At 72.5% G+C, this 57,671-nt stretch carries 51 protein-coding genes and 2 tRNA genes (2 of these 53 cut by a window edge); 33 read left to right on the forward strand and 20 right to left on the reverse strand.

Going from position 1 to position 57,671, the window contains the following annotated elements:
• Positions 1–876 carry the 3' portion of a branched-chain amino acid aminotransferase gene (locus M1R94_RS05745; protein ID WP_249380933.1) on the forward strand. The gene continues 252 nt to the left of window position 1, outside the view, so only the last 876 of its 1,128 coding nucleotides appear in the window; its start codon lies off the left edge, out of view; the stop codon is at positions 874–876.
• A gap of 338 nt (positions 877–1,214) precedes the next feature.
• A complete protein-coding gene (gene cimA / locus M1R94_RS05750; RefSeq protein ID WP_308199878.1) occupies positions 1,215–2,816 on the forward strand; it encodes a citramalate synthase in 1,602 nt (533 codons plus the stop codon).
• 60 nt (positions 2,817–2,876) lie between these two features.
• Here the strand turns inward: cimA and M1R94_RS05755 are convergent, their stop codons facing one another.
• Complete coding sequence (locus M1R94_RS05755) at positions 2,877–3,920, reverse strand: glutathione S-transferase family protein (RefSeq protein ID WP_249380717.1); 1,044 nt, start codon at positions 3,918–3,920, stop codon at positions 2,877–2,879.
• A gap of 107 nt (positions 3,921–4,027) precedes the next feature.
• Here M1R94_RS05755 and M1R94_RS05760 point away from each other — a divergent pair, with 107 nt between their 5' ends.
• A complete protein-coding gene (locus M1R94_RS05760) occupies positions 4,028–5,077 on the forward strand; it encodes a lipoate--protein ligase family protein (protein WP_249380718.1) in 1,050 nt (349 codons plus the stop codon).
• A gap of 39 nt (positions 5,078–5,116) precedes the next feature.
• Here the strand turns inward: M1R94_RS05760 and M1R94_RS05765 are convergent, their stop codons facing one another.
• A complete protein-coding gene (locus tag M1R94_RS05765) occupies positions 5,117–5,827 on the reverse strand; it encodes a YggS family pyridoxal phosphate-dependent enzyme (RefSeq protein WP_249380719.1) in 711 nt (236 codons plus the stop codon).
• A 108-nt stretch (positions 5,828–5,935) separates the two neighbouring features.
• On the opposite strand from M1R94_RS05765, the gene M1R94_RS05770 reads away from it, so the two are divergent.
• Positions 5,936–6,334 (forward strand): YccF domain-containing protein, encoded by a 399-nt coding sequence (locus tag M1R94_RS05770; RefSeq protein ID WP_249380720.1) that lies wholly within the window; start codon positions 5,936–5,938, stop codon positions 6,332–6,334.
• A gap of 8 nt (positions 6,335–6,342) precedes the next feature.
• Here the strand turns inward: M1R94_RS05770 and ybaK are convergent, their stop codons facing one another.
• Both ybaK and M1R94_RS05780 read right to left on the reverse strand, forming a co-directional pair.
• Entirely contained in the window at positions 6,343–6,840 is a 498-nt protein-coding gene (gene ybaK, locus M1R94_RS05775; protein ID WP_249380721.1) for a Cys-tRNA(Pro) deacylase, read from the reverse strand.
• A 32-nt stretch (positions 6,841–6,872) separates the two neighbouring features.
• A complete protein-coding gene (locus M1R94_RS05780; protein WP_249380722.1) occupies positions 6,873–9,488 on the reverse strand; it encodes a DEAD/DEAH box helicase in 2,616 nt (871 codons plus the stop codon).
• A gap of 111 nt (positions 9,489–9,599) precedes the next feature.
• Between M1R94_RS05780 and M1R94_RS05785 the strand changes: the two genes are divergently transcribed.
• On the forward strand, positions 9,600–12,161 hold the full coding sequence (locus tag M1R94_RS05785) for a bifunctional diguanylate cyclase/phosphodiesterase (RefSeq protein ID WP_249380723.1): 2,562 nt from the start codon (positions 9,600–9,602) through the stop codon (positions 12,159–12,161).
• Between the two features lie 28 nt (positions 12,162–12,189).
• Here the strand turns inward: M1R94_RS05785 and M1R94_RS05790 are convergent, their stop codons facing one another.
• Both M1R94_RS05790 and M1R94_RS05795 read right to left on the reverse strand, forming a co-directional pair.
• Complete coding sequence (locus M1R94_RS05790) at positions 12,190–13,218, reverse strand: S66 family peptidase (RefSeq protein WP_249380724.1); 1,029 nt, start codon at positions 13,216–13,218, stop codon at positions 12,190–12,192.
• A 43-nt stretch (positions 13,219–13,261) separates the two neighbouring features.
• Positions 13,262–14,155 carry a 3-methyladenine DNA glycosylase gene (locus M1R94_RS05795; RefSeq protein WP_374109432.1) on the reverse strand — a complete coding sequence of 298 codons (894 nt, stop codon included), beginning with the start codon at positions 14,153–14,155 and terminating at the stop codon, positions 13,262–13,264.
• Positions 14,156–14,189: 34 nt separating this feature from the next.
• On the opposite strand from M1R94_RS05795, the gene M1R94_RS05800 reads away from it, so the two are divergent.
• The 3 genes from M1R94_RS05800 to M1R94_RS05810 are packed head-to-tail and all read left to right on the forward strand — an operon-like array spanning position 14,190 to position 16,284.
• Positions 14,190–14,876, forward strand: a complete 687-nt coding sequence (locus tag M1R94_RS05800) for a pyridoxine/pyridoxamine 5'-phosphate oxidase (RefSeq protein ID WP_249380725.1) — start codon at positions 14,190–14,192, stop codon at positions 14,874–14,876.
• A gap of 29 nt (positions 14,877–14,905) precedes the next feature.
• The gene (rnhA, locus tag M1R94_RS05805; RefSeq protein ID WP_465245961.1) at positions 14,906–15,418 is read left to right on the forward strand and encodes a ribonuclease HI; all 513 of its coding nucleotides are present in this window, start codon (positions 14,906–14,908) and stop codon (positions 15,416–15,418) included.
• A 53-nt stretch (positions 15,419–15,471) separates the two neighbouring features.
• On the forward strand, positions 15,472–16,284 hold the full coding sequence (locus M1R94_RS05810; protein ID WP_249380726.1) for a methyltransferase domain-containing protein: 813 nt from the start codon (positions 15,472–15,474) through the stop codon (positions 16,282–16,284).
• Positions 16,285–16,326: 42 nt separating this feature from the next.
• Here M1R94_RS05810 and M1R94_RS05815 read toward each other — a convergent pair whose 3' ends face one another.
• Both M1R94_RS05815 and M1R94_RS05820 read right to left on the reverse strand, forming a co-directional pair.
• Entirely contained in the window at positions 16,327–17,376 is a 1,050-nt protein-coding gene (locus M1R94_RS05815) for a heparan-alpha-glucosaminide N-acetyltransferase domain-containing protein (protein WP_249380727.1), read from the reverse strand.
• Positions 17,377–17,409: 33 nt separating this feature from the next.
• Positions 17,410–18,756 carry a putative bifunctional diguanylate cyclase/phosphodiesterase gene (locus tag M1R94_RS05820; RefSeq protein WP_249380728.1) on the reverse strand — a complete coding sequence of 449 codons (1,347 nt, stop codon included), beginning with the start codon at positions 18,754–18,756 and terminating at the stop codon, positions 17,410–17,412.
• Positions 18,757–18,882: 126 nt separating this feature from the next.
• Here M1R94_RS05820 and M1R94_RS05825 point away from each other — a divergent pair, with 126 nt between their 5' ends.
• From M1R94_RS05825 to M1R94_RS05835, 3 genes are read left to right on the forward strand one after another with little or no spacing between them, the layout of a single operon-like run.
• Complete coding sequence (locus M1R94_RS05825) at positions 18,883–19,665, forward strand: fumarylacetoacetate hydrolase family protein (protein WP_249380729.1); 783 nt, start codon at positions 18,883–18,885, stop codon at positions 19,663–19,665.
• Positions 19,666–19,717: 52 nt separating this feature from the next.
• Positions 19,718–21,247 (forward strand): glutamate--tRNA ligase, encoded by a 1,530-nt coding sequence (gltX, locus tag M1R94_RS05830; protein ID WP_249380730.1) that lies wholly within the window; start codon positions 19,718–19,720, stop codon positions 21,245–21,247.
• A 38-nt stretch (positions 21,248–21,285) separates the two neighbouring features.
• On the forward strand, positions 21,286–22,029 hold the full coding sequence (locus M1R94_RS05835; RefSeq protein WP_249380731.1) for an HAD family hydrolase: 744 nt from the start codon (positions 21,286–21,288) through the stop codon (positions 22,027–22,029).
• Here M1R94_RS05835 and M1R94_RS05840 read toward each other — a convergent pair.
• Entirely contained in the window at positions 22,011–23,864 is a 1,854-nt protein-coding gene (locus tag M1R94_RS05840; RefSeq protein ID WP_465245962.1) for a gamma-glutamyltransferase family protein, read from the reverse strand. The two genes, M1R94_RS05835 and M1R94_RS05840, sit on opposite strands and share 19 nt — an antisense overlap.
• Before the next feature lie 160 nt (positions 23,865–24,024).
• Here M1R94_RS05840 and M1R94_RS05845 point away from each other — a divergent pair.
• Positions 24,025–24,096 (forward strand) — tRNA-Gln (locus M1R94_RS05845).
• Between the two features lie 106 nt (positions 24,097–24,202).
• Positions 24,203–24,275 (forward strand) — tRNA-Glu (locus M1R94_RS05850).
• Positions 24,276–24,366: 91 nt separating this feature from the next.
• On the opposite strand, the gene M1R94_RS05855 is transcribed toward M1R94_RS05850, so the two are convergent.
• Complete coding sequence (locus tag M1R94_RS05855; RefSeq protein WP_249380732.1) at positions 24,367–25,086, reverse strand: IclR family transcriptional regulator; 720 nt, start codon at positions 25,084–25,086, stop codon at positions 24,367–24,369.
• A gap of 94 nt (positions 25,087–25,180) precedes the next feature.
• Here M1R94_RS05855 and leuC point away from each other — a divergent pair, with 94 nt between their 5' ends.
• Positions 25,181–26,635: a 3-isopropylmalate dehydratase large subunit gene (leuC, locus tag M1R94_RS05860; protein WP_249380733.1), complete on the forward strand. Its 1,455-nt coding sequence runs from the start codon at positions 25,181–25,183 to the stop codon at positions 26,633–26,635.
• 68 nt (positions 26,636–26,703) lie between these two features.
• A complete protein-coding gene (gene leuD, locus M1R94_RS05865; protein WP_249380734.1) occupies positions 26,704–27,378 on the forward strand; it encodes a 3-isopropylmalate dehydratase small subunit in 675 nt (224 codons plus the stop codon).
• A 17-nt stretch (positions 27,379–27,395) separates the two neighbouring features.
• On the opposite strand, the gene M1R94_RS05870 is transcribed toward leuD, so the two are convergent.
• Entirely contained in the window at positions 27,396–28,238 is an 843-nt protein-coding gene (locus tag M1R94_RS05870; protein WP_249380735.1) for an LLM class flavin-dependent oxidoreductase, read from the reverse strand.
• Between the two features lie 148 nt (positions 28,239–28,386).
• Here M1R94_RS05870 and murA point away from each other — a divergent pair, with 148 nt between their 5' ends.
• The 3 genes from murA to M1R94_RS05885 are packed head-to-tail and all read left to right on the forward strand — an operon-like array spanning position 28,387 to position 31,499.
• On the forward strand, positions 28,387–29,703 hold the full coding sequence (gene murA / locus M1R94_RS05875) for a UDP-N-acetylglucosamine 1-carboxyvinyltransferase (RefSeq protein WP_249380736.1): 1,317 nt from the start codon (positions 28,387–28,389) through the stop codon (positions 29,701–29,703).
• 36 nt (positions 29,704–29,739) lie between these two features.
• Complete coding sequence (locus tag M1R94_RS05880) at positions 29,740–30,489, forward strand: lysophospholipid acyltransferase family protein (protein WP_249380737.1); 750 nt, start codon at positions 29,740–29,742, stop codon at positions 30,487–30,489.
• Positions 30,486–31,499, forward strand: coding sequence for an NAD(P)H-dependent glycerol-3-phosphate dehydrogenase (locus tag M1R94_RS05885; RefSeq protein WP_249380738.1), 1,014 nt, complete (start codon positions 30,486–30,488; stop codon positions 31,497–31,499). Before M1R94_RS05880 ends, M1R94_RS05885 begins: the two co-directional genes overlap by 4 nt.
• Before the next feature lie 25 nt (positions 31,500–31,524).
• Here the strand turns inward: M1R94_RS05885 and M1R94_RS05890 are convergent, their stop codons facing one another.
• A complete protein-coding gene (locus tag M1R94_RS05890) occupies positions 31,525–32,730 on the reverse strand; it encodes a trans-sulfuration enzyme family protein (protein ID WP_249380739.1) in 1,206 nt (401 codons plus the stop codon).
• A 62-nt stretch (positions 32,731–32,792) separates the two neighbouring features.
• Here M1R94_RS05890 and M1R94_RS05895 point away from each other — a divergent pair, with 62 nt between their 5' ends.
• Entirely contained in the window at positions 32,793–33,959 is a 1,167-nt protein-coding gene (locus M1R94_RS05895; RefSeq protein WP_249380740.1) for a D-alanine--D-alanine ligase family protein, read from the forward strand.
• A gap of 9 nt (positions 33,960–33,968) precedes the next feature.
• Here M1R94_RS05895 and M1R94_RS05900 read toward each other — a convergent pair whose 3' ends face one another.
• Entirely contained in the window at positions 33,969–34,463 is a 495-nt protein-coding gene (locus M1R94_RS05900) for a DUF3515 domain-containing protein (protein WP_249380741.1), read from the reverse strand.
• A gap of 39 nt (positions 34,464–34,502) precedes the next feature.
• Here M1R94_RS05900 and M1R94_RS05905 point away from each other — a divergent pair, with 39 nt between their 5' ends.
• The gene (locus tag M1R94_RS05905; protein WP_249380742.1) at positions 34,503–35,543 is read left to right on the forward strand and encodes a thiamine-phosphate kinase; all 1,041 of its coding nucleotides are present in this window, start codon (positions 34,503–34,505) and stop codon (positions 35,541–35,543) included.
• A gap of 60 nt (positions 35,544–35,603) precedes the next feature.
• On the opposite strand, the gene M1R94_RS05910 is transcribed toward M1R94_RS05905, so the two are convergent.
• Together M1R94_RS05910 and rpmB are read right to left on the reverse strand one after the other, a co-directional pair.
• The gene (locus tag M1R94_RS05910) at positions 35,604–36,125 is read right to left on the reverse strand and encodes a GNAT family N-acetyltransferase (RefSeq protein WP_249380743.1); all 522 of its coding nucleotides are present in this window, start codon (positions 36,123–36,125) and stop codon (positions 35,604–35,606) included.
• A 122-nt stretch (positions 36,126–36,247) separates the two neighbouring features.
• The gene (gene rpmB / locus M1R94_RS05915) at positions 36,248–36,439 is read right to left on the reverse strand and encodes a 50S ribosomal protein L28 (protein ID WP_249380744.1); all 192 of its coding nucleotides are present in this window, start codon (positions 36,437–36,439) and stop codon (positions 36,248–36,250) included.
• 232 nt (positions 36,440–36,671) lie between these two features.
• On the opposite strand from rpmB, the gene M1R94_RS05920 reads away from it, so the two are divergent.
• The 10 genes from M1R94_RS05920 to M1R94_RS05965 all read left to right on the forward strand — a co-directional run bounded on the left by M1R94_RS05920 (position 36,672) and on the right by M1R94_RS05965 (position 45,602).
• Positions 36,672–38,402, forward strand: a complete 1,731-nt coding sequence (locus tag M1R94_RS05920; RefSeq protein ID WP_249380745.1) for a DAK2 domain-containing protein — start codon at positions 36,672–36,674, stop codon at positions 38,400–38,402.
• A complete protein-coding gene (locus tag M1R94_RS05925) occupies positions 38,399–40,645 on the forward strand; it encodes an ATP-dependent DNA helicase RecG (RefSeq protein WP_249380746.1) in 2,247 nt (748 codons plus the stop codon). Before M1R94_RS05920 ends, M1R94_RS05925 begins: the two co-directional genes overlap by 4 nt.
• Before the next feature lie 28 nt (positions 40,646–40,673).
• Positions 40,674–41,276 (forward strand): 16S rRNA (guanine(966)-N(2))-methyltransferase RsmD, encoded by a 603-nt coding sequence (rsmD, locus tag M1R94_RS05930; RefSeq protein ID WP_249380747.1) that lies wholly within the window; start codon positions 40,674–40,676, stop codon positions 41,274–41,276.
• The gene (gene coaD, locus M1R94_RS05935; RefSeq protein WP_249380748.1) at positions 41,273–41,752 is read left to right on the forward strand and encodes a pantetheine-phosphate adenylyltransferase; all 480 of its coding nucleotides are present in this window, start codon (positions 41,273–41,275) and stop codon (positions 41,750–41,752) included. Before rsmD ends, coaD begins: the two co-directional genes overlap by 4 nt.
• A gap of 52 nt (positions 41,753–41,804) precedes the next feature.
• Positions 41,805–42,305, forward strand: a complete 501-nt coding sequence (locus M1R94_RS05940) for an ATP synthase subunit B family protein (RefSeq protein ID WP_249380749.1) — start codon at positions 41,805–41,807, stop codon at positions 42,303–42,305.
• A 105-nt stretch (positions 42,306–42,410) separates the two neighbouring features.
• Positions 42,411–42,995 carry a YceD family protein gene (locus M1R94_RS05945; protein ID WP_249380750.1) on the forward strand — a complete coding sequence of 195 codons (585 nt, stop codon included), beginning with the start codon at positions 42,411–42,413 and terminating at the stop codon, positions 42,993–42,995.
• A gap of 2 nt (positions 42,996–42,997) precedes the next feature.
• The gene (gene rpmF, locus M1R94_RS05950) at positions 42,998–43,192 is read left to right on the forward strand and encodes a 50S ribosomal protein L32 (protein ID WP_249380751.1); all 195 of its coding nucleotides are present in this window, start codon (positions 42,998–43,000) and stop codon (positions 43,190–43,192) included.
• An 18-nt stretch (positions 43,193–43,210) separates the two neighbouring features.
• Positions 43,211–43,945, forward strand: coding sequence for a ribonuclease III (gene rnc, locus M1R94_RS05955; RefSeq protein WP_249380752.1), 735 nt, complete (start codon positions 43,211–43,213; stop codon positions 43,943–43,945).
• Positions 43,938–44,912, forward strand: coding sequence for a bifunctional DNA-formamidopyrimidine glycosylase/DNA-(apurinic or apyrimidinic site) lyase (gene mutM / locus M1R94_RS05960; protein WP_249380753.1), 975 nt, complete (start codon positions 43,938–43,940; stop codon positions 44,910–44,912). The genes rnc and mutM overlap by 8 nt, the downstream gene beginning before the upstream one ends.
• A gap of 63 nt (positions 44,913–44,975) precedes the next feature.
• A complete protein-coding gene (locus M1R94_RS05965) occupies positions 44,976–45,602 on the forward strand; it encodes a response regulator (protein WP_249380938.1) in 627 nt (208 codons plus the stop codon).
• 47 nt (positions 45,603–45,649) lie between these two features.
• On the opposite strand, the gene M1R94_RS05970 is transcribed toward M1R94_RS05965, so the two are convergent.
• Genes M1R94_RS05970 through M1R94_RS05990 form a run of 5 tightly spaced genes read right to left on the reverse strand, consistent with a single transcriptional unit; the run spans position 45,650 to position 53,355 of the window.
• Complete coding sequence (locus M1R94_RS05970) at positions 45,650–47,350, reverse strand: GAF domain-containing sensor histidine kinase (protein WP_249380754.1); 1,701 nt, start codon at positions 47,348–47,350, stop codon at positions 45,650–45,652.
• A complete protein-coding gene (gene cydC, locus M1R94_RS05975; protein WP_249380755.1) occupies positions 47,350–49,113 on the reverse strand; it encodes a thiol reductant ABC exporter subunit CydC in 1,764 nt (587 codons plus the stop codon). The genes M1R94_RS05970 and cydC overlap by 1 nt, the downstream gene beginning before the upstream one ends.
• The gene (gene cydD / locus M1R94_RS05980; protein ID WP_249380756.1) at positions 49,110–50,828 is read right to left on the reverse strand and encodes a thiol reductant ABC exporter subunit CydD; all 1,719 of its coding nucleotides are present in this window, start codon (positions 50,826–50,828) and stop codon (positions 49,110–49,112) included. The genes cydC and cydD overlap by 4 nt, the downstream gene beginning before the upstream one ends.
• Entirely contained in the window at positions 50,825–51,844 is a 1,020-nt protein-coding gene (gene cydB / locus M1R94_RS05985; RefSeq protein WP_249380757.1) for a cytochrome d ubiquinol oxidase subunit II, read from the reverse strand. The genes cydD and cydB overlap by 4 nt, the downstream gene beginning before the upstream one ends.
• Positions 51,845–51,855: 11 nt before the next feature.
• Positions 51,856–53,355, reverse strand: coding sequence for a cytochrome ubiquinol oxidase subunit I (locus M1R94_RS05990; RefSeq protein ID WP_249380758.1), 1,500 nt, complete (start codon positions 53,353–53,355; stop codon positions 51,856–51,858).
• 406 nt (positions 53,356–53,761) lie between these two features.
• On the opposite strand from M1R94_RS05990, the gene M1R94_RS05995 reads away from it, so the two are divergent.
• The 3 genes from M1R94_RS05995 to rpmA all read left to right on the forward strand — a co-directional run.
• Positions 53,762–56,986 (forward strand): Rne/Rng family ribonuclease, encoded by a 3,225-nt coding sequence (locus M1R94_RS05995; protein WP_249380759.1) that lies wholly within the window; start codon positions 53,762–53,764, stop codon positions 56,984–56,986.
• A 168-nt stretch (positions 56,987–57,154) separates the two neighbouring features.
• Positions 57,155–57,463, forward strand: coding sequence for a 50S ribosomal protein L21 (rplU, locus tag M1R94_RS06000; RefSeq protein WP_249380939.1), 309 nt, complete (start codon positions 57,155–57,157; stop codon positions 57,461–57,463).
• Between the two features lie 69 nt (positions 57,464–57,532).
• A protein-coding gene (rpmA, locus tag M1R94_RS06005) for a 50S ribosomal protein L27 (protein ID WP_249380760.1) crosses the window boundary here: on the forward strand, positions 57,533–57,671 show its 5' portion. The gene runs 119 nt beyond the window's last position; 139 of the gene's 258 nt are visible here — the first part of the coding sequence; its start codon is at positions 57,533–57,535; the stop codon falls past the right edge of the window.

Consider the following 57,671-nt stretch of genomic DNA (forward strand, 5'->3'; position numbering starts at 1 on the left):
CAGGAGATCTTCGAGGGTCTCAAGGCCTACCGGCACGCAGACGGCTCGGTGTGGACCTTCCGTCCCGAGGCCAACGCCGCACGGTTCGCCCGCTCGGCCCACCGTCTCGCCCTGCCCCAGCTGTCCGCGGAGGACTTCCTGGGCTCGATCGAGGCGCTCGTGCGCGTGGACGCGGCCTGGGTGCCGTCGGGGGAGGAGACCAGCCTCTACCTGCGTCCGTTCATGTACGCCTCGGAGGACTTCTTGGGTGTGCGGGCGACGCAGCAGGCCGAGTACCTGGTCATCGCCTCGCCGGTCGGCCCGTACTTCGCCGGTGGGGTCAAGCCCGTGTCGATCTGGGTCGCCCAGGACTACCACCGGTCGGGGGCCGGGGGGACGGGGGCTGCCAAGTGCGGCGGCAACTACGCCGCGAGCCTCCTCCCGCAGCAGGAGGCGCAGTCCAAGGGGTGCGACCAGGTGTGCTTCCTCGACGCGTCGACCAACTCGCTGCTCGAGGAGCTCGGCGGGATGAATGTGTTCATCGTCGGTGCGGACGGCAGCGTCGCGACACCCGAGCTCTCGGGCACCATCCTCGAGGGTGTGACGAGGTCCTCGATCCTGCGGCTGCTCGCCGACTCGGGCCACGACGTCCAGGAGCGGCCGATCGCCCTGGCCGAGCTCCGCGCGGGGTTGGCCGACGGGTCGGTGACCGAGGTCTTCGCGTGCGGCACCGCTGCGGTGATCACGCCGATCGGGAGGCTCGCGGGCGCCGACTTCGACCTCGCCGTGGCCGACGGTGCTGCGGGCCGGGTCACGACGGGTCTGCGCGAGGCGCTCACCGACATCCAGTACGGCCGGGCGGCAGACCCCCACGGGTGGATGCACCGTCTGCTCTGAGGTCAGGCGGTCCCGCCCTCGACCGTCCGACGGCCGCCCTGAGACGGAGGTTCTCAGGAGTCGGACGGTGTGGCATGATGCCCACGTGACCCAGATCACCCTCATTATCGAGTAGCGCGTTCGGCACACACCCGCCGAACGCGCAGACCTCCCGTATCCCGGGGGGTCTTTTTGTTGGTCCGGGCACCACCCCCGCCTGACCGGCACGTCGTCCGCACCACCCGGCACCACCCCCGCCGGGCGCCCCTGACGGAGCGCGGGCGACGAGGAATGATGGAACGGCAGGACCAGCACTCCGCCACCGGACCCCCGGTGGTGGCTCGACGAGATGAGCTCCCGTGGACCCCACGACCTTCGACGTGTACGACACGACGCTGCGCGACGGTGCGCAGCAGGAGGGGATGAACCTGTCGGTCTCCGACAAGCTCGCCATCGCGCCCCTGCTCGACGAGCTGGGGGTCGGCTACATCGAGGGCGGGTGGCCCGGGGCGATCCCCAAGGACACCGAGTTCTTCGCCCGCGCGGCCAAGGAGCTCGACCTGCACCACGCGGTGCTCGCCGCCTTCGGGGCGACCCGCAAGGCCGGGACCCGCGCCTGGGAGGACGCCCAGGTGCGTGCGCTGCTCGACTCCGAGGCACCGGTGGTCACTCTCGTCGCCAAGAGCGACCTGCGGCACGTCGAGCGGGCGCTGCGGACCACGGGCGAGGAGAACCTCGCGATGATCACCGACTCGGTGGCCTTCCTGGTCGGCGAGGGGCGCCGGGTGGTCGTGGACGCCGAGCACTTCTTCGACGGCTACCGCTTCGACCCCGCCTACGCGCTGCGTGCGGCCGTGGCGGCCTTCGCGGCCGGTGCCGAGGTGGTCACGCTGTGCGACACGAACGGCGGCATGCTGCCGGGCTGGGTCGCTCAGATCGTCTCCGACGTGCGCGCCGAGGTCGACGGACGCCTGGGCATCCATGCGCACAACGACTCGGGGTGCGCGGTGGCCAACACGTTGGCCGCCGTCGACGCCGGTGCGGTGCACGTCCAGGGCACCGTCAACGGCTACGGCGAGCGCACCGGCAACGCCGACCTGCTCGCCGTGGTGGCGAACCTCGAGCTCAAGGACGGGCGCACCCTGCTCGCGGGTGACGGGCTGCGCGAGCTCACCAGGATCGCCCACGCCATCAGCGAGATCACGAACATCGCGCCGTTCGCCCGGCAGCCGTACGTGGGCGCGAGCGCCTTCGCCCACAAGGCCGGGCTGCACGCGAGCGCGATCAAGGTCGACCCGGACCTCTACCAGCACATCGACCCGACGCTGATCGGCAACGACATGCGCATGCTCGTCTCGGACATGGCAGGTCGGGCCTCGATCGAGCTCAAGGGGCGTGAGCTCGGCTTCGACCTGGCCGGGCAGGGCGAGCTGCTCTCCCGGGTGACTCAGCGGGTCAAGGACGCCGAGGCCCAGGGGTACACCTACGACGCTGCGGACGCCTCGTTCGAGCTGCTGCTGCGTGAGGAGCTGGCGGGGGAGCGGACCAGCTTCTTCGACACCGAGAGCTGGCGGGTGATCGTCGACACCGTCCCGGGCAACCCGGCCGAGGCAATCGCCGAGGCGACGGTCAAGATGGTCGTGGGTGGCTCGCGGGTCATCGCGACCGGGGAGGGCAACGGACCGGTCAACGCCCTGGACCACGCGCTGCGGCTCGCCCTGGTCCCGACCTATCCCGAGGTCGAGCGTTTCGAGCTGATCGACTTCAAGGTGCGCATCCTGGACACCATGCACGGGACCGACGCGGTGACCCGGGTGCTGGTCGAGACGATGGACACCGGCGCCGACACCACCTGGAGCACGGTCGGGGTCGGCCCCAACGTCATCGAGGCCTCGTGGGAGGCGATCGTGGACTCGATCGTCTACGGGCTCGTCCACGCGGGGGTCGAGAAGCGGGGCTGAGCGGCCGGGCGCGGCCACGCGTCGGGCCTGGCCCGACCGCCCCGCGGCAGCGGCCCGGGTTCAGCGCAACGGGGTGTGCGCGGGGTCGACCCGCTCGCCCTCGCGGACCGGGCCGGGCGCCGTCCCGTCGCCGAAGGGTCGCCCGCCGAGCTGCTCGCGACCGTGCTCCGTCATCCACCCCGACAGGTCGGGGCCGGCCGGGACGATCCCGGTGGGGTTGATGTCGCTGTGCACCACGTAGTAGTGCTGCTTGATCTGCTCGAAGTCGATCGTGTCTCCGAACCCGGGGGTCTGGAACAGGTCCCGGGCGTATCCCCACAGGGCCGGCATCTGGGTCAGGGTGCTCCGGTTGCACTTGAAGTGCCCGTGGTAGACGGCGTCGAAGCGCACCAGCGTGGTGAACAGGCGGACGTCGGCCTCGGTGATGCTGTCCCCGACGAGGTAGCGGCGGGTGGTCAGGCGCTCCTCGAGCCAGTCCAGCCCGGCCCAGAGGCGCTCGTGGGCCCGGTCGTAGGCCCCTTGCGACCCGGCGAACCCGCACCGGTAGACGCCGTTGTTGACCTCGGTGAAGACCCGCTCGGCGACCTCGTCGATCTCGGTGCGCAGGTGCTCGGGGTAGAGGTCGGGTGCGCCGTCGCGGTGGTGCTCGCGCCACTGCGTCGACAGGTCCAGGGTGATCTGCGCGAAGTCGTTGGTGACCACCGCCCCGGTCGGCACGTCCACGATCGCGGGTACCGTGATGCCGCGCGGGTAGTCGGGGTCCCGCCGCAGGTAGGCCTCCTGGAGGCGTTCGATGCCCAGCACCGGGTCGCGTCCCTCGGGGTCCAGGTCGAAGGTCCACGACCGTGCGTCGTGGGTGGGACCGGGCAGCCCGACCGACAAGGCGTCCTCGAGGCCCAGCAGGCGACGCACGATCAGCGTGCGGTTCGCCCACGGGCACGCCCGGGCCGCCACCAGGCGGTACCGACCGGCCTCGACGGCGAAGCCGTCCTGGCCGTCGGCGGTGATGCGCGTGGTGATGTAGCGGGAGTCCCGGGTGAACTCCTTGCCCTTGGTCGTGTAGCGACCGCCCTCGGTGTGCTCGGGGTGCTCGTCCTGGGTCATCGGGGCCTCTCTGGTGGTGGAATCTTCAACCAGCCTACGGCGCCGGGGGGTGCGACGCCATCTCAGGCACGTGATCGCCGCACGCCGGCCGGACGTAGGGTGGCCGGATGCGCGGTGAGTACAAGGTGCCCGGTGGCAAGCTCGTGGCGGTCGAGATCGAGGCCGCCCAGGACAGGTTGACGAGGGTCGCGGTGAGCGGGGACTTCTTCCTCGAGCCCGACGACGCCCTCGAGAGCATCGACGGTGCGCTGCTCGGCATGCCCGTCACGGCCACCGTCGCCCAGCTGACCACGGTGATCGAGAGCGTGCTCGGCGCCGGCGTCACCATGGTGGGGTTCACCCCTGAGGCCGTGGCCATCGCGGTGCGGCGAGCGCTGGGGCACGCGACCCGGTGGGAGGACCACGAGTTCGAGATCGTGCACGAGGGCCCGCAGTCACCCGCGATGCACATGGCCCTGGACGAGGCGATGGCCGAGTCGGTCGGTGCGGGCACGCGGCGCCCGACGCTACGGATCTGGGAGTGGGGCGCGTCCGCGGTGGTGATCGGCTCCTTCCAGTCGCTGCGCAACGAGGTCGACCCGGCGGGCGCCGAGCGGCACGGGATCACGGTGGTCCGCCGGGTCTCGGGCGGTGGGGCGATGTTCATCGAGCCGGGCAACACGATCACCTACTCGCTGACCGTCCCCACCTCCCTGGTCGAAGGGCTCAGCTTCGAGCGTTCCTACGCCTTCCTCGACGACTGGGTCATCGGTGCCCTGCGCGGGCTGGGCATCGACGCCACGTACGTCCCGCTCAACGACATCGCCTCACCCTCGGGCAAGATCGCCGGTGCGGCCCAGAAGCGTTTCGCGAGCGGTGCGGTGCTGCACCACGTGACCATGGCCTACGACATCGACGCGACCAAGATGCTCGAGGTGCTGCGCATCGGTCGGGAGAAGATGTCGGACAAGGGCACCGCGAGCGCCAACAAGCGGGTCGACCCCCTGCGCTCGCAGACCGGTCTGCCCCGCGCACAGGTGATCGAGGCGTTCAAGGAGCACTTCCGCGCGCAGTACACGACCGTCGACGGTGCGGTGACCCGGGCTGAGCGTGAGCGTGCCGAGACGCTGGTCGCGACCAAGTTCTCGACCCCGGAGTGGGTCGCCCGGGTGCCGTGATCGCCGCCGCCCGGATGCGGTGAACGTCCCCGACCTCTACTACCTCGGTCGGGCTCCGAAAACCGCGCTGCCGACCCGGACCATCGTCGAGCCCTCGGCCACCGCCGACTCGAGGTCACCGCTCATGCCCATCGACAGCTCGTGCGCCCCCTGCGTCCCGGGCTCCCCGCTGCCGGTCACCGCGTCGCGGACCTCGCGCAGCCGTCGGAAGCCGTCGCGGACCGCTGCGCCCCGGTCCGCGGGGGCCCCGATCGTCATGAACCCGGTCAGCCGCAGGCCGGGCAGGGCGGCGACCGCGGTCGCGAGCCCTGCCGCATCGACCGGGTCCACGCCGTGCTTGGAGTCCTCTCCCGAGACGTTGACCTGCACCATCACCTCGAGCTCGGTGTCCAGTGCCGTGACACGCCGCGAGAGTCGCCCGGCGATCGCCAGGGTGTCGATGCTCTGCACGCAGGTCACCCAGGGCAGCGCTGCGTTGACCTTGTTGGACTGCAGGTGCCCGATCAGGTGGACCGTGGGGGACAGGTCGGTCAGCTCGGGGCCCTTCGTGACGAGCTCCTGGACCCTGTTCTCACCGATCAGCGTGGCGCCTGCACCGATCGCCGCTCGGACCGCCCGCGCATCCTGCGTCTTGGTGGCCAGCAGGAGTCGGACCTCGCCCGGGGCACGGTCGGCAGCGGTCGCGGCCTCGGCGATCCGTCGCCGTACCGCGGCCAGTCGCGCGGCGAGGTCGGCGGTGTCGGGAGTCATGGCTCGTCACCCTAGCCGCCGGTCCAGGGTGCGCCGACCGGCGGTCCGGGTACGGGTCAGGGTGGTCCCGGATACCGCCGCCGCCCGGACCCGGGCACAGTGGACCGTGTGAAGACCCTCCTGAACCTCATCTGGCTCGTGTTCGCCGGCTTCTGGCTCGCCCTGGGCTACGTGGTGGCCGGCATCATCTGCTGCATCCTCATCGTGACGATCCCGTTCGGCATCGCCTCGTTCCGCATCGCGAGCTACGTGCTGTGGCCCTTCGGCCGCACGGTGGTCGACAAGCCCACCGCGGGTGCCTGGTCCACGATCGGCAACGTCATCTGGGTGGTCGTCGCGGGGGTCTGGCTGGCGATCGGGCACGTCGTGACGGCGATCCCGCTCTTCATCTCGATCATCGGGATCCCGATGGGCATCGCGAACCTCAAGCTCATCCCCGTCTCGTTGCTGCCGCTGGGCAAGGAGATCGTCACGACCGACCGTGCCTTCGCCGCCTACGGGCGCTGAACGGCCGGTCAGTCACGGCCGATCGGCGCCACCCTCGCGCTGGTGAGGCGCACGAGGTCCTCTCCGGAGAGCTCGACGTCCAGGCCCCGGCGACCTCCCGAGACGAAGACCGTGTCGAAGAGCCACACGGTCTCGTCGACCACCGTGGGATGGGGATGGCGCTGACCCAGGGGCGAGATGCCGCCGACCACGTAGCCGGTCGCCCGCTCGGCCGCGGACCGCTCGGCCATGGTGGCCCTCTTGCCGCCCACCGCGTGGGCCAGTGCCTTGAGGTCGAGCGTGCCGGTGACCGGCACGACCGCCACCGTGAGCACGCCGTCGACCACGGTCATCAGGGTCTTGAAGACCTGCTCCGCCGGGACGCCCAGCACGCCGGCCGCCTCCAGCCCGTAGCCGACGTCGTTGCTCGCGTCGTGGTCGTACCGGTGCACGCTGTGCTCGACCCCCGCTGCCGCGAGAGCCACGAGTGCCGGCGTCGCCGAAGGGACCAGCTGTCTCCTGCCCACGGCAGAACCCTACGACGGGCCGACGCGACGGGTCAGAGCCGGCCCGCGCCGACGACCCGCAGCACCACGGTCCCCGCGGCGTCGCTCGCGGCCAGGTCGACCACCGCGTCGATGCGCCAGTCGTGGTCGCCGGCGGGGTCGTCGAGCACCTGCCGGACCTCCCAGACCTCGCCCGAGGCCAGCGCCCGCTCGGTCACCTGGTGCAACGCGGGTCCGCGGGCCGCCGGGCCGGTGCCGATATCGGTGTGGTCGTCGAAGTAGGGGTCGAGGGCGTCGGCCCACCGGTCGGTGTCCCAGGGGGCGTCGTCGGGGTCGAGGTCCCCCAGCGCCGCCAGGGCCCCCCAGCGCTCGCGGGCAGCGAGCTCGACCCGACGGAAGAGCGCGTTGCGGACCAGGACCCGGAAGGCGCGGCGGTTGGCGGTGATCGGCGGGGGTGCGTCGTCGGGCGTGTCCTGCCCTGCGGCGACCGCAGCCTCCAGGGCCTGCGGGTCAGCCAGGCGCTCCCACTCGTCCAGCAGGCTCGAGTCGGTTCCTCGGACCAGCTCGCCGAGCCACTCCACGAGGTCCTCGAGCTCCTCGTCGCGTCGTTCGGCCGGCACCGTCTGCCGCAGCGCACGGTAGGCGTCGGCGAGGTAGCGCAGCAGCACGCCCTCGGTGCGCTCCAGGCCGTAGAAGGACACGTACTCGGTGAAGGTCATCGCGCGCTCGTGCAGGTCGCGGACCACGGACTTGGGGGACAGCTCGTGGTCGGCGACCCACGGGTTGGTCTGCTTGTAGATCGCGAACGTGGCCTCGAGCACCTCCGCGAGCGGACGCGGGTAGGTGATGTCCTCGAGCGCCGCCATCCGCTCGTCGTAGTCGTAGCCCTCGGCCTTCATCGCACCGATCGCCTCGCCGCGGGCCTTCTTCTCCTGGGCGTAGAGGACCTGGCGGGGGTCGTCCAGGGTCGACTCGATGACCGACAGGACGTCCAGGGCGTACGACGGTGCCTCGCGGTCCAGGATGTCCAGGGCCGCGTAGGCGAAAGGGGACAACGCCTGGTTCAACGCGAAGTCGTGCGGGACGTCGACCGTGAGCCGCACGGTGCGTCCGTTGCCGTCCGGGCGGGGAACCCGCTCGACCACCCCGGCGGTGCGCAGCGACCGGTAGACGTTGACGGCCTGGCGCACGTGACGCCCGCGCGCCGCCTCGGGCTCGTGGTTGTCGGTGAGGAGGTGCGTCATCGCCTCGATCGGGTCGCCCGGTCGGGCCAGCACGTTGAGCACCATCGCGTGGCTCACCGCGAAGCTCGAGGTCAACGGCTCGGGAGGCGCGTCCCGCAGCCGCTCGAACGTCTTGTCGGTCCAGTTCACGGCACCCTCGGGCGCCTTCTTGCGAACGATCTTCTTGATCTTCTTGGGGTCGTCCCCGGCCTTGGCGAGCAGCTTGCGGTTCTCGATCACGTGGTCCGGGGCCATCACGATGACCTCGCCGACGGTGTCGAAGCCGGCTCGACCCGCGCGTCCGGCGATCTGGTGGAACTCCCGGGCCGAGAGGTGACGCATCCGCACCCCGTCGTACTTGACCAGGGAGGTCAGCACCACCGTGCGGATCGGGACGTTGATCCCCACCCCCAGCGTGTCGGTGCCGCAGACCACGGTCAGCAGACCCCGCTGGGTGAGCCGTTCGACGACCCGCCGGTACCGGGGCAGCATCCCGGCGTGATGGATCCCCACGCCGTGACGCAGCAGACGCGAGAGCGTCTTGCCGAACCCGGTGCCGAACCGGAACGCACCGAGCTCGTCGGCGATCTCGTCCCGACGGGTGCGCGAGGCGACGGTCGTGGACAGCAGCGCCTGGGCCCGCTCGACAGCCGCGGCCTGGGTGAAGTGCACCAGGTACACCGGTGAGCGACGGGTCGAGACGAGCTCCTCGACCAGCTCGTGCAGGGGCTCCACCGCATAGCTGTAGGTCAACGGCACAGGGCGTTCGGTGTTGGTCACCGTCGCGACAGCACGACCGCTGCGGCGCTCGAGGTCCTCGGCGAAGAAGCCCACCTCGCCGAGGGTCGCGGACATCAGCAGGAACTGGGTCCGTGGCAGCTCCAGGAGCGGGACCTGCCACGCCCACCCGCGCTGCGGGTCGGCGTAGAAGTGGAACTCGTCCATGACGACCTGACCGACGGCGTCCACCCCCGGCACGGCGGGGTCGTCGACGTGGTCGGGCGCCTCGGCGGTGCCCTCACCGGTCCGCAGCGCGATGTTGGCCAGGATCTCGGCGGTGCAGCAGACGATCGGTGCACCGGGGTTGACGCTGCTGTCCCCGGTCATCATCCCGACGTTGTGCGAGCCAAAGGCCGCGACCAGGGCGAAGAACTTCTCGCTCACCAGCGCCTTGAGCGGCGCGGTGTAGTAGGTGCGACGCCCCTGCGCCAGGGCGACGAAGTGCGCTGCGGTGGCGACCAGGGACTTCCCCGAGCCGGTGGGCGTGGAGAGGATCACGTGCGAGCCGGTCACGAGCTCGAGCAGCGCGTCCTGCTGCGCGGGGTACAGCTCGAGCCCCTGGTCCGCAGCCCAGCCGACGAAGGCCTCGTACAGCGAGTCCGGGTCGGGTCGTGCGGGGATGCGCTCGGCGAGGTTCCGGCTCGGGTCGATCGGCTGTGTGGTCATCTCGGCCATCCTCCCAGGTCTGCCGGCCCGCGATCCCTTGATCGTGCCCGATGTCGGTCGATAGGTCGGCCGTGCCCGGTGGGTGCCGAACCACCAGAGGGGGACGAGCGGGTGCTCACGCACGACTGGGCGCGCAGCGGACGCTACGCGGTCGCCTTCACGGTGATGGTCGTCCTCGGCCGGCTGATGCGCACCGAGCCCGCGAGCCTGTCGTTGGTGTGGCCGGCGGCCGGTGTGGCCCTGATGTGGCTCACGGGCTCGGCCTCGCGCCGCGCCCGTCTCCTGGACGGCTCGCTGATGCTGGTCATCGCGACGGTCGCCGCCGTCGCGACCGGGGCGCCTGCCAGCACGGCCTTCGTCCTGTCCTCCTCGACCCTGGGCGGGGCAGCGTGCGCCGGGCTGGTCCACCGGCGTGGGCGTGAGGGTGCCCCGACCCTGGCCAGCGTCCAGGACGGCCTGCGGCTGCTGCTCGCCTCGCTCGTCGCCGGTCTGTCCAGCGCCCTGGTCGTGGCCGTGGCCTCGCTCGTGGTCCGGGACGTCGACCTGCTCGCCTACACGCTCCTGCTGGTCGTGCGCGCCGTGCTGGGCTCGCTGATCGTCGGTGCGGTCGTGCTGACCTGGCGCTCGGGTCGTCCACGGCGCGGGGCACGTCGGGGGTGGGCCGGCGAGGTGGTGCTCGAGGGAGCGGTCACGGCGGTGGTCCTCACGGCGATCTTCGCGGTGGCGGACGGCGTGCCGCTGGCCTTCGCCGCGATCCCGGTCACGCTGTGGGTCGCCCTCCGCTCGGACGTGCTGCGGTCGGCGGTGCACGTGACCGTGGCCGGGACCCTCGTCGTGGCGTTCACGCTGACCGGCTCGGGTCCCTTCCTCGACTGGCCGGTGACCACCGCCTTCCTGCTCGCCCAGGGCTTCATCGCCGTGGTGGCCCTGACCGGACTGGGGCTGGCCCTGGTCCAGGCCGAACGGCTCGCCGCCGCGCAGGACGCCCGCTCGGCGGCCGACCGGCTGCGGAGCACCATCGACAGCGCACTCATCGCTCACCTGACCGTGCACCGCACCCCCGCCGGGCCTGTGCTGGGCCGGGTGAACCCGGCGGCCACGACCTTCCTCCGACGCTCGGCGCACGAGCTGACCGGGCGGCCCTGGCTCGAGCTCGTCGCCCCCTCGCACCGTGCGGTCGTGCTGGCCGGCCTCACGTCGCTGGGCGCGGACGACACGTGGCAGGCCGAGGTCCTGCACGTCCTGGACGACGGCTCCGAGCACTGGGCCCAGGTCTCGGCCGCTCCGATGGCGGGTGACGCCGCGCCGGACGGATGGTTGACCGTCCAGCTGCTCGACGTCACCTCACGCAAGGAGGTCGAGGACCGTCTGGCGCACATGGCGCTGCACGACGACCTGACCGGGCTCGCGAACCGCATCCTGCTCCAGGACCGCATCGAGCAGGCCCTGCTGGCCTCACGGGGGCCGGGCACCGAGGTCGCACTGATCTTCTTCGACCTCGACCACTTCAAGACCGTCAACGACTCCCTGGGGCACGCCGCGGGCGACCTGATGCTGCTGACGATCGCCGAACGACTGCGCGGCTGCGCGCGGGCCGGGGACACCGTCGCGCGCATCGGTGGTGACGAGTTCGTCGTGTGCTGCCCCGGTGTGCGCAGCGACGCCGAGGCCCAGGAGGTCGCCGACCGGATGCTGGAGGTCGTCGCGCACGACATCGAGGTCGGGGGTCGGCTCGTCACGGTGACGGTCAGCGGTGGCCTGACGCTGTCCGGTCCGGGCAGCAGCGCGAGTGACCTGCTGCGGGAGTCGGACGCTGCGATGTACGAGGCCAAGGCCAAGGGACGCAGTCGCATCGAGCGGTTCGCCGACCGCCTCACGGCTCAGGCCGACCGCCACCTCGAGCTCGACGAGGCCCTGCGGGTCGCCCTGCGCGAGGACCAGTTCGTGCTGCACTTCCAGCCGATCGTGCAGATGGCCACGGGACGCACCGTGGGGCTCGAGGCCCTGGTGCGCTGGGACCACCCGGACCGTGGGCTGCTGGCCCCGGGGGAGTGGCTCGACGTCGCGGAGAACACCGACCTCATCATCGGTCTGGGTCGATGGGTCCTGGAGCAGGCGTGCCGCGAGGGGGCCGCTCAGGTCGCCGCCGGGCGCGACCTCACGATGCACGTCAACGTCTCGGCCCGCCAGCTGCGCGAGGCGGGCATGGTCTCCACGACACGGGAGGCGCTGGCTGCGAGCGGGCTGCCCGCGTGCCGGCTCGTGCTCGAGCTCACCGAGACCCACCTGCTGGACGTGCACCACAGCCTGACCCGCGACCTGCAGCGGTTGCGTGACCTCGGCGTGCGGCTCGCGGTCGACGACTTCGGCACCGGGTACAGCTCGTTGCAGCAGCTCGTCGAGCTCCCGATCGACGCCCTCAAGATCGACCGGTCCTTCGTCGACCGGATGGTCGGTGACCAGCGGTCCGCGGCCGTCGTGCAGGGCATCCTCGGCATGGCGGCGGCGCTGGGTCTTGACGTGGTGGCCGAGGGTGTCGAGACCTCCGCCCAGCGCACCGCCCTCCTGCGGGCCGGCTGCACGGTGGCCCAGGGATACCTGTGGTCCCGTCCAGCGCCCGTCGTCGAGCTCGCCCTCGACCGGCGGGGCCGCCACGAGGTCGGCGCTGCCTGACGCCCGCCGCGTGTCGCCCCAGGGCCGCTCAGGCCAAGGTCTGCCGGACAGCGCCCCCGTCGATCGACCACGACACCGTGGCCAGGGCACCGTTGACCAGGGCGAGGTGCGGCGGCACGTGGCCGCACTCGACGTCGCCCACGATCGGCAGCCCGAGACCTCCCAGCGCGTCCATGACTGCCTCGCGCTGCGACAGGGACGGGGCACCCGGGGCGCGGGTGCGTGCGACGAGTACGCCGTGGGCCTGGTCGAACCACCCGGCCAGGCGCATCCCGTGCAGTCGCCGGGCGATGTCGAAGGACGGCGCCTCAGCGGCCTCCAGGTACACGACCAGTCCCTCGGGCGCGTGGTCGCGAGCGAACGCGGGGACGTCACCGAACGGTGTGCCGACCAGGTTGGAGAGCGTCTCGATGCAGCCGCCGACGAGCCGACCGCTCACCGTGACCTCGTCCTCGCCGTCGAAGCGCGTCCAGGTCCCCGGGGTGTCCAGCGTGAACGTGTCGACCGTCGGGTGCGTGGCGTAGTCGTCGAAGCCTTCGGCGCGGTACGCAGGTGCAGGACCCTGGTCGATGCTGGACCCCGACGGTGCCTGCACGACGTCGAGCCACGAGACCAGCGGCGGTGGGACGGTGTACGGCGTGTCCATCAGGTTCTGGCCGTGGACCGTGGCGACCCCGGTGCGCAGGGTCAGCGGGGTGATCAGCGTCGAGATGTCGGAGAACCCGACCATCCAGGTCGGCCGCGCGCGCGCGATCGCGTCCCAGTCGAGCAGGTCGAGCAGGTCGATGGCCGTCTCTCCGCCCCACGGCGGCACCACGGCACGGATCGTGGGGTCCACGAGCATCGCGGTCAGCTCGGCGGCGCGTTCGCGGGCGGGTGCGCTGACGTGCCCGAGCCCGTCCATGCACGCGCCGACCACGACGTCGAAACCCTGGTCGCGCAGGGCTCGCACGCTGACCTCGAGTCGCTCGCGCAGCGGTGGCGCCACACCGCTCGACGGTGCGGTGACACCGATGCGGTCGCCGGGTGCCAGGGGGTCGGGGTAGCGGATCGTCATGGAGCACCTCCGGGTCGCTGTCGGCTGTCGGCAGGGGACGAGGTCAGGCGAGGACCGTCTCGCACACCTCGACGAGGTGTTGCCGCAGCGGGACGGTCCGCTCGGCGAAGCCTCGTTGGCGGGTCACGTACTCGGCCCGCCCCCGTGGTGTCTCGATCCTCACCGCGGGTGCTCCCAGGGTCGAGACGTCGTAGGGCGAGGCCTGCATGTCCAGGGTCCGGATGTCGCGGGCCAGCTCGAAGCAGTCCAGGAGCAGGTCGCCGGGGACGGCGGGACCCAGCTTCAGGGCCCACTTGAGGCAGTCCATGTTCGCGTGCAGGCACCCGGGCTGCTCCATCGCGACCTGGGTGGCCCGGGTGGGCTGCAACCGGTTGAGGGCGACGGCCTGCGGGGTGAAGAAGCGGAAGGCGTCGACGTGGCTGCACCGCACGGGGTGGGACTCGACGACCGCGTCGGTGCCCTCGCGACCGAGCCGCAGCGGCAGGTCGTGGCGGCGCCGGGCGTCGTCCTGCCGGTAGACCATGGCCCACTCGTGCAGACCGAGGCAGCCCGCGAAGGCCGGGCGCGACGCGGTCGCGACGAGCAGGTCCCGGATGTAACGCACGGTCGGGCCACGGTCGGTCAGGAAGGCGGTGACGTCGAGCCCGACGGCGCCGTCGTCCCCCGTCGCGTACCAGCGCCACGAGGCGTGCTCACCCGGCCCGGGGGCCAGCATCGCACCGACCCCGGGGTGCCAGCGCCGCAGCCTGCCGGGCGTGACTCCGTAGTAGTCGTAGAGGAAGTCGTCGATCGGGTGCGAGGCCCCGGCGGCACGGCGCTCGCGACGGCTCACCGTCAACGCGTCCGCGCGCTCGGCGTGACGCCGGGCGCGCTCGGTCCAGTCCTGCACCTCCAGGACGGGGCGGGTCGCCGCCGCCCCGCGGGCGCGTTCGGTCACCAGGTCATCGTAGGCGCGTGGGTAGGGTCGGTCGGTGGACCAGGACGAGGAGACGACCATGGGTGACCGGCTCACGATGCGTACGCGACTTCGGCGGATGCCCGCCCTTGCCGGCGACCTGCCCTCCTTCGTCCCCGAGGCGCTGCCCCCCGACCCCGTCGACCTGTTCCTCTCCTGGTTCGAGCAGGCGGTCGACGCCGGGGTCCCCGAGCCGCACGCGGTGACCCTGGCCACGGCCGGGGCGGACGGCGCCCCGAGCTCGCGCGTGGTGGTGCTCAAGGACGTGCGTGAGGGTGCCTTCGAGTTCGCCACCGACCGGCGCAGCCGCAAGGCCCGTGACCTGGACGTCAACCCCCGGGGCGCGCTCTCCTTCTACTGGCAGCCGCAGGGGCGCCAGGTGCGCGTGGCCGGGCCGGTACGGGCCCTCGACGCGGTGCTCTCGGCGCAGGACTACCTCGCCAGGTCGCCGGCCTCACGGGCGGCGGCTCTGGCCACTTGTCCGGGTGAGCGGCTGGGCAGCGCCACCGAGCTCGCGGAGGCGATCGAGCGGGCGCGCGAACGGGTCGATGCCGAGCCGGGTCTGGTGCTGCCCGAGTGGGTGGTCTACTCGCTGGTCCCGGACGAGGTCGAGCTGTGGCAGGGCAGCCCGACCCGTGCCCATGTGCGCGTGCTCTACCGCCGGGACGGGCAGGGATGGACGCATCGGCTCGAGTGGCCGTGAGCGCACCGCCCCGCCGTAGGGTGGGCGCCATGCCTGCGCAGCCCGACCTCGTACCCGCCGGGACCGATCCGGGTGCAACCGCTGTCCCGGTCGTGCAGATGTGGACCGACGGGGCGTGCAAGGGCAACCCGGGGGTGGGTGGCTGGGGGGCGTGGATGCGCGCGGGGGACCACGAGCGCGAGGTCTTCGGCGGTGAGCCGGTCACCACGAACAACCGGATGGAGCTGACCGCGGTCATCGAGGGCCTGCGCGCCCTGACCCGTCCGTGCGCCGTGACCCTGCACGTGGACTCCACGTACGTGATGAAGGGCATGAGCACCTGGTTGGCGGGGTGGAAGCGTAACGGGTGGCTCACCGGTGACAAGAAGCCGGTCAAGAACAAGGAGCTGTGGCAGGCCCTGGAGATCGAGGTCGCGCGGCACGCCGTGACGTGGGTGTGGGTCAAGGGCCACTCGGGAGACATCGGCAACGAGCGGGCCGACGATCTCGCCAACCGCGGCGTCGAGGTGGCGCGGCAGGCACCTCCGTCGACCGCTGGGTGAGACATCCCGTCTTGGAACTTGATACGCGCCTCCAGGTGCGGGTTACTGGCACCGTGACCCCCCAGGACGTCTACACGCACGGTCATCACGAGAGCGTGCTGCGCTCGCACCGGTGGCGTACCGCCGAGAACTCTGCGGCCTACCTGCTGCCGGTGCTGCAGGCCGGGCAGCGGCTCCTGGACGTCGGCTGCGGCCCGGGCACGGTCACGGTGGACCTCGCCGCGATGGTCGCGCCCGGTGAGGCGGTGGGGCTGGACCGGTCCGAGGCCGTGATCGAGGTCGCCCGCGAGTCGGCCCTCGCGGCGGGCGTCGCCAACGTCACCTTCCGGCACGGGGACGTCTACGCCCTGCCCTTCCCCGACGCCGCCTTCGACGTCGTGCACGCCCACCAGGTGCTCCAGCACCTCTCGGACCCCGTCGCCGCGCTGCGCGAGATGCGCCGCGTGACCCGACCGGGGGGAGTGGTCGCGGTCCGTGACGCCGACTACGCGGCGATGACCTGGTACCCGCCGTCGAGCGGCCTGGAGGAGTGGCTCGCCCTCTACCACGAGGTGACGGCCGCGAACGGGGCCGAGGCCGACGCCGGAAGGCGTCTGCTGTCGTGGGTGCGCGAGGCGGGGTTCGACCCGGCCGGCATCACACCCAGCGCGGGGGTGTGGTGCTACGCGACACCTGAGGACCGCGCCTGGTGGGCCTCGCTGTGGGCAGACCGGGTGACCTCCTCGGACTTCGGCGCACAGGCGCTCGCGACGGGTCTGGCCGACGACGTCGCCCTGGAGACCCTCGCCGAGGCGTGGCGCACCTGGGGTGAGAGCCTCGACGGATGGTTCTCGATCGTCCACGGCGAGATCCTCGCGAGGGTCTGAGGCCGGACCTCGACGGATCGGACCGGTCGAGGAGCGCCGGTCTCAGCGCCGCGCGTCGCTGGGTTCGGGCTCGGTGGGCACCAGGGCGTGCGCGAGCGCCCCGGAGCCCGCGTGCAGCGCGCGTTCGAGCGGCCCTCGTCCCAGCGTGAGCCGCCAGGCGGTGGCCGCCGCGAGCGTGACGAGCACGAAGGTCGCCAGCCGGAGGTTGCTCGGGTCCCACACCGCGTCCTCGCCGATGATCGCGATCGCCACGAGGTGCGAGCAGTACGCGGTCAGGGCCAGGGCTCCGGTAGCGGCCAGCGGCGCCAGCAGGCGAGGTGCGCGCGCGGTCACGGCCAGGCAGGTGGCCAGCACGAGCAGCGCCACCCCGATGTTCCCCACGACCTCGGGGCCGGTGCTCGAGTGCGGCTCGGAGGTGAGCAGGTCGCGTGCCGCAGATCCTGGCGGCAGGACGCGCCTCGCGACGGCTGCGGTCCCGTAGCCCAGGACGACGCACAGCGCCCCTGCTCCGGCCAGGCGGCGACCCACCTCCGGGGACCGGAGGTCGGTGCGCCCGACGGCCAGGCCGACCAGCAGGTAGGCGATCCAGACGGCTGCCGGGTAGTAGTCACCGACCAGGACGTCGACGTGCTGACCGGCCTCCCGGGGGTCGCCCAGTGCGACCTGCGCGAGCCGGACCACGGGTGGGCCGACGACCACCACGACGCCGGCGATCAGCAGCAGCGTGCGTGGAGGCAGCCGCAGCAGTCCTGCGGTGACCGCGAACATCACCGCGTAGGCGGGCAGGATCACCACCACGGGGGTGTCCAGGGCGATCAGCAGCGCGCCCAGGGGCCACAGCGCCACCGCGCGTGCCACGATCCTGACCCGGGCTTGGCGCAGCGCCGCTCCGTCGACGGGCGTCCGGCCTCCGCTCAGCAGCGCTGCCGACACCCCGGCCAGCAGGGCGAAGGTGGCGGCCGACCGGCCGTCAGCGACCTGGAGCCAGCCGGTGCGTGTCCAGAACTCCTCGTCGCTCGCCCCGAGGTGTGCGGCGAACATGCCGAGCACGGCCAGCCCGCGGGCGACGTCGATCCCGACCACTCGTTCCACCGTCGCAGCGTACGGCGCACGCAGGGGGGCCGGTCAGGCGATCGCGGCGTCCTCGAGCGCGCCGCACTGCTCGGGGATGCCGCGCGACGACCAGGCCGAGGCGTCCAGGGCGACGTCGCGCACGGCCACCGGACGAGCCAGGAGGAAGCCGGCAGCCGCGTCGCACCCGGTGCTCTGGAGGCGGGCGAGCTGCTGCTGGGTCTCGACCCCCTCGGCGATGACCTCGGCGCCGAGCCCCTTGGCGAGGGTGACGATGCCGTTGACCACGGCGTCACCGGTGGTCGACCCGAGCTCGTTGACGAAGGAGCGGTCGATCTTGATCACATCGACGGGGAACCGGACCAGGCGGGCCAGCGAGCTGTACCCCGTGCCGAAGTCGTCGATCGCGATCTGGACGCCGAGGTCCTCGATCCGCCGCAGCTCGGCCGCGGCCTCGTTCTGGGCGGCCAGGGCCGACTCGGTCACCTCGATGCCGAAGCGGTGCGGTGCGAGCCCGACCCTGACCAGCTCGGACTGCAGGAAGGTGGCCAGCCCGGCCTGCGAGAGCTGGCGTGGGGAGACGTTGACCCAGACGGTGAACCCGGGGATCGGCGCCCACAGGGCCGCCTGGTCCATGGCCGTGCGGATCACCCATGAGCCGAGCGGCTCGATCAGCCCGGTCTCCTCGGCCATCGTGATGACCTCGAGGGGCGGGATGACGCCGCGCTGCGGGTGGTGCCAGCGCAGCAGGGCCTCGACCCCGATCACGGCTCCCGTCCCCAGGTCGAAGGCCGTCTGGTAGTGCAGCTGGAGCTGGGCCGAGTCGAGCGCCGACCGCAGGTCTCCCTCGAGGGAGGCCTGGCCCATCCGTGTCTCGAGATCCGCGTCGAGCTCCTCGGCGAACCACATCGTGCGGTTGCGCCCCGCCAGCTTGGCGTGGTGCAGCGCGAGGCCAGCGTGACGCATCAGCGTGTCCACGGCAGACGCGGGCTCGGTGAGGGCCAGCCCGAGGCTGACCGTGACGACCACGTCGCGACCGGGCGCGCTGATCGGCTCGGCCATCGTCGCGGTGACCGCGGCGGCGAGGAGCTCGACCTCCTCGCGGGTCGTGCCGAACAGGGCGAGAAGGAACTCGTCGCCCCCGATGCGGCCGGCCACGCAGGCGCCCCCCGTCAGCTCCGCCAACCGGGAGCCGAGGGTGGACAGCACGAGGTCGCCGACGGTGTGGCCCAGGGTGTCGTTGATCAGCGCGAACCGGTCCACGTCGACCACGACGGCGCCGACCGTCCGGTCGGGGTGCGCCTCGAGCTCGGCGGCGAGCAGCTCGGTGAGGGCATGACGTGAGGTGAGCCCCGTGAGGGCGTCATGATGAGCTCGCGCGCTCGCGAAGGTGTCCTGCATCCGGCTGACCTGCTTCCCGTACCGTCCTGGCGGGGCTGATGTCGGCACATCCATGTGCACTCACAGTCCTATCGGCACCTCTGGCGGCGACATGAGTCCGGTCCGGGATGCGAATACCCTGGCCCGATGCGCATCGCCAGGTTCACCACCGGAGACGACCCCCGCTACGCCCTCGTGGACGGTGAGCCGGGGAACGAGCACCTCACCGTCCTGACCGGGGACCCGATCTACACCCCGGTGCAGCCGACGGGGGAGCGGGTCGCGCTGACCGACGAGGTCCGGCTCCTGGCCCCGGTCATCCCGCGGTCCAAGATCATCGGCGTGGGACGCAACTACGTCGACCACGCCGCCGAGATGGGTAACGAGGTGCCGACCAGCCCGCTGCTCTTCCTCAAGCCCAACACCTCGGTCATCGGACCGGACGACCCGATCGTCCTGCCGACGTGGACCGAGGACGTGCACCACGAGGCCGAGCTCGCCGTGATCATCGGCAAGGTCACCAAGGACGTCTCGGTGGCGCGGGCGCTGGACCAGGTCTTCGGCTTCACCGTCGCCAACGACATCACCGCACGCGACGTGCAGCGTGCCGACAACCAGTGGACGCGCGCCAAGGGATTCGACGGGTCGTGCCCGATCGGCCCCTGGGTCGTGCCCGGGCTCGACGTCGACGACCTGCGGGTCACCGCCAGGGTGAACGGGCAGGCGCGGCAGGACGGCCGGACGTCCCAGATGGTCTTCGACGTCGCGACGCTGATCTCGTACATCTCCGAGGTGTTCACCCTGCTCCCGGGGGACGTCATCCTCACCGGCACCCCGGCCGGCGTGGGACCGGTCGTGCACGGAGACGTGGTCGAGGTCGAGGTCGAGGAGATCGGCGTGCTGCGCAACCCGGTCCTGCGCCGGGCCTGAGACCCGGGCCGCGCGGCCCGGCGTGCGGTCGCGCGGATAGGCTGGCCGGACCATGCCAGAGAACCTCACACCCCTGTCCGACGTCCGCCCCGCAGCCTCGGGGGTCCGGGTGCGCTTCTGCCCCTCCCCGACCGGGACGCCCCACGTGGGGCTGATCCGGACCGCACTGTTCAACTGGGCGTACGCACGCCACACGGGTGGCACCTTCGTGTTCCGGATCGAGGACACCGACGCCGCGCGGGACAGCGAGGAGAGCTATCAGCAGCTGCTCGAGGCGCTGCGGTGGCTGGGGCTGGACTGGGACGAAGGGGTCGAGGTCGGTGGGCCGCACGAGCCGTACCGGCAGTCCCAGCGGATGGATCGCTACGCCGACGTCGCGCGTCGTCTGCTCGAGGCCGGTCACGCCTACGAGTCCTACTCGACCCCCGAGGAGGTCGAGGCGCGTCACCGGGCGGCCGGACGTGACCCCAAGCTCGGCTACGACGGCTTCGACCGGGACCTCACCGACGCCCAGCGCCAGGCCTTCCGGGCCGAGGGCCGCGAGCCGGTGCTGCGCGTCCGGATGCCGCAGGACGACGTCGTCTTCACCGACCTCATCCGTGGCGAGCTGTCCTTCCAGGGCGGCTCGGTGCCCGACTTCGTCATCGTGCGCGGCAACGGCCAGCCGCTCTACACGCTGACCAACCCTGTCGACGACGCCCTGATGGGCATCACGCACGTGCTGCGCGGCGAGGACCTGCTCTCCTCGACCCCGCGCCAGGTCGTCCTGTACCGCGCGCTCATGGACATCGGCGTGGCCGAGGTCGAGCCGGTCTACGGACACCTGCCCTACGTCATGGGCGAGGGCAACAAGAAGCTCTCCAAGCGCGACCCTGAGTCCAACCTCTTCCTGCACCGTGACCGGGGCTTCACCCCCGAGGGGTTGCTCAACTACCTCTCGCTGCTCGGCTGGGGCATCGGACCGGACCGCGACATCTTCACCGTCGACGAGCTGGTCGAGGCCTTCGACGTGGTGGACGTCAACCCCAACCCCGCCCGCTTCGACGTCAAGAAGGCCGAGGCGATCAACGGCGCGCACGTCCGCATGCTCGCGCCCGAGGACTTCCGTGCGCGTCTGGTGCCGTACCTGCACACGGCCGGCCTGGTCTCGGCACCGTCCTACGACGGTCTGCGGGACGACGAGCGCGCCGTGCTGGACGCCGGGGCTCCGTTGGCGCAGGAGCGGATGACCCTGCTGGGGGAGTGCGTGGGGATGCTCGGGTTCCTCTTCGTGACCGACGAGGACCTCGTCGTCGAGGAGGACGCGCTCAAGGGTCTGCGGGACGGTGCGACCGAGGTCCTGGACGCGGCGAGGACCGCGCTCGAGCCCATCGCGTCCGGCGACTTCACCACCGCGGCCACCCAGGCGGCGCTGACGGTCGCCCTGGTCGAAGGGCTCGGGCTCAAGCCCCGGCTGGCGTACACCCCGTTGCGCACGGCCGTCTCAGGGCGCCGTGTGTCGCCGCCCCTCTTCGAGTCGCTCGAGATCCTCGGCAAGGAGTCGACCCTGGCCCGCATCGCGTCCCTGCGCGCGAGCCTGTGAGCTGGCCCTTGTCGCCGGGCTCGGATCAGGTCGACGGTGTGCTCTTCGACATCGACGACACCCTGGTCGACACGCGTGCCGCCTTCGGCCGCGCACTGGAGGCCGTCGCCGGCCGCTACCTGCCCGACCTCGGGGAGGACGAGCACGGACAGGTGCTGGCGACCTGGCGGGCCGACCGGGACGGCCACTACGCGCGGTACACCCGGGGCGAGATCGACTACCGCTCGCAGCGGATGGCCCGGGCGAACGCCCTGCACGCGGCGTTCGGCGGGCCGGTGCTCGACGACACCGCCTACGACGCCTGGGACGTGCTCTTCGAGCAGGGTTTCTCCGCCGCGTGGTCGGCCCACGCCGAGGCGTCGCAGGTCGTCGACGACCTGACGGCGGCGGGGTTCGTGGTCGGGGCGCTGTCCAACGCTGCGGTGGCGTACCAGTCGAGCAAGCTCGAGAGGGTCGGTCTGATCGACCGGGTGCCGATGCTGGTCGGTGTCGACACCCTGGGTGTGGGCAAGCCCGACCCGCGGGTGTTCCGCGAGGCGTGCCGGCTCCTGGGCACCAGCCCGGGCAGGACGGCCTACGTCGGGGACGAGCTCGACGTCGATGCGGTCGCAGCGGTGCGGGCTGGGCTGGTGGGCATCTGGGTCGACCGTCCCGGGCCGCGCAGGGTGCCCGTGCCGCAGGGCGCGGTCACCGAGGCCCGGCGCGCCGGGGTGCACGTCATCGGCTCCCTGGGCGAGCTCCCGGCGCTGCTGGGGCAGGTGGCTCAGCGACCCACCGCGTAGGCCTGCATCCCTCGGGGGGTCGCCGCTGCGCGCAGCATCCCGTCGGGTCGGACCCCCACCGCGGTGAGCCGGCCGAGCGACCACGGCCCGGTCGTCGTGACGCGGTGCCCACGCCGTCGGAGGTCCTGCAGGACGCTCGCCCCGAGCCGCTCCTCGGCGTGCAGGCCGAGCAGCTCGATCTCGCGCGGGTCGAAGGACGAGACCAGGTGGGTGGTGTGCCACGTCGGGGCGTCGATGGCCTGCTGCAGGTCCATCCCGAACACCAGGTGGTTGAGCAGGAAGGGCAGCTGCCACTGGTCCTGCTGGTCACCGCCCGGGGTCCCGCAGGCCAGCACGGCGACCCCGTCGCGCAGCACGAGGGTGGGGCTGAGGGTGGTGCGCGGCCGTCGGTGCGGGCCGACCGAGTTGGGCAGCCCGGGCTCGAGCCAGAACATCTGGGCACGGGTCGACAGGGCCATGCCCAGCGACCCGACCAGCGGTGAGCTCTGGAGCCAGCCGCCGCTGGGGGTGACCGAGACGATGTTCCCGGCGGCGTCCACCACGTCCAGGTGGCACGTGTCGCCGCGCACGGTGCCGTCAGCGCCGGTGGGCAGGTCGGCGTCGGTGGCGAACGTGGGCTCACCCGTCCCGGCGGCGGCCGGGCGGGCGCCCGGACCACCGTGGCCGTCCTCGCGTCGCAGCCGTGCGATCTCGGCGGTGACGCGGAGCGGCAGCCGGGGTGGACGGCCGGCCGGGCTGCCGGGGCGCAGCGTGCCCGAGGCGGTCGGGGTGACGAGGTCACCGCGCACACGGGCGTAGTCGGCGGACAGCAGCGCGGCGAGTGGCACGTCGGTGTGGTCCGGGTCGCCGTACCAGGCGTCGCGGTCGGCGTAGGCGAGCTTGGCGTTCTCGACGACGGTGTGGACCAGCTCGGCCGAGCCGGGTCGGGTGTCCTGCAGGTCCGTGCCTCGCAGGACGGCGAGCTGCTGCAGGAGGGCCGGCCCCTGGCCCCACGGGCCGGTCTTGGCCACGGTGCACCCCGCGATGTCGATCGTCGCGGGGGGCTCCTCACGGACCCTCCACGCCGTGAGGTCGTCTCCGGTGAGCAGACCGCGGTGCGGCCGACCGGAGGAGTCCATCACCTCCTGGGCGCAGAACCGGTCGATCTCCTCGGCGACGAAGCCCTCGTAGAAGGCCGCGCGTGCCGCCTCGATCTGGTGCTCTCGGCGGGGGCCCGCCGCCTGCGCCTCGACCACGATCCGTTCGAGGGTGGTCGCGAGCGCCTCGTTGCGGAGCCGCTCGCCGGCTGTGGGCACCTGCCCGCCGGGGAGGTAGACCGCGGCCGACGTCGGCCAGTGGCGCTCCAGGTGGTCCGCGACCCGGTCGATCGTCGCCGCTGCCTGGGCGAGCAGGGGGTGCCCGTGCCGGGCGTACCCGATCGCGTAGGCCATGACGTCGGCGACGTACCAGGTCCCGTAGCGGGCGAGAAGGTCCATCCAGGTCGCGAAGGCGCCCGGCACGACGGCGGCCAGCAGGCCCGTCCCGGGGATCAGGTCGAGGCCCAGGGCGGCGAAGGCCTCGGGGGTCGCGGACGCAGGGGCGGTGCCCTGGCCGCAGAGGACGAACGGCTGGTCGGAGCCCGCCACGCACCCGATCACCGGGACGTCGCCGCCGAGGCCGTTGAGGTGCGGCTCGACCACGTGCAGGACCAGGCCGGCCGCGACCGCGGCGTCGAAGGCGTTGCCGCCCGCCTCGAGCACGGCCATCCCGGACTGGGAGGCGAGCCAGTGGGTCGAGGAGACCATGGCGTGGGTGCCGAGGAGCTCGGGTCGGGTGGTGACGGGTGGGGGGCTCACAGGCCTCAGGCTGCCACGGCCGGGCGCTCGGGTGCTGGTTTGGTTCCACCGGCCCGCTCAGGTAGTGTTCCCCGGCGGTACGACGTCCGTCTGCGGTCGCTCGAGAAGGCCCTTCGTGGGGCCTGGCGAGAGCGCGACGCGGGGGAGGCGGAATACCCCATGGGGTATGGTGTAATTGGCAGCACGAGTGATTCTGGTTCACTTAGTCTAGGTTCGAGTCCTGGTACCCCAGCGCGATCTGGTCCCACGAGCGCCGGTGTCACCGGTGGTCAGCGGCACGGTGAGCATGCTGTAGCATTTCTGCGGTCGATCCCCCTGACGGGGGAGAGACGGTCCAGGCCCCCATCGTCTAGAGGCCTAGGACGCCGCCCTCTCACGGCGGTAACAGGGGTTCGAATCCCCTTGGGGGTACAGAAGAAGGCCCGGTCACCTCACGGTGACCGGGCCTTCGTGCGTCGGTGTCCCTCAGGGGGCGCCGACCGCCTTCACGGCCGGCGACATCTCACTCGCTGGTACGCCGCAGCACCTCGGTCAGCCGGTTCGCCGCGGCGACGACGGCGCCGGCGTGCAGCCGCCCGGGCTGGCGGCTGAGCCGCTCGACCGGGCCGGAGATCGACACGGCGGCGACCACCCGGCCGGACGGCCCCCGGACCGGCGCGGACACCGAGGCGACGCCGGCCTCACGCTCGGACACCGACTGGGCCCAGCCCCGACGCCGGACCCCCGACAGGATCGTCGCCGTGAAGCGGGCACCCTGCAGGCCACGGTGCAGCCTGTCCGGCTCCTCCCACGCGAGCAGGATCTGTGCCGCCGAACCGGCCTGCATCGTCAGCGTCGCGCCCACCGGGATGGAGTCGCGCAACCCGATCGGGCGCTCGGCGGCAGCGACGCAGATGCGCTGGTCGCCCTGGCGCCGGTAGAGCTGGGCGCTCTCCCCGGTGTGGTCCCGCAGGGCGGTGAGCACGGGGTTCGCCGCGGCGAGCAGGCGGTCCTCGCCGGCCGCGGTGCTGAGCTCGGAGAGCCGGGGGCCGAGCACGAAGCGCCCCTGCATGTCGCGCGCCACGAGACGGTGGTGCTCGAGGGCGACCGCGAGCCGGTGGGCGGTGGGCCGGGCGAGGTGGGTCGCTGCCACGAGCTGTGCGAGGGTGGCAGGGCCGGCCTCCAGCGCGCTGAGAACCGAGGCGGCCTTGTCCAGAACGCCGACTCCGCTAGAGTTGTCCATAGGTCGATATTGCCGTCTCGTTGACTGAGACGCAACCTCGCCGCCCCAACTGGTCCGCCCGGACGCCCGGGAAGCACGTGAGAGGAAGCATCACATGGCCGGCACGCTGGCAGAGAAGGTATGGGACGCGCACATCGTGCGACGTGGCACCGACGGGGCTCCCGACCTCCTCTACATCGACCTGCACCTGGTGCACGAGGTCACCAGCCCGCAGGCCTTCGAGGGGCTGCGTCTGGCCGGTCGTCCCGTGCGACGACCCGACCTCACCATCGCCACCGAGGACCACAACACCCCGACCCTGGACATCGACCGGCCCATCGCCGACCTCACCAGTCGCACCCAGATCCAGACCCTGCGCAACAACGCGGTCGAGTTCGGCGTCCGGCTGCACTCCCTGGGAGACGCCGACCAGGGGATCGTCCACCAGGTCGGTCCCCAGCTGGGCCTCACCATGCCGGGGCTGACCGTGGTGTGCGGCGACTCCCACACCTCGACCCACGGTGCGTTCGGCGCGCTCGCCTTCGGCATCGGGACGAGCGAGGTCGAGCACGTGCTGGCCACCCAGACGCTCCCGCTCGCGCCGTTCAAGACCATGGCGATCACCGTTGACGGGACGCTTCCCCCGGGCACCACGTCCAAGGACATCATCCTGGCGATCATCGCCAAGATCGGCACCGGCGGCGGGCAGGGCTACGTGCTCGAGTACCGCGGCGAGGCGATCCGTGCGCTGTCCATGGAAGCGCGGATGACCATCTGCAACATGTCCATCGAGGCCGGCGCCCGGGCGGGGATGATCGCCCCCGACGAGACCACCTTCGAGTACCTGCAGGGTCGCCCGCACGCCCCCGAGGGGGCCGACTGGGACGAGGCCGTCGAGTACTGGCGCACGCTGCGCACCGACGACGACGCCGTCTTCGACGCCGAGGTGGTGCTGGGTGCCTCGGACCTCGAGCCGTTCGTCACCTGGGGCACCAACCCCGGCCAGGGGCTGCCGCTCTCGGCGAACGTCCCCGTCCCGGAGCAGATCGCCGACGAGGGCGAGCGTCAGGCCGCCGAGCGGGCCCTGGAGTACATGGGTCTGACGCCGGGCATGCCGCTGCGCGACATCGCCGTGGACACCGTCTTCATCGGCTCGTGCACCAACGGCCGCATCGAGGACCTCCGTTCGGTCGCCAAGCTCATCCAGGGGCGCCGCAAGGCCGACTCGCTCCGGGTCCTGGTCGTGCCGTCCTCGGCGCGCGTGCGGCTGCAGGCCGAGGCCGAGGGGCTCGACCGGATCTTCCTCGACTTCGGCGCCGAGTGGCGCAACGCGGGATGCTCGATGTGCCTGGGCATGAACCCCGACCAGCTCGCCCCCGGCGAGCGCAGCGCCTCGACCTCCAACCGCAACTTCGAGGGTCGGCAGGGGAAGGGCGGACGCACCCACCTCGTCTCGCCGCTCGTCGCGGCCGCGACGGCGATCCGTGGCACCCTCTCCTCGGTCGCCGACCTGGGACCCGACGTCGTCGCCCCTGACGGGAGCCCGTTGGACACCCTGCAGGACGCCTGACCCACCCGCCTGACGGACCGGCAGGTGTGCGCCTGCGCCGGGTCCAGGATCGAAGGAACGTGAGAACGATGGAGAAGTTCAGCCAGCACACCGGCGTCGGGGTCCCGCTGCGGCGCAGCAACGTCGACACCGACCAGATCATCCCTGCCGTCTACCTCAAGCGCGTCACCCGCACGGGCTTCGAGGACGGCCTCTTCGCGGCCTGGCGCAACGACCCGGACTTCGTGCTGAACCGGGACGCCTACACGACAGGTTCGGTGCTCGTGGCGGGGCCCGACTTCGGCACGGGCTCCTCCCGCGAGCACGCGGTCTGGGCGCTCAAGGACTACGGCTTCCGCGCGGTCCTCTCCTCGCGCTTCGCGGACATCTTCCGCGGCAACTCGGGCAAGCAGGGTCTCCTGGCGGCCCAGCTCTCCCAGGAGGACGTCGAGCTCCTCTGGAAGATCCTGGAGACCGCCCCCGGCACGGAGGTCACGGTGGACCTGGCCGCCCGCCAGGTCACCTGCGCAGACGTCGTGGTGCCGTTGCACGTCGACGACTACACGCGGTGGCGGCTGATGGAAGGGCTCGACGACATCGGGCTGACCCTCCAGCACGAGCCGGAGATCACCGAGTTCGAGAGCACCCGAGCACCGTGGCGCCCGCGGACGCTGCCCGCCAAGCACCTGCCACCGGTCGAGATCGTGGCCGCTCGGCCGGTCGCCGCACCGGTCCTCAAGCACAAGGACGACGCGCTCGCCTGAACCCGACGGGTGGTGCGTCAGAGCTCGGGCGGACCACGACGGATCCGTGCGAGGAGCGCCTCGGGCGTGGCGCCGGGCCCCTCCCAGCGTGACTCGACCCACCACGTCGCCCCGGCCTCGGCCAGCGGGTGCAGGTGCTCGACGGCCTGCACGTCGTCCTCGGGGAGCACACCCTGCAGCACGACGTCGTACGGACCGTCGGGCGCCCCGGCACCCGCCCGCCTGCGGCAGGACACCCATGCGACCAGGTCGCTGACCTCGGCGGCGCTCAACGGGTCGGACGAGCCGCGTCGCTGCGGGACGACGCCGTCCCACGCCGCGGCCCGGCCGGTCGAGCGCTCGCTCGGCCAGGCCGCGACCACCCACACCGGGATGCGCGGGCGCTGCACGGGCCTGGGCCGGAAGACGAGGTCGGTGACGGTGTGGTGACGACCGGTGTACGAGAACGGCTCACCCGACCAAGCGCTTACCAGGATCTCGAGCGCCTCGTCGAGCCGCTCCGCGCGCTCCCGGGCGGTGCTCGCCTCGCCGCTCACCCGGGACACGCCACCGTCGTCCACGGCTCCCAGCCCGACCGGGAGCACGAGCCTGCCACCCGAGAGGTGGTCCACCGTGATCGCCTCGCGCGCCACCTTCCAGGGGCGACGACGGGGGAGCGGGAAGACCATGGCACCGAGCCGGATCCGATCGGTCAGGACCGCGACAGCCCCGAGCAGGGTCCACGGGTCGAAGGTGTCCATCTCCCCGATGCTGATGCCGTCCCAGGTGAAGAAGCCGTCCCAGCCGTGGGCCTCGGCCTCGACCGCCATGTCGAGCACCTGCTGCGCGCTCCCGGCGCTGGCCACCATGCCGAACCTCATCGCGCCCTCCCGTCGTGGTGTGACCCTCGACACGGTACGTCCGCCCACCGACAGCTCGACCAGGTCGGTGGCCCGGCACGAGCAGCGGTCGGCAGGTCCGAGACCGAAGCGATGTGACGTACCCCCCGCGGTAGGCGACGATAGGGACATGGACGACGTTCTCTACATCAACGGCGGCAATCCCCTGCAGGGCGAGATCACCGTCAGGGGTGCCAAGAACTTCGTCTCGAAGGCCATGGTCGCCTCGCTGCTGGGCGAGGGGCCCAGCGAGCTCCGCAACGTGCCGCGGATCCGCGACGTCGCGGTGGTCACCGGCCTGCTCGAGCTCCACGGGGTCATGGTCACCGCGGACGAGCAGGGAGGGGTGCTGCGCCTCGACCCGAGCAACGTCGAGTCGGCGCACGTCGCGGACATCGACGCCCACGCCGGGTCCAGCCGTATCCCGATCCTCTTCTGCGGGCCCCTGCTGCACCGTCTTGGCGAGGCGTTCATCCCGGACCTGGGCGGGTGCCGCATCGGCGACCGGCCGATCAACTACCACCTCGACATCCTGCGTCAGTTCGGCGCCGTGGTCGAGAAGCGTGAGCAGGGCATCCACATCCGTGCGCCGAGGGGCCTGCACGGGACGAAGATCGAGCTGCCGTACCCGAGCGTGGGTGCCACCGAGCAGCTGCTGCTCACGGCCGTGCGGGCGGACGGTCTCACCGAGCTGTCCAACGCCGCGATCGAGCCCGAGATCATGGACCTCATCAACGTCCTGCAGAAGATGGGCTCGATCATCTCGGTCGACACCGATCGGGTGATCCGGATCGAGGGTGTCGAGCGGCTCGGCGGGTACCAGCACACCGCGCTCTCCGATCGCATCGAGGCCGCGTCGTGGGCCTCTGCCGCCCTGGCGACCCGCGGGGACATCTACGTCCGCGGTGCCACCCAGCCCGAGATGACAGCCTTCCTCAACACGTTCCGCAAGGTCGGTGGTGAGTTCGTCGTGGACGACGACGGCATCCGGTTCTTCCACCCCGGCGGCGACCTGCGCTCGATCGTGCTCGAGACCGATGTGCACCCGGGCTTCATGACCGACTGGCAGCAGCCCCTCGTGGTGGCGCTGACCCAGGCCAAGGGGCTGTCCATCGTCCACGAGACCGTCTACGAGAACCGGTTCGGCTTCGCGGACGCGCTGCGCGGCATGGGCGCCACGATCCAGGTCTACCGCGAGTGCCTGGGTGGGCACCCGTGCCGCTTCGGGCAGCGCAACTTCTACCACTCGGCCGTGGTCTCAGGCCCGACCGCGCTGTCGGCCGCCGACATCGAGGTGCCGGACCTGCGCGGCGGGTTCAGCCACCTGATCGCGGCGCTTGCGGCCAAGGGCACCTCCTCGGTGCGCGGGATCGGCCTCATCGACCGGGGGTACGAGCACTTCCAGGACAAGCTGAGCGCGCTGGGTGCCGAGTTCTCCCACGGCTGACCCGCCCGGCGGCCGGCGGCGGTAGCATCGGCTCCCGTGCCAGCCCCCACACGTTCCAACCGCGCCTACCGCAACGTCGCCCGTGTCGTGCGTCCCGTGCTCCTGGCGATCACCCGTCGTGACTGGCGGGGCGCGGAGCACCTGCGCATCGACGGTGGGTTCATCGCGGCGCCGAACCACATGACCAACCTCGACCCGCTGACTGCGGCCCACTACCTGTACGACAACGGCATCGCCCCGAAGATCCTGGCGAAGTCGTCCCTCTTCGGGGTGCCCGTCCTGGGCCGGATCCTGCGGGCCACGGGTCAGATCCCCGTGTACCGCAACACCGCTGACGCCGGGAGGTCGCTGCGCGCCGCGATCGACGCCCTCGAGGCGGGGGAGTGCGTCGCCGTCTTCCCCGAGGGCACCCTGACCCGCGAGCCCGACCTGTGGCCGATGGTCGGCAAGACCGGGGTCGCCCGGCTGGCCCTGACCACCCGGGTGCCCGTCGTGCCGATCGCCCAGTGGGGCCCGCAGGACATCCTCGGGCGGTACTCCAAGCTCTTCAAGCCGTTCCCGCCGAAGAGGGTCACGATCGTGGCCGGTCCTCCGGTGGACCTGTCCGACCTGTACGACCGCCCGCAGGACACCGTGGTGCTCCGCGAGGCGACCGAGCGCGTCATGGCCGCGATCACCGGGCTGCTCGAGCAGATCCGCGGGGAGCAGGCGCCGCCCGTGCGGTTCGACCCACGTCGGACGGCGCCGCCCACCACCTCTGACGAGGGCCCCGGGGCCACCTCGTGACGGCACCGGCCACCCGTGCCGCGGTGATCGGCACCGGCAGCTGGGGGACCACCTTCGCGGCGGTCCTGGCCGACGCGGGGTGCGAGGTCACCCTGTGGGGTCGACGCGAGGAGGTCTGCACGCAGATCTCCACCGAGCACCGGAACGACGCCTACCTGCCGGGGGTGCGTCTGCCGGACGCCGTCCGCGCGACCACCGACGTCAGGGTGGCCCTGGCCGGTGCGCAGATCGTCGCCATCGCGATCCCGGCGCAGAGCGCCCGGTCGACGCTCGAGCCGCTGCGCGGCCTGATCGAGCCGGGAGCGATCGCCGTGTCGCTGATGAAGGGGGTCGAGCTCGAGTCGGACCGTCGCATGAGCGAGGTCGTCGCGGAGGCGCTCAGCCTGCCTCCCGAGCGGGTGGCCGTCGTCTCCGGTCCCAACCTCGCGCGGGAGATCGCCGACCGGCAGCCCACCGCCACCGTGGTCGCCGCGACCTCCCAGGAGACCGCGCAGCGGGTCGCGCAGGCGTGCGCCTCGGGCTACTTCCGTCCCTACACCAACGTCGACGTGGTCGGTGTGGAGCTGTGCGGGGCGGTCAAGAACATCATCGCGGTGGCCGTGGGGATCGCCCAGGGCAGCGGTTTCGGCCACAACACCATGGCCACGGTGATCACCCGTGGGCTGGTCGAGATCACCCGCCTGGGTCTGGCCCTCGGGGCGGACGCCGAGACCTTCTCGGGCCTGGCCGGCATGGGCGACCTGGTCGCGACCTGTGCCTCGCCGCTCTCGCGCAACCACACCCTCGGGGTGCACATCGGCCAGGGCAAGAGCCTTGACGAGGCGATCGCCGCGACCGGGGGGACCGCCGAGGGGGTCAAGTCCTCCGCCTCGGTCCTGGAGCTCGCGGGCACCGTGGGTGTCGAGATGCCGATCACCGCGGCCGTGGTCGCCGTGCTGCACCACGGGCTCCCGGTGGACCAGATGGCACAGCTGCTGCTCGCACGGCCCCACAAGGCCGAGAAGGTCTGACCGCGGCGGTCGCCCGGGGTGTCGGCTAGGCCGGTCGCCCGGCCCGCAGCGCCTGGTCGAGGTCGGCCCAGAGGTCCTCGACGTCCTCGATCCCGACCGAGAGCCGCACCAGGTCCTCGGGGACGGTGGGGGACTCGGTGGCGAAGCGACGGCGACGCTCCAGGGTCGACTCGACCCCTCCCAGGCTTGTCGCGGGGACCCACAGCCGGACAGCCTCGGTCAGCGCGTCGGCGGCCGGAGCACCACCGCCCGGCCGCAGGCACAGGATCGCCCCGAACCCGTCCATCAGCGCCAGGGCCCGGGCATGGCCCGGGTCGCCGGGCAGGCTCGGGTGGCGCACCTCGACCACGGACGGGTGCTCTGCGAGCCGTGCGGCGAGCACGGCCGCGCTGGACTGCGCCCGCTCGACCCGCAGCGCCAGGGTCCGCAGGCCGCGCAGCGCGAGCCACACCTCCCACGGTCCGGCGACCGCGCCGTGCACCGTGCGGTAGGAGTGCAGCCGGGCGCGCAGGTCGTCGTCGTCGGTCACCACTGCTCCCAGGACGACGTCCGAGTGCCCCGCGAGGTACTTCGTGACCGAGTGCACCACGACGTCCGCGCCCTGGGTGAGCGGGCGCTGGACCAGCGGGGTCGCGAAGGTGTTGTCGACCACGACCAGGGCACCGACGTCCCGGGCCCCGGCGGCCAGAGCCGGCAGGTCCGCGACCTCGAGCATCGGGTTGGTCGGTGACTCGACCCAGAGCATCGCCGCGGGCGCCCGGGTGGCGTCCCCACGTACCGCTGCGAGCACCGCGGCGGTGTCGTCGATGTCCACGAGCTCTGTCTCGAGCCCCGTGCGCGAGGCGAGGTCGGCGGCCAGGCCCAGGCTGACCTGGTAGGCGTGGCGTGGCAGGACCAGCCGTCCACCCCGGGGCACGAGCGACATCGCAGCGGCGATCGCCGCCATCCCCGAGCCCAGCACCAGCGCAGGGTGCCGTGAGTGCTCGAGGCGACCCAGGGCGTCCTCGAAGGGGTGCCAGGTCTCGGTGTCGATGCGGGCGTACAACAGCTCACCGGCCGGCGGGGTGCCCGTCGAGACGTAGGTCGAGGAGAGCACCACGGGGGGGTTCACCGGGGCGCCCCGTGTGCGCGCGGGCCGGCCCGCGGTGACGGCGAGGGTGGCGGGCCTGACGGTGCCGTGCGGGTCTGCGTCGATCGGCCCGGGGACCGGCTGCTCGAGGTCTGTGCTCACCACGGAAGCGTAGTGCGCGGCATGGCCGACCACCGCGTCCGCGCCCGGTAGGGTCGACCGCGATGGACGCCACCCCCGCCCCCGCCTCGCGCCCCCGTGTCGCCGTCGTCTTCGGTGGCCGCTCCGGGGAGCACGGCATCAGCTGTGTCACCGCGGCGGGCGTGCTGCGTGCGATCGACCACGACCGTTATGACGTCCTGCCGATCGGCATCACCCGGTCGGGTCGCTGGGTCCTGGCCTCTGCCGACCCGGCCGCGTGGGAGATCACCGACGGTCGGCTCCCCGAGGTCGGCAACGGCAACCTCGTCCGGCCGGGGACCTCGCTGACCGCCCGCGGCCCCGAGGTCGTGCTGCCCCTGGCCAGCGACGACTCCGAGCTGGTCGGTCTCGAGCACGGCGTGCTGCCCGAGCGGCTCGGTCGGGTGGACGTGGTGCTGCCCCTGCTGCACGGGCCCTTCGGCGAGGACGGCACGATCCAGGGCATGCTCGACCTGGCGGACGTGCGCTACGTCGGAGCCGGCGTGCTCGCCTCGGCCGTCGGCATGGACAAGCACTACATGAAGCTGGTCCTGGCCGGGCAGGGCATCCCTGTGGTGCCCTACGTCGTGCTCCGGCCCGGTGCGTGGGAGGCCGACCAGGCGACCTGGACCGAGGCCGTGGAGGCTCTCGGCCTGCCGGTCTTCGTCAAGCCCGCGCGGGCCGGGTCGAGCCTGGGCATCTCACGGGTCGATGACCTCGTGGACCTGCCCGCGGCCGTCCGTGCCGCTCAGGAGCACGACCCCAAGGTGATCGTGGAGTCCGGGATCGAGGGTCGCGAGATCGAGTGCGGCGTGCTCGGCGGTCGTGCAGGGGGCCGCCCTCGCACCTCGGTGCCGGGAGAGATCGTCGTCACCGACCCGCAGCACAGCTTCTACGACTTCGAGGCCAAGTACCTCGACGAGGAAGGTGTCACGCTCAGCTGTCCTGCCGACCTGCCGCCAGGGGTCGCCGCACGGGTCCGCGAGCTCGCCGAGCGGTGCTTCGAGGCGATCGGGTGCGAGGGTCTCGCCCGGGTCGACACCTTCGTCACCGCGGACGGCGACGTAGTGGTCAACGAGATCAACACGATGCCGGGCTTCACACCCTTCTCGATGTACCCGCGGCTGTGGGAGGCGACCGGCCTGGCCTACGCCGATCTCATCGACGAGCTGCTGCAGCTCGCGCTCGCACGTGGGACCGGGTTGCGCTGATCCCCGGGCTCACAGGCACCGGCGGTCCTGCTCGACGCGGGACACCGCCGGACCCAGATCCATCAGGAACGCCGTCGAGCGGTCCGCGGTGACTGAGGCCGGGACCTGCACCTCGACCGCGGGCACCCGACCGTAGGTGGTGAAGGTCCAGGCCGTCCCACCGTCCGGCTCCTGGGCTCCGGGCACCGCCAGCCAGTCCACGCTGGTCACGCCGTCGTCGGCCGTCACGCAGTCGTCGGTGGTGGGTCCGGGTGGCTCGACCCCGCACCGCAGCACCACCGGGTCGGTCGGGTCGCCCCACGCAACGGTCGCCTGGCTGCTGGTCGCCAGACGCTCGCCGCCGGCCAGGGTCTGCGGGAGCGCCAGGACCACCTCGGCGCACCGCGGGTCCGCGGCGAAAGGACCGGGCTCGACGACGACCGTGCCCGAGCACCCGCTCAGCCCGGCCACGCAGAGCAGCAGCCCCACCCGCAGTCGGCCGGGGCGCGGTTCGGGGGAGGGCACGTGACCACGGTAGCCCGCGAGGATGGGTAGCGTGGCCGGGTGACCCCTCCCGCCGTGCTCCGTCCGGAGGGTGGTCCGACCGTGGCCGACCTCGGCGAGGACGCCCTGCTCGAGCAGGTGTTCCCCCGTCTCCCGCTCGGTACGGCCACGCGCCTGGGCCCTGGGGACGACGGTGCGGTCCTGTCCACACCGGACGGTCGCGTGGTGGTCTCGACCGATGTCCTGGTCGAGGACCGGCACTTCCGACGAGCATGGTCCACCGGCGAGGACGTCGGTCGACGGGCGGCCGTGCAGAACCTGGCCGACATCGCCGCGATGGGGGCCAGACCCACGTCTGTCGTGGTGGGCCTGGTCATGCCGGCCCACCTGCCCGTCAGCTGGGTCCTGGGGCTGGCTGACGGTCTCCGGGAGGAGTGCGCCCCGCTGGGTGTCGGGGTGATCGGTGGTGACCTGTCGGGCGGTGACCAGGTCGTGGTGGCGGTCACGGTGCTCGGCGACCTCGAGGGCCGAGAGCCCGTGCTCCGGTCGGGTGCGCGCCCGGGCGACGTCGTGGCGCACGTGGGGGTCTGCGGGCGCTCGGCCGCCGGGCTGGCGGTGCTGCTCGCGGGGCAGGGGAGTGAGCTCGAGGACGACGGCGACGACGCTCGCGATGAGCTGCGGGACGCGGTGCGGGGCTACCTGAGGCCGCGCTCGCCGGTGGCGCTGGGTGCAGCGGCGGCCGATCTCGGGGCCACGGCCATGCTCGACGTGTCGGACGGACTGCTGCGTGACGCCGGGCGGATCGCCCGGGCGTCACGCGTGGTGCTCGACCTCGAGCGACCTGAGGTGGTCTTCGCCGAGGACGTCGAGGCTCTCGCCGCGATCGGTCGGCGGCTCGGGGTCGACCCGGTCGAGTGGGTGCTCACGGGTGGAGAGGATCACGGGCTGCTCATGACCTTCCCGGCCGGGACCGTCCTGGCGGAGCCGTTCCGGAGGGTCGGCACGGTCCTGGCCCCGGGTTCGAGCCCCGCTGGCAGCGTGCTCGTCGAGGGACGCCCTCCGCGGACCCGGGGGACGGGCTGGGACCACTTCCGACGCTGAGCGGGGGAGGCGATGGTGCGTTCGTCGGCCGGCCGGGTGCTCCGTGCGGATGCAGCCGCGTCAGCCGCGGCGGTAGCGGATCTCCTTGAGACGGTCGCCGCCGAACTCCTCGAGCCGTTCGACACCGTCGGCCACGAAGCCGTTGCGCCGGTAGAAGTGGCGGGCGCGGTCGTTCGCGGCGAGCACCCACAAGGTCACCGTCGCCCCGCCGGGCACGGCTGACAGCACCGTGCGCATCAGCTCTCGGGCCACACCGTGGCCCCAGAAGGACGGCTCGAGGTAGATCGTGTAGATCTGGAGCGTGTCGCGGTCGGCATCCTCGTCGAGGCTCGGACCGAGCGAGGCGAACCCGACGACCTGGCCCTCGAGCTCGGCGACCCAGACCGAGGTTCCTCGTCGCGAGCCGTCCAGGACCTCGGTCCACCAGGCTGTGCGCGCCGTGACGTCGAGTCCGGCGAGGTAGTCCTCGGCGACCACCCCGGTGTAGGCCTCGCGCCACGAGGCGATGTGCACCGTGGCGATCGGTGCCGCGTCGTCGAGGGTTGCGGGCCGGATCACGACGTCCAGGAGATCGTCCACCATGGGTCCACCCTGCCATCCTCCGCGGCGCAGCCCAAGCCCGCGGCACCCGCGGGCAGGTGCGGGCACGCAGAAAGAAGCCCGCGGAGGCAGGACCTCCACGGGCTTCTTCCATCGAGCTGGGCTCAGGCGGTGCGCTGCACCTTGCCGGCCTTGAGGCACGAGGTGCACACCTGCAGGCGCTTGGGCGCACCCGCCACCACTGCGCGCACGCGCTGGATGTTCGGGTTCCAGCGACGCTTGGTGCGGCGGTGGGAGTGCGAGATGCTGTGCCCGAAGCCCGGGCCCTTGCCGCAGACGTCGCAGTTGGCAGCCACGTTCTCTCTCCTGATCGTCGTGCACGCCGCGCTCGTCGAGGAGGGCGGCGACAGGTGTGTGATTCCGTCAGATGTCGGTGGGCGTGGTCCGAGCCGATGGGCGGCGAACCGTCCCACCGGGGTGTTCCACGCCGCCCGGGCGAGCCCGGGCAACCTCGATAGGGTAGCCGATCGCGGCCCGGGGCCCAAAAGAGGCTCCGGCACGCAGGCACGGCAGCAGGCTGGAGGCAGGATGACGGAGCTGGACGCACGCGGTTGCGTCGTCGACGCGACGACGCTGCGGCAGTGGTCGGACCTCATGGTCGACCTCCTGGACGAGCAGCGGTACGCCCTGGACTCCCTCAACGTCTTCCCCGTGGCCGACTCCGACACCGGGACCAACCTCCTGCTGACGGTCGTCGAGGCCGCCGCGGCGGTGGGCCGCCTGCCTGTGACGGCGACGGTGGACGAGCTCTCGGTCGCCCTGACGCGGGGCGCACTGGTGGGCGCTCGCGGGAACTCCGGGGTGATCGTGAGCCAGTACCTCGGGACGTTGGTGCCCTCACTCGTCCGGTCCTCGCCGCTCACCGCGGACGGCGTGGTCGCCGCGCTGGGGGCGGCGTCCGACGCCGCGCACGAGACCGTCGCACGGCCGGTCGAGGGGACCATGCTCACCGTCGCCCGTGCCGTGTGGCGCGGCGGGGCGGCCCGGGTGGCCGACGCCCGAGCCGCCGGCGCGGACACGGCGGCCCCGGACGTGCTGGGCGCAGGGCTCGACGCCGGGTACGTGGCTCTGGACCGGACGCCGGACCAGCTCGAGGCGCTGCGGCGGGCGGGCGTGCTCGACGCGGGAGCCTGGGGCCTCCTCCTGCTGCTCGACGCGCTCGCCCGTGCCCTGGGCTGCCCGGTCCCCGCGCGTGCCGTGGCGACGACGGGGGGGCGCCTCGCGCTCGGCCCGGTCGGATCGGGCCACGCGACGGACCGGTCTCACCCGTGCGGCGACGGCGAGTTCGAGGTCATGTACCTGGCCACCGGGCTGCCCGACGTCGGCGGCGCGGCCGGCACCGCCTCGGCCACCGCTGCTGAGCCCGCTGACGCCGCGCCGGACCTGCGGAGGATGCTCGCCGCCATCGGCGAGTCGGTCGCGGTCGTCGGGGGTCGGGGGCTCTGGCAGGTGCACGTCCACACCGACCACGCACGGTCGGCGATCGAGGTGGCAGCGGCCGCGCGCATCGAGCACGGCACCGTGCACGTGCGGCACCTGGGTAGTCAGGCCGGCGTGCACGGCGCCCGCCGACCGGTGCTCGGGCTCGTCGCGGTGACCACCGCGCCGGGCCTGGTGGAGGACCTCGCCCGCGCCGGCGCCGTGGTTCTCCTGCGGCGCGAGGGGTCGGACGTCGACCACGACGACCTGCGCCGCGCGGCGCAGGACACCGGCGCCGCGCACGTGCTGGTCCTGGCAGCCGTCGGCCTGGTCGCAGGTGCCGCGGGCGGGGCGACACCCCGCCCGAGCGGCTCGGCGGCCTCGCCGGTGCTCGACGTGCACGAGGGGCTGACCGAGGTGCAGGTGGTCACCGGCGTGGCCACGCTGGCGAGCCTGACCACGGCTCCCGAGGTGGTGGACGGGTCGGACGCGGACCGGACGGCGGGAGGGGCACCACCCGCGACCGCGGTCGCGGTCGTCGATGCGTTGCGGCACTCCACGACGACCGCTCTCCACGACGTCCTCAGCCGTGACGTGCTGCTCGATGCCGATGCCCAGCGGCAGACTGAGCAGATGCTCGCGGTGACGATCGACCTGATGGGACGTCTGGCGGACACCGGCCGGAGCCCCGAGCTCGTGACCGTGGTCAGGGGCGCCGGGACCGAGCCGCGGGCCGTCGAGGGGCTGCGCGACCGGATCGGTCACGACCGCCCCGGCGTCGAGCTCCTGGTGCTCGCCGGGGACCAGCCGGGGCCCCACGTGGTGCTGGGGGTCGAGTGAGCGGGCCCGACCGCCTCACCGAGCCGCTCTCGGCCGTGCTCGGACCGCGCACGGCCGCGCCTCTGGCCAAGCTGGGCCTGGAGTCCACCGGCGACCTGCTCCGGCACTACCCGCGCCGCTACTCCGAGCCGGGACGGCTGACCGACCTCTCCTCGGTCGTCGTGGGTGAGCACGTCACCGTCATGGCCGAGGTCCGTCAGGCCACCGTCCGGCAGATGAGGTCCCGGGGCGGCGCGATGCTGCAGGCCGTGGTGACCGACGGACGCCGCTCGCTGTCGCTGACGTTCTTCGCCAAGCGGGCGGGCGTGCTCAACCTGCACGAGCACCGCCTGCGCCCGGGGAGGGTCGGGCTGTTCACCGGTGTCGCGAGCCTGTACCGGGGTGAGCTGCAGCTCACCCATCCGGACTACCAGATCGTGGGCGTGGACGCCGACGACGAGGCCGCGGCGCTGGTCGAGGCGACCCGGCCGATCCCGATCTACCCAGCCAGCGCTGCCGTGCCCACCTGGCGGATCGCCAAGGCTGTCCGCACGGTCCTCGACCCGCTCACCCCGGACGACCTGGTCGACCCCCTCCCGCCCGCCGTGCGGTCACGGCGTGGTCTGGTCGACCTGCACCAGGCGCTACGCGACGTCCACGAGCCGTTCACCGACGCGGAGTGGCGACGCGGCCAGCAGCGCCTCCGCTTCGAGGAGGCGTTCGTGCTGCAGGCGGCACTGGCCCGGCGGCGTGCGCAGGTGGCGGCGACCGACGCGGTCGCCCGGCGCGGCGCCCCACCTGAGGGCCCCGGTCTGCTGCCCGACCTCGACGCCGCGTTGCCGTTCACCCTGACCGCTGGCCAGCGCGAGGTCGGTGAGCAGATCGCGGCCGACCTGGCGCGATCGCACCCCATGCAACGGTTGCTCCAGGGTGAGGTCGGCTCGGGCAAGACCGTGGTCGCGCTGCGCGCGATGCTCCAGGTGGTCGACTCGGGGGGCCAGGCCGCCCTGCTGGCCCCCACGGAGGTCCTGGCCGCGCAGCACCTGCGCACCCTGCGCGCCCTGCTGGGGCCGCTCGGGGAGCAGGGGATGCTCGGCGGGGCGGACCGAGCGACGCGGATCGCGTTGCTCACCGGCTCCCAGTCGACCGCTGCACGCCGTGAGGCACTGCTCGACGCCGCGTCAGGTCGGGCGGGGATCGTGGTCGGTACCCACGCACTGCTCGGCGAGAAGGTGCAGTTCGCCGACCTCGGCCTGGTGGTCGTGGACGAGCAGCACCGCTTCGGCGTCGAGCAGCGGGACACGCTGCGCAACCGTGCGGGCACCCCGCCGCACCTGCTGGTGATGACCGCGACACCCATCCCCAGGACGGTGGCGATGACGGTCTTCGGTGACCTCGAGGTCTCGACCCTGACCGAGGTGCCCGCCGGTCGGTCCGGTGTGGTCACCCACCTCGTGCCCAGCCAGAACCCCGCGTGGACCACGCGCACCTGGCAGCGCATCCGGGAGGAGATCGACGCCGGTCACCGGGCGTACGTGGTGTGCGCCCGGATCAGCCTCGACGACGCCACCGTGCAGGAGGCCACCGACGACGCGGATCTCCTGGTCCTGACCGGCGACGGGGACGACGGCGAGCAGCCCTTGCGCCGGCCCCTGCGGGCGGTGCTCGAGGTCGCCGACGAGCTCGCAGCACTGCCCGCGTTGGCGGGTGTGTCGATCGGGGTCCTGCACGGCCGGCTCCCCGCAGGGGAGAAGGACGAGGTGATGACCCGGTTCGCCACGGGTGACGTGCAGCTGCTGGTCTCGACCACGGTGATCGAGGTCGGTGTCGACGTCCCCGAGGCCACCGTGATGGTCGTGCTCGACGCGGACCGGTTCGGGCTCTCCCAGCTGCACCAGCTCCGCGGCCGGGTGGGTCGGGGTGCCGCCCCGGGCCTGTGCCTGCTCTTCTCCGACGCGCCGGCCGGGTCCGACGCGTCGACCCGGGTGCAGACCCTGGTCGAGACCACCGACGGGTTCAGGCTGGCAGCGGTCGACCTCGAGCTCCGGCGTGAGGGTGACGTGCTCGGCGCCTCGCAGTCCGGTGGAGCCAGCTCGTTGCGCCTGCTGCGGGTGGTGCGCGACGCCGAGGTCATCGCACAGGCCCGCGCGGACTCGGCGCTCCTGATCGACGAGGATCCCGGGCTGGACGGCTGGCCGGCGCTGCGGCACGCCATCGCCGGCTGGCTCGACCCGGCGCGCGAGGAGTTCCTCGAGCGCACCTGACGGTGCGAGCCGGCCCTACCCTGGTGCGGTGACCAGGATCGTGGCCGGAACCGCTGGGGGGCGTGCGCTCCAGGTCCCGCCGAAGGGGACCCGACCCACCAGCGACCGGGTCCGCGAGGCGCTCTTCTCCTACCTCGAGCACTCGGGGGTGCTCGACGGCGCCCAGGTGCTGGACCTGTACGCCGGGTCGGGGGCGCTCGGGCTCGAGGCCGCCAGTCGAGGGGCCGACGGCGTCGTCCTGGTCGAGGCGGCCCGCCCCGCCGCGGCGGTCTGCCGCCGGAACGTGGAGAGCCTCGGCCTCGCCGGTGTCCGGGTGGTGGCGGACACCGTGCTCGCCCACCTGCGTCGACCGGTCAGGGAGCGGGTCGACCTGGTGATGGTCGACCCGCCCTACGACCTTGCCGAGCCGGACCTGGCGGAGGTCCTCACGGCCCTGGTCGCCCATCTTGCGGTCGGTGCGGTCGTGATGGTCGAGCGGTCGACGCGCAGCCCCGAGCCGATCTGGCCCGCGGCCCTGGTGCCGATCCGTGACCGGCGCTACGGCGAGACGCGACTGTGGTTCGCCGAGCACCACCCGGACGACCCGGCACCTGCACCGGTCTCGACCGTCGGCCCTACAGTGGTCGGGTGACCATCGCCGTCTGCCCGGGTTCCTTCGACCCGATCACGCTGGGGCACCTCGACGTCATCCGCCGTGGCGCCCGTCTCTTCGACGAGGTCGTGGTGGGCGTGGCGACCAACACCTCCAAGACCGCGGTGCTCGAGGTCGCCGAGCGGGTCGAGCTCGCCTCGCGCGCGGTGGCAGACCTCCCGGGCGTGCGGGTCGTCGAGGTCCCGGGGCTGCTGGTCGACCTGTGTCGCGAGATCGGTGCCACGGTGCTCCTCAAAGGGCTGCGCGGCGGTGCCGACTACGACGCCGAGCTGCCCATGGCGCTGATGAACCGCCATCTCACCGGGATCGAGACGGTCTTCGTCCCCGCGGACAGGTCGGTGGCGCACATCGCCTCGTCGCTGGTCAAGGACGTGGCCCGGCACGGCGGGCAGATCGCGGACCTGGTCCCGCCGGGCGTCGCCGAGGCGTTGCAGGCCCGGCTGGCGGGATCGTGACCGTCGGGGCAGGCTCGCCGAGCAGGCACCGGTACCCAGGCGAGGAGGAGACGTGAGCGAGCACCCGTCGGACGACCAGCGCCGCCGGCCCGAGGGCCTGACAGGGATCCTCGAGGCGCTCGAGCAGCTCGTCGCCCAGGCCAGGGCGATGCCCATGTCCTCGTCGGTGATCGTCAACCGCGCGGAGGTCCTGGACCTCGTCGAGCAGGCCCATGCCGTGCTGCCCAGCCAGCTCAGCGAGGCTGACACCGTCCTCGCCGGGGCGGGGACCGTCCTGGAGGAGGCCAGGCGCGAGGCGGCCGGCATCCTCGAGGGCGCACGGCGGCGCGCCGAGGAGCTCGTGGGGACAGACGAGGTCGTCGTGGCCGCGAGGGTCCGCGCCGGAGAGATCGTCGACGAGGCCGAGAGGACCGCGGCGGACTTGCGGCGTGACGCGGACGACTACTGCGACCGTCGACTGGCCGACTTCGAGATCGACCTCGGCAAGGTCCTCAGCCAGGTCCAGGCGGGCCGCGCGAAGCTCGCAGGTCGGCTCGACGCCACGGAGGGCTGACCTGCGCGGCGTGTTGTGCGAACGGCCGGGCGGATGCCGTAGCATTGCCGGTTGGTCCTGCCGCTCGCGGCGCGGACCGAGACCCCTCGACCCAGGACTGACGCCGTGGAGCGCCCCATCACTCTCGATCCCCGTTCGCCGCTCGTGCTCGACACCCATGAGCTCGGTCGACGTCCGGGGACGATGCGGACGGTGCGTCGCACGGTGCCTGCGCCGGTGGATCTCGGTACCGCCGTGATCGGCGTCCCCGCCGGTGACGACCTCGACCTCGATGTGAGGCTCGAGGCCGTCATGGAGGGGGTCCTGGTCACCGGATCCGTCCGTGGCCGTACGGTCGGCGAGTGCGTGCGCTGCCTGGAAGAGGTCGTCGAGGAGCTCGACGTCCCGATCCAGGAGCTGTACGTGTATGCCGAGCGTGCTCGTGTCGCCGTCGAGGACGGCGACGACGAGGAGGACGTGCGTGAGCTGGACGGCGAGCTGATCGACGTCGAGCCCGCGCTCAGGGACGCGGTGGTGCCTGCGCTACCGTTCCGCCCGGTCTGCTCGACGGACTGTCCCGGGTTGTGCTCCGAGTGCGGAGCGCGCCTGGCAGACCCGGAGAACGCCGACCACACGCACGAGATCCTGGACCCCCGGTGGGCTGAGCTCGACCGGATGAAGAGCATGTTCGACGACACGAAAGAGAGCTAGCCGTGGCTGTTCCGAAGCGCAAGATGTCGCGCAGCAACACCCGTGCGCGTCGGTCGCAGTGGAAGACGACCGCCGCGACCCTGACGACGTGCCCGCAGTGCAAGGGCAACAAGCGGCCGCACGCTGCGTGCCCGACGTGCGGGGCCTACAACGGCCGTCAGTACGTCGAGGCGCTGCGCACCGAGCACGCAAGCTGATCCAGCCTGCTGACTGACGTGGCAGCTGCGACGTCGGCCGACCAGCTCGTCGAGAAGCTCGGGGTCCACATCGACCCCGAGCTTCTCGTGCTGTCCTTGACGCACCGGTCGTTCGCGCACGAGGCCGGGGGCATCCCGACCAACGAGCGGCTTGAGTTCCTGGGCGACACGGTGCTGGGTCTGGTCGTCACCGAGGCGCTCTACCGACGACACCCCGGGTTCAGCGAGGGCGAGCTCGCCAAGATGCGTGCCGCGACGGTCTCTCAGCGCGCGCTCGCGGCGATCGCCCGTGACCTCGACCTCGGCCCGTACCTGCTGCTCGGGAAGGGAGAGCTGTCCACCGGTGGTCGCGACAAGGACTCGATCCTCTCGGACATGCTCGAGGCGATCTTCGGGGCCGTCTACCTGAGCCACGGGCTCGAGGTGGCCCGAGGGCTGATCGAGCGGCTGGTCGACCCGACCCTGGCGATCGCCGCCGACCTGGGCGCCGGGCTGGACTGGAAGACGTCGGTCCAGGAGCTCGCGGCACGGCTGGACCTGGGGGTGCCCGAGTACGACTGCGCAGGGGAGGGGCCCGACCACGCCCGGGTCTTCACCGCACGCATCGTGCTCGGCGGTGTGGTCTACGGCACCGGTACCGGCTCGGCGAAGAAGGTGGCCGAGCAGGAGGCTGCCGCGGCGGCCTACCACGCGTTGCAGTCCCTCGAGACGGGCGCGTCCGCGACGGTCGGCGAGCCCTCGACCGGTGCCTGAGCTGCCCGAGGTCGAGACCGTCCGGTCAGGCCTCGCCCGGCACGTGCTGGACCACGTGGTCACCCGCGTCGAGGTGCGCCGCGACTCGAGCGTCCGCCGGCACGTGGGCGGCCCCCCCGACTTCGCGGCCCAGCTGGTCGGACGGCAGCTGACGGCAGCGGTCCGCCGGGGGAAGTACCTCTGGGTCCTGCTGGACGGCAGCGACGCCGCACACGGGGGAGAGGCGCTGGTGGCTCACCTGGGCATGAGCGGTCAGCTCCTGGTCCGGTCGCAGGCCGACCCTGATGGTCCTGTGGCCGGTGGTGCGGCGGACTCGCCGCACCTGCGCACCCGCCTGCACCTGTCCGACCGTGACGGCCGTGGTGCGCGGCTGGACTTCGTGGACCAGCGGACCTTCGGCCACCTGGCGGTCGCCGAGCTGGTGCCCACACCTGACGGGGCTCCGGCGGGCCAGGGGAGCCCGCTGGCGCTGGTGCCCGCCCCGGTCGCCCACATCGCCCGGGACCTGCTCGACCCGGCCCTGGACCGCGCGGCGCTCGTGGCCGCGCTGCGTCGCCGTCGTACCGACGTCAAGCGTGCGCTGCTGGACCAGACGCTCGTCTCGGGCGTGGGGAACATCTACGCCGACGAGGCGCTCTGGCGGGCCGGTCTGCACTACGCGCGAGCGACCGACGCGCTACGACCCGTGCAGGTGAGGCGGCTGCTCGACGCGGCGGAGGAGGTCATGAGGCAGGCGCTGCAGGCCGGGGGGACGAGCTTCGACGCGCTCTACGTCAACGTCAACGGTGCGTCGGGGTACTTCGACAGGTCGCTCGCGGTCTACGGGCAGGAGGGTCGACCCTGCCCGCGCTGCGGGGCGCCGGTGGTCCGTGACGCCTTCATGAACCGGTCCTCGTTCTGGTGCCCGGTCTGCCAGAGCCGTCCACGTACGGCACGCCGTCACCCACTCGGGCGCCGAGTTCTCTAGGATGCGAGCGTGGTAGCCAACGTCCCGCCCCCGCCCGCCGACCGCGTCGCCGACATCGCGGTCATGATCGTCGACGACCACGAGGTCGTCCGGCGAGGGATCGCCGAGGTGATCGACAGATCCGAGGGGATGGGGGTCGTCGCCGAGGCGGGGTCGGTCGCCGAGGGCATCCGTCGCGCGAGCCTGGTGCGGCCCCAGGTCATGCTGGTGGACCTGCAGCTGCCCGACGGGACAGGCATCGACCTGATGACCGCGCTGCGTGAGACCCTCCCGGACACCCGGGCGATCGTCCTGACGAGCTTCGACGACGACGACGCGCTCGCCGCGGCGCTCAAGGCGGGTGCGGCCGCGTACATCCTCAAGAGCGTGCGTGGCGCCGAGATCGCCGATGTCATCCGCTCGGTCGCGGCGGGGCGCACCCTGCTCGACGAGCGCACGGTCACCCGGCGTCGGGCCGACCACGACGACCCGACGGCCGACCTGACGCCCAGCGAGCGCAAGGTGCTCGACCTCATCGGCGAGGGGATGTCCAACCGGGAGATCGCCGAGCGGCTGGGTGTCGCGGAGAAGACCGTCAAGAACCACATCACCTCGCTGCTGTCCAAGATGGGGCTGCAGCGACGCACCCAGGTCGCGGCCTGGGTCGCCGGGCACAAGCACAGCGCCTGGCGGTCCGAGCCCGGCGACTGAGCCTGCCCCGCGGACCTGCTCCACAGGGTGCCCGGTGGCGGGCGCCGTCATCCGCGTGACAGCGGTGCCCTCCAGGCCAGCAGCGTGCCGCAGCCGCTCACCGCGGTGCCCAGGGTGAACGTGCCGCCGTGCCGTCGCGCCCGTGCCGCGAGGTTGTCGGTGCCCGATCGGCGGTCGCGCTCGGGGGGAAGGCCGGCGCCGTCGTCCTCGACCTCGACCGTGATGGTGCCCAACGGGCCCGTCCCGCTCAGGTCCACCCGGACGGCCACGGACTGTGCCCGCGCGTGACGCGCGGCGTTGGCGAGCCCCTCTCGGACCACCGCGACGACGTCGTCGGCCATGTCCTCACCCACGCGGTCGTCGAGGGCGCCGGCGTCGCCGTCCTGCGCCTCGGCGGAGTCCAGCACCCTCTTGTCGACCGTGATGAGCAGGGACGGGGCGAAGCCCAGGCCGGTCCGCGCGAGGGAGGCCTCCCGTCGCAGCCGCTCGGCGAGGGGTGCGGTGGCGTCGGGGTCACGCAGGGCGTGGACGATCGACCGGATCTGCCGGACGGTCGAGTCCACGTTGTCGAGCGCGTCCTCGATGATGCCGGTCAGCTCGGCCGGGTCGACCCCCCTGGCAGCGCGGCGGCGCACCGTCTCGAGCTGCATCCCGGTGGCGAAGAGCTGCTGGATCGCCAGGTCGTGCAGGTCACGGGCGATACGCTCCCGCTCGTCCAGCAGGGCCGCGACGTCCTGGGCATGACGGGCCTCGGCGAGGACCAGCGCCAGGGCCGCCTGTCCGGCGTAGGCCTCGGCTGTGGCCAGGTCGCTCGGGGCGAAGGGCGGGCGCCCGACCCTGCGCAGCAGCATCAGCACACCCACCCCGGTCTTGTCCGAGTGCATGGGTGCGTACATCGCGGGACCGAACTGGCGCAGGGCGTCCACACGCATGCTGCGCGAGCGGGACAGCGAGTCGACGACCAGACCGTTGCCGTCCCGCAGCACGGTCCGCGCCCGACCGTCGTGGGGCATCACGGTGCCGATCAGGTCGTCCGCGCCGGCGCCGTCGACGATCTCCATGACCCAGCTGTCCTCGCCGACCCCTGGCAGGACGAGAGCCGCGGTGTCGGCCCCGGCGACCTCGCGCGAGGAGGCCGCGATCCGCGCCAGGACGTCCTCCTCCTCGGCGCCCGAGAGCAGCATCGTGGTGATCTCCTGGCCGGCGTGGAGCCAGCGCTCGCGCCGCTGCGCGTCCGCGTACATCTGGGCGTTCTGGATCGCCACGGCAGCCGCGGCGGCGAGGGTGATGACGGCCTCGTCGTCGTCGTCGGAGAACCCTCCGGGCTTCTCCGAGAGGTACAGGTAGCCGAAGACCCTGTCACGAACCCGGACCGCGCTGCCCAGGAACGAGCCCATCGGGGGGTGGTTGGGAGGGAAGCCCTTGAAGCTGGGGTGCTGCATCAGGTCGTCGAGCCGCAGGGTGCCGTGCGGCGGGATGGCGCTCAGGACGCCGATCGCGTGCGGGGGGCGGCCCAGCATGGCTGCGAGCCGCTCGTCCATCCCGGTGTGCACGAAGGTCGTGGACCGGCCCCGGGAGTCGAGCACGTTGATCGCCGCGTAGCGCGCACCCGTCAGGTCGGCGCTCGCGCTGACGAACCGTTGCAGGACGGTGGGCAGGTCCAGGTCGGAGGCCAGGCCGAGGGCCGCCTGGAGCAGGTCCGCCGCGGCGAGCGAACCGTCGTGGTGGTCCGTGGGCGGTGGGGACATCAGGACTCCTGGACTTCGGCGAGCCAGGCGTCGCGGTAGGGGGCGACGCCGTCGTGGTCACGGGCGACCAGCTCGCTGTGCCGACCTCGTGCTCGCACGGTACCGGTCCTGTCGAGCAGGATCACCTCGTCCGCCCCCTCGAGGCCTGCCAGCCGGTGCGTCACGACCAGGACTCCGCGGTCGGGTGTGAGCGTGCGGTCCAGGAGCGAGCGGAGCACGGCCTCGCCCCCGGTGTCGAGGTGCTCGGTGGGCTCGTCGACCAGCAGCAGGGGGGCCGGGCACAGCAGCGCCCGGGCGAGCAGCAGTCGTCGGCGCTCGCCGCCCGAGATGCGCGCGGCGTCGGCACCCAGGACGGTACCCAGGCCCTGGGGCAGCCCGGCGAGCCAGCGCCCGAGCCCCACCGAGGTCAGCGCGTCCAGCGCCTCGTCCGGGGTCACGTCACCACGACCGACCCGCAGGTTCTCCAGGATCGTGGTGTCGAAGACGTGGGCGTCCTCGGCGGTCATCGCGACGCGGCTCGCCGCGACCTCGCGAGGCAGGTCGGCCGGTGGGTCGCCGTCCAGGGTCAGGGTGCCGCCGACGGCCGGGAGCAGTCCGGCCAGGGTCAGCAGCAGGGTGGTCTTGCCCGCCCCGCTCGGCCCGACGACGGCGACCGTCCGTCCGGTGCTCAGGTCGAGGTCGAGGCCCGTGAGCAGCGGTTCCTGCCCGGGCCAGCCGCAGGCCAGCCCTCGGACCACGAGGCCGCGCCCGGGGGCTGCGGGAGGCATGGGGGCGGGCTGCGTGGCGGTCGGCTCCTGAGCGACCTCGTCCAGCAGCGACATGATCCGGCGGGCGGCCTGGCGTGAGCGCAGCACCTGCACGCCGGCCGCGGGCATCAACGACACCGCCTCGAAGGCCGCCAACGGGGTCAGCACGACCACCGCGAGCTCGACTGGCGTGAGCAGCCCCTGGGTCGTGGCCGGGACGGCGAGCGCGAGCGCGGCGAGCACCGCGAGACCGGTCGCGAGGGGTCCCGCTGCGGCCGCCAGCGCGGCGGGGCGGGCACCGGTGTCGGTCGCCCGCGCGAGGTCTGCCTCGACCCGCGCGAGCTCTCGGCGCAGGTCCGGGGTGCGCCCCTGGACGGTGAGCTCGCCTGCACCGTCGAGCAGGGCGAGGGTGACCGCGCTCATCTCGACCCGGGCGTGCGCGGTGAGTCGTTCGGTGGTCCGTGCGGCACGGACCGACCACCAAGGTGCGACGACGCCTGCCAGCACCAGGCAGCCGGCCAGTGCCAGCCCCGCCGTCGGCAGGAAGACCCCCAGGAGAACCACGCTGCCCAGGCTGACGACCGCGGCCACCGCTGCCGGCAGCAGGCCCCGGACCACGACGTCGCCCACCGCGTCCACGTCGGCGCCGACCCGGGCGAGCAGGTCCCCGCGCCGCAGGGCCATCACGGGCTCGGTCCGCCCCACGGCGAGACGTCGGTAGATCTGCTCGCGCAGGGTGGCCATGCCGCGCAGCGCGACGTCGTGGGAGACGAGCCGTTCGACGTACCGCAGCAGCCCGCGGGAGATGCCGAAGGTGCGGACCGCGACCGCCGCGATGGACAGCTCCATCACCGGTGGCATCTGCGAGGCACGCGCGATCAGCCAGGCCGACACGGCTGCCAGGGCCACGGCGCTGCCCAGCCCGCCCGCGCCCGCCAGCACCGCGAGGACCACGCGGCGCCAGGACACACCCAGCAGCAGGACGGCCCGCCAGAGCGGGTCCTGGCGGCCCGTCACCACGCACCCCCGTCGTGGGGTGGGCCGGTGGTCGACGTGCGCGGTCTGCCGGCCACGGCCACGACGGCGTCGGCGGCCTGTCGCAGGGACGCGCGGTGGGTGACCACGAGCACGGTGCGGCCCCCTTCGCGTGCGGCCTCGATCACCTGCCGCACCGTCGCGTCGCCGTCGCTGCCCAGGTGGGCGCTCGGTTCGTCGAGCACCACGAGCTGGGCGTCACCCAGCAGCGCCCGGCTGAGCGCGACGCGCTGACGCTGCCCCAGGCTCAGGCCGGCGCCACCCTGCCCGACCGCGGTACCCCACCCGAGCGGGAGCGCCGCGACGACCTCGGCCAGACCGGTCAGCTCCGCGACCCGGCCGAGCTCCCGGCGGTCGGTGCGGCGACCAGCGGTGACCAGGTCCTCGATCGTCCCGGGGGTCAGCACCGGACGCTGCGGGACCCAGGCGATCTGCTCCCACCAGGTGCCGGGGTCCACGTCTGCGAGGTCGATGGCCGGGGTGTCGAGGGCGTCGCCCGCGGGGAGCACCTGGACCGTGCCCGTGTCCCGGTCGCCGAGGGGTATCAGCCCGAGCAGCACCCCCAGGGCAGTGGACTTGCCCGCGCCGTTGGGTCCCACCAGGGCGGTCACCGTTCCCGGGAGGAGGTCCAGGTCGAGCCCGGCCGGGGCGAGCGCGTCGCGGTCCGGCGCGTCCACACCCAGATCGCGGACCCTGACCGTGCTGCTCCGCAGGTCGGGGGCCGAGATGGTCCCACGGACCGGGAGCGGCTGCTCGAGGACGTCGAAGGTCTGCTGGGCCGCGGCGACGCCGTCGGCCGAGGCGTGGAAGTGGGCGCCGACCTGGCGCAGGGGCAGGTAGACCTCAGGGGCCAGGACCAGCACCGCGAGGGCGGTGGTCAGGTCGAGGTGACCGTAGACGAGGCGGAAGCCGACCCCCACGGCGACCAGGGCGACCGACAGGGTCGTCAACAGCTCCAGGACCATGCCGGACAGGAACGCGATCCGCAGCGTGCCCATGGTCGCCGAGCGGTGCGCCTCTCCCAGGGCTCGCACCCGGTCCGCCGGTCCGCGCTCGCGGCCCAGGGCGCGCAGCGTGGGCAGCCCCGCCACGAGATCGAGGACCTGATGCCCCAGACGCTGCATGACCTCCAGGCGCCGGCTGGCGTGGCCCTGGGTGAGCAGGCCGACCAGGACCATGAAGACCGGCACCAGAGGGATCGTCACCGCGATCGTCACCGCGGCGACCCAGTCCAGACCCAGCACGACGGCGAGCGCCGCGGGGGTCACGGTCACGGCGAGCAGCAGCTGGGGGAGGTACCGCACGAAGTAGGGCTCGAGCGCGTCGAGACCGCGGGTCGCCAGCGTCGCCACCGTCGGCCCGTTCCCCGAGATCCACCGCGGCCCCAGACCCACCGCGTGACCGACCACCTGCGCACGGAGCTCGGCGATGGTCCGGGTCGCGGCCCGGTGGGCGTAGCGCTCCTGGACCGCCGTGACGAGCACCCGCGCACCGATGACCAGTGCCAGCAGCCCGACCGTGGGGGCGACGTCCGGCCAGCGCGACACCCCGGTGACGACCGGCGCGAGCGCCGCGGCCAGCAGGAGTGCCTGGGCCACCACGAGACCGGCGGTCGCCGCGCCGAGGCCGGCGGTGAGCAGGACGTAGCGTCGTGCTGCGCGGGCCCTGCGGAGCAGCCGGGGGTCGAGCGGTCTCACCGGCGCAGGAAGGTGAGCCCGGTGTGCTCGGGGATCTGCTCGGCCGTGATGCGCTTGCGGAACACCCAGTAGGTCCAGCCCTGGTACAGCAGGACGACCGGCGTGAGGATCACGGCGACCCAGGTCATCACGGTCAGCGTGTAGTCGGTCGACGACGCGTTGTCGACGGTGAGGGAGTTCGCGGGGTCGAGCGCGGGCATCACGTCGGGGAACATCGACCCGAAGATCAGCACCACGGCTGCGACGATCGCGACCGCGGACCACGTGAAGGCGATGCCTTCACGACCCACGCGGGTCGCGCGGACGGTACCCAGCAGCGCGACGGCTGCGACCCCGGTGGCCAGCCAGGTCCACGTCGTGGAGTAGGCGATCTGGGTCCACACCGCCCAGCCCCCCGCGACCAGGAGCGTGACGACCGACAGCCGTGTCGCCAGTGCCCGGGCACGGTGGCGCACGTCGCCGTCCGTCTTGAGTGCCAGGAAGATCGCCCCGTGGGTCAGGAAGATCAGGAAGGTGGTCGCGCCGCCCAGCAGCGCGTACGGGTTGAGCAGGTCGAAGAAGGTCCCGACGTACTGGTGGTCGGCGTCCAGGTGGACCCCGCGCACCAGGTTGCCGAAGGCCACGCCCCACAGGATCGCCGGCACGACCGACCCGAAGACGATCGCGCGGTCGGCCCAGGCGCGCCAGCCGTCGTCGTCGATCTTGCCGCGCCACTCGAAGGCGACGACGCGCACGATCAGGGCCACGAGGATGAGCAGCAGCGGGATGTAGAAGCCCGAGAACATCGTGGCGTACCACTCGGGGAAGGCCGCGAAGGTCGCGCCGCCCGCGGTCAGCAGCCACACCTCGTTGCCGTCCCAGACCGGGCCGATCGTGTTGATCAGGACCCGACGGTCCTTGTCCTTGCGGCCGAGCACGGGCAGCAGCATGCCCACACCGAAGTCGAAGCCCTCCAGGACGAGGTAGCCGGTCCACAGGACGGCGATCAGCAGGAACCAGATGACGGCGAGGTCCATCGTCGCCCCTCTCAGTACGCGAAGGACAGCGGGCGGTCGGGCGCGCCGTCGTCGGTGGGGTCGGTGTCGTCCGGGCCGGTGCGACGGGCTTCGGGGCTCGGGTCGGTCTCGGTGTCGGCCACACCCTCGCTGGCGTACCGCTTCATCAGCCGGAACCACACCACGGCGAGCACTCCGTACAACGCGGTGAAGGTGACCATGGAGCCGATCACGCTCCCCGCCCCGACCGAGGTCGAGACACCGCGCATCGTCAGCAGCCACACGCCGTCGACCCCGGTGGGGTCAGGGTTGGGGTGCACGACCCAGGGCTGACGGCCCATCTCGGTGAAGATCCAGCCGAAGGCCGAGGCGAGGAAGGGCATCGGGATCGCGATGATCCCCAGCACGCCGAACCAGCGCTTGTCGGTCACGCGGCGACCGCGGGTGAGCCAGAGCGAGGCTGCCGCGAGCAGGGCGCTGCCCAGGCCCAGGCCGATCATGAGCCGGAAGCTCCAATAGGTCACAGCAAGGTTGGGGACGTAGTCGACGTCGGAGCCGTAGAGCTCCTCGTAGCGGGCCTGGAGGTCGTCGACCCCCTCGACGGTCGCGGTGAAGTCGCCCGAGGCGAGGAACGAGGTCAGGCCGGGGATCTCGATGAGGTGGGTCACCCCGGAGCAGTCGTTGGCGAGGTCACCCACGGCCAGGATCGAGAAGGACGCACCGTCCTCGGTGGCGCACAGCCCCTCGGCGGCGGCCATCTTCATCGGCTGCTGCTGGAACATGATCTTGGCCTGCCAGTCACCTGTCCCCGCGACGGCGATGCCGGCCACGAGCATGGTCACCAGGCCCAACCGGACCGCCGGGCGGTAGACGTCACGAGCGAGGTCCAGGTCGCCGCGACGCGATGCGCGGACCATCCACCACGCGCCGATCCCCGCCACGAAGGTGCCCGACGTGAGGAAGGCCGCGGCGATCGTGTGGGGGAACGCGGCCAGCAACGTCGGGTTGGTCAGGACCGCGACGATGTCGACCATCTCGGCCCGACCGGTCTCGAGGTTGAAGATGGCACCGACGGGGTGCTGCATCCACGAGTTGGCGGCCAGGATGAAGTACGCCGAGAGGTTGGTGGCGATCGCGACCGCCCAGATGCATGCGAGGTGGATCTTCTTGGGCAGCTTGTCCCAGCCGAAGATCCACAGCCCCAGGAAGGTCGACTCGACGAAGAACGCCGCGAGGGCCTCCATCGCGAGCGGGGCGCCGAAGACGTCCCCGACGAAGCGGGAGTACTCCGACCAGTTCATCCCGAACTGGAACTCCTGGACGATCCCGGTGGCCACGCCGATCGCGAAGTTGATCAGCATGAGCTTGCCGAAGAACTTGGTCAGGCGCAGCCAGCGCTCGTTCCCGGTCCGGTACCAGGCCGTCTGCATGATCGCGACGAGCGGTGCGAGCCCGATCGTCAGCGGCACGAAGATGAAGTGGTAGACGGTCGTGATGCCGAACTGCCAGCGGGCCAGCTCGAGTGCTTCCACGTGGGTCTCCTGAACGGTGCCGCGGACCAGTCTGTCCCTCGAACGGTAGGAACCCGTCCCGCGAGCGGCTTGGGACCTAGGTCCCTCTTTGGTGACGAGACGTCACCTCGTATGTGGCTCGATGATCGGCCTGTCGCGTAGGCCTCAGGTGCTGCTGTGCGATACTGACGACGGCAGAGCGGGTCGCCACACCGTCCCCTCTGCTCCTGACGTTCCCGCTGGACCCGCGGTCCGCGGCCCGCCGGGCGCCGCCGTCATCGATCCAGATGGCAGGGCAGGCGCCGGTGCCGCCCGCCCGTGCAGCGAACGACACCGACGACTTCCGTCGCGTCGCGCCTACCGCGCACGGGACGACCGAGTGCCTCAGGGCTGGCGAGTGTGGTCAGCCCGAGGTGAGGAGCATCCCTTGACGATCGAGAACAGCCCCACCGCCGACACCACCACGCCGAGCGAGGGGACCACCCGGGCGCCGCGGCGCTCGCGCCGGGCCGCCAGCGCGCCCGCGCAGACGATCAGTGCCCCCGCCACGACGGGTGCCGCTCCGGTCGTCTCGGAGCCCCAGGCCGAGTCCGCCCCGGCATCGACGCCGCGCCAGGACGCGGCGACCGAGGGTGGCGAGCAGGCGACGCCGCCCCGCGCCAAGCGCACCCGTCGGGCACCCGCCACCGCCCAGGCCGAGCCCCCCGCCGCCCCGGACGAGCCGCGGACCGCGACGCAGACCACCGCCGACGCACCTCCGGCCGCACGCCGCGGGTCCGGACGCTCGCGTCGGGCGACCTCACCGGTCACCGCGCCCGAGGGGGAGAGCGCCCCTGCCGGTTCGGCCCCGGCCCAGCAGGCCGCCTCGGAGGACGTGGCCGCTCCCACGGACGAGGCTGCCGAGCCTGCCCCCACGAGTCGCGCCGCGCGGTCCCGGTCACGCAAGACCGCGGCCAAGGGCACCACCCAGGCCGAGCCGACCGCGGGGACGTCCGAGGTCGCCCAGGGCGAGCCGGCCGACGCCGCGTCCTCGCCTCAGGAGGAGCCGGCCGCACCGCAGCAGGTCGAGAGCGAGCAGGCTGCTCCTCGTAGCCGCTCGCGCCGCACGCGCAAGCCGGCGACCGAGAAGGAGGCGCCCGAGCAGGAAGCGACCGAGCCGACCTCGGAGCAGCCCTCCACCGCTGCCGCGGGATCGCGCGACGTCGGGCAGACCTTCGACGTCTTCGCGGCGCTGGGCAAGGAACGCGGGGAGTCCACCGTCGAGCCGGACACCTCCGAGCCCCGCCTCGCCAGGACGGCACTGCTCTTCCAGGCGCCCGACCCGGAGTCGCGTCCCAAGCGGCGCCGCGCGCAGGCGCCGGCCGGCCCGCCCCGGCCGATCGAGGACGAGGCCGTCCCGGTCGTGGACGACGACCAGGACGAGGACGAGACCACGCAGGGCGCCGAGCAGAGCACCGCGGGTGTCCCCGAGCAGCGTGAGCCCACCGACCGGTCGGCCGGCGCGGACGAGGACGACGAGGACGGGGCCGAGGACGACGAGGACGGCCGCGACGGTGGCCCGCGCCGTCGCCGCCGCCGAGGCGGGCGCGGTCGCCGGAGTCGCTCGGGTGGTTCGGCGGACCCGTCGGACGCATCGCAGGACACCTCCACGAACGACACGGCTGACCGTGCCACCCAGCAGGACGACCAGTCCGACGAGGGCTCCGACGAGGATGCCGACAGCGACAGCGACAGCGACAGCGACGAGGGCAGCTCCTCGAGCCGTCGTCGTCGCCGTCGTCGTCGCAGCGGCCGCTCCGGGGACGCCCCCGAGGAGCAGGCGCCGGCCGCGAACGGTCGTGGCCGCTCGCGCAGCGGGCGCACGGCGTCCGACGAGGTCACCGCGCTCAAGGGATCGACGCGGCTCGAGGCCAAGCGCCAGCGCCGCCGTGAGGGCCGCGACGCCGGGCGCCGTCGGTCGGTCATCACCGAGTCGGAGTTCCTCGCCCGTCGTGAGGCGGTCGATCGGACGATGGTCGTCCGCGAGAGCGACGGACGCGTCCAGATCGCCGTGCTCGAGGACAACGTCCTGGTCGAGCACTTCGTCTCCCGCACCGCCCAGAACTCCCAGGGTGCGATGGCCGGCAACGTCTACCTCGGCCGGGTGCAGAACGTGCTGCCCAGCATGGAGGCAGCCTTCGTCGACGTGGGCAAGGGCCGCAACGCGGTGCTCTACGCCGGTGAGGTCAACTGGGACGCAGCGGGGCTCGAGGGACAGCCGCGCCGCATCGAGCAGGCCCTGAAGTCGGGCGACTCGGTGCTGGTCCAGGTCACCAAGGACCCGATCGGGCACAAGGGGGCCCGGTTGACCTCGCAGGTCACCCTGGCGGGGCGCTACCTGGTGTACGTGCCGGGCGGGGGGATGACCGGTATCTCGCGCAAGCTCCCGGACACCGAGCGGGCACGGCTCAAGAAGATCCTCAAGGAGGTCGTCCCGGACGCAGCCGGGGTCATCGTGCGCACGGCTGCCGAGGGAGCCTCCGAGGAGGAGCTGCGCAACGACGTCCAGCGGTTGCAGGACCAGTGGGCCGCCATCGAGAAGAAGGCCAAGACCGCGTCGGCGCCCGCGCTGCTCCAGGGCGAGCCCGACCTGGCCATCCGTGTGGTGCGCGACATCTTCAACGACGACTTCCGCTCGCTCGTGGTCCAGGGGGACGACGCATGGACGACCATCTCCGCCTACGTGGACGCCATGGCACCGGACCTCGCCGAGCGTGTCTCGCGCTGGTCGGGCTCCGGTGACGTCTTCGCCGAGCACCGCATCGACGAGCAGCTCGTGAAGGGCATGGACCGCAAGGTCTTCCTGCCCTCGGGTGGTTCGCTCGTCATCGACCGCACCGAGGCGATGACGGTGGTCGACGTCAACACGGGCAAGTTCACCGGCTCGGGCGGGACCCTCGAGGAGACGGTCACCCGCAACAACCTCGAGGCAGCCGAGGAGATCGTCCGCCAGCTGCGGCTGCGGGACATCGGCGGAATCATCGTGATCGACTTCATCGACATGGTCCTGGAGTCCAACCGCGACCTCGTGCTGCGCCGTCTGCTCGAGTGCCTGGGCAGGGACCGCACCAAGCACCAGGTCGCCGAGGTCACCTCGCTCGGGCTGGTCCAGATGACCCGCAAGCGCGTCGGTCAGGGCCTGGTCGAGGCGTTCAGCGAGACGTGCGAGCACTGCCACGGGCGTGGGTTCATCGTGCACAGCGAGCCCCTGGACTCGGCCGCTGCAGCCGACACCGGCGGCGGAGAGCCCTCGAGCGACGGTGCGACGTCGGGCGAGTCCACCCCACGGCAGCGCCGCAAGAAGGCCACCGGTGGCGGTGGGTCCACCTCTGCCTCCCAGGTCAGCGTCCCGGTGCTGCCGGAGGCCCGGGAAGCCGTCAAGGCCACGCTGGCCACGATCGCGGCCGCGGCCGCGCACGCCCACGAGCACGAGCACGAGCACGGCGGGGAGCTGAGCGCCGAGGGTGCCCAGGCCCTCGCCGAGGCGATCGTGCAGCGGGCCACCGGGCACGCCAGCACGGGGGAGTCGACCCCGCAGACCTCCTCGGACACCGAGTCACGTCAGGCGGAGGCCGACGCCGAGGTGCCCGTGGGTCAGGATGCGGAGGGCTGATCGCGCGGTCATTTGACCGCAGGGCAGTGGCTTCCGTACTCTGGAATGTCGGTGCGCCGGGTGCGCACCGTTTCCACGTGCCCCAGGCGCCGGACCAGTCAAGGACTGTCGAGTGCTGAGCACGTCACAAGACGTGAGAACGCCGTACGAGTAGAGATGAGCAGCAACGTGGTGTACGCGATCGTCAAGGCTGGTGGCCGCCAGGAGAAGGTGTCGGTCGGCGACGTCGTCGTCGTGGACCGGCTGTCCGGTGACGCCGGCTCGACCGTCCAGATGCCCGTGCTCCTTCTCGTCGACGGGGAGAAGGTGACCTCCGACGCCGCGGCGCTCGCGAAGATCACCGTGACCGCGGAGATCGTCCGGGACGAGAAGGGCCCGAAGATCGACATCCTCAAGTACAAGAACAAGACGGGCTACCGGGTGCGCAAGGGCCACCGGCAGAAGCTGACCCGCCTCAAGGTCACCGACATCACGTGACGCACGGCGGCCACGGCCGCTGAGTCCTGTTCCTCCCCAGTCTCCGCACAGCACGAAAGCAGGTCAGTCATGGCACACAAGAAGGGTGCGAGCTCCTCGCGGAACGGTCGCGACTCGAACTCGCAGCGCCTCGGCGTCAAGCGGTTCGGCGGTCAGGCCGTCAACGCGGGCGAGATCATCGTCCGTCAGCGGGGGACCCACTTCCACC

Origin of the sequence: Actinotalea alkalitolerans (genome assembly GCF_023369855.1) — a bacterium.
Taxonomy (GTDB): Bacteria; Actinomycetota; Actinomycetes; order Actinomycetales; family Cellulomonadaceae; genus Actinotalea.

Bases quoted from the DNA above. Each gene is read 5' to 3' on its own strand.
- M1R94_RS05755 (WP_249380717.1), bottom strand. From the start codon at position 3,920: ATGACCCAGGACGAGCACCCCGAGCACACCGAGGGCGGTCGCTACACG.
- M1R94_RS05760 (WP_249380718.1), top strand. From the start codon at position 4,028: ATGCGCGGTGAGTACAAGGTGCCCGGTGGCAAGCTCGTGGCGGTCGAG.
- M1R94_RS05765 (WP_249380719.1), bottom strand. From the start codon at position 5,827: ATGACTCCCGACACCGCCGACCTCGCCGCGCGACTGGCCGCGGTACGG.
- M1R94_RS05780 (WP_249380722.1), bottom strand. From the start codon at position 9,488: ATGACCACACAGCCGATCGACCCGAGCCGGAACCTCGCCGAGCGCATC.
- M1R94_RS05790 (WP_249380724.1), bottom strand. From the start codon at position 13,218: ATGACGATCCGCTACCCCGACCCCCTGGCACCCGGCGACCGCATCGGT.
- rnhA (WP_465245961.1), top strand. From the start codon at position 14,906: ATGCCTGCGCAGCCCGACCTCGTACCCGCCGGGACCGATCCGGGTGCA.
- M1R94_RS05820 (WP_249380728.1), bottom strand. From the start codon at position 18,756: ATGCAGGACACCTTCGCGAGCGCGCGAGCTCATCATGACGCCCTCACG.
- M1R94_RS05825 (WP_249380729.1), top strand. From the start codon at position 18,883: ATGCGCATCGCCAGGTTCACCACCGGAGACGACCCCCGCTACGCCCTC.
- gltX (WP_249380730.1), top strand. From the start codon at position 19,718: ATGCCAGAGAACCTCACACCCCTGTCCGACGTCCGCCCCGCAGCCTCG.
- M1R94_RS05855 (WP_249380732.1), bottom strand. From the start codon at position 25,086: ATGGACAACTCTAGCGGAGTCGGCGTTCTGGACAAGGCCGCCTCGGTT.
- leuC (WP_249380733.1), top strand. From the start codon at position 25,181: ATGGCCGGCACGCTGGCAGAGAAGGTATGGGACGCGCACATCGTGCGA.
- leuD (WP_249380734.1), top strand. From the start codon at position 26,704: ATGGAGAAGTTCAGCCAGCACACCGGCGTCGGGGTCCCGCTGCGGCGC.
- M1R94_RS05870 (WP_249380735.1), bottom strand. From the start codon at position 28,238: ATGAGGTTCGGCATGGTGGCCAGCGCCGGGAGCGCGCAGCAGGTGCTC.
- murA (WP_249380736.1), top strand. From the start codon at position 28,387: ATGGACGACGTTCTCTACATCAACGGCGGCAATCCCCTGCAGGGCGAG.
- M1R94_RS05895 (WP_249380740.1), top strand. From the start codon at position 32,793: ATGGACGCCACCCCCGCCCCCGCCTCGCGCCCCCGTGTCGCCGTCGTC.
- M1R94_RS05910 (WP_249380743.1), bottom strand. From the start codon at position 36,125: ATGGTGGACGATCTCCTGGACGTCGTGATCCGGCCCGCAACCCTCGAC.
- M1R94_RS05920 (WP_249380745.1), top strand. From the start codon at position 36,672: ATGACGGAGCTGGACGCACGCGGTTGCGTCGTCGACGCGACGACGCTG.
- M1R94_RS05965 (WP_249380938.1), top strand. From the start codon at position 44,976: ATGATCGTCGACGACCACGAGGTCGTCCGGCGAGGGATCGCCGAGGTG.
- M1R94_RS05970 (WP_249380754.1), bottom strand. From the start codon at position 47,350: ATGTCCCCACCGCCCACGGACCACCACGACGGTTCGCTCGCCGCGGCG.
- cydB (WP_249380757.1), bottom strand. From the start codon at position 51,844: ATGGACCTCGCCGTCATCTGGTTCCTGCTGATCGCCGTCCTGTGGACC.